At 66.8% G+C, this 56116-nt stretch carries 55 protein-coding genes and 1 pseudogene (1 of these 56 cut by a window edge); 29 read left to right on the forward strand and 27 right to left on the reverse strand.

What is annotated here, in order from left to right; translation table 11 throughout:
• Positions 1 to 49 precede the first annotated feature (49 nt).
• Complete coding sequence (locus AB0L70_RS34900) at positions 50 to 574, forward strand: NAD(P)H-dependent oxidoreductase (protein ID WP_363691165.1); 525 nt, start codon at positions 50 to 52, stop codon at positions 572 to 574.
• A gap of 68 nt (positions 575 to 642) precedes the next feature.
• On the opposite strand, the gene AB0L70_RS34905 is transcribed toward AB0L70_RS34900, so the two are convergent.
• Together AB0L70_RS34905 and AB0L70_RS34910 are read right to left on the reverse strand one after the other, a co-directional pair.
• Complete coding sequence (locus AB0L70_RS34905; protein ID WP_363691082.1) at positions 643 to 912, reverse strand: GlsB/YeaQ/YmgE family stress response membrane protein; 270 nt, start codon at positions 910 to 912, stop codon at positions 643 to 645.
• A gap of 99 nt (positions 913 to 1011) precedes the next feature.
• Entirely contained in the window at positions 1012 to 2268 is a 1257-nt protein-coding gene (locus AB0L70_RS34910) for a protein kinase (protein ID WP_363691083.1), read from the reverse strand.
• A gap of 105 nt (positions 2269 to 2373) precedes the next feature.
• Between AB0L70_RS34910 and AB0L70_RS34915 the strand changes: the two genes are divergently transcribed.
• The 5 genes from AB0L70_RS34915 to AB0L70_RS34935 are packed head-to-tail and all read left to right on the forward strand — an operon-like array spanning position 2374 to position 7687.
• Positions 2374 to 4464, forward strand: coding sequence for a catalase (locus tag AB0L70_RS34915; protein WP_363691084.1), 2091 nt, complete (start codon positions 2374 to 2376; stop codon positions 4462 to 4464).
• Positions 4465 to 4516: 52 nt separating this feature from the next.
• Positions 4517 to 5320, forward strand: coding sequence for an alpha/beta hydrolase (locus tag AB0L70_RS34920; protein ID WP_363691085.1), 804 nt, complete (start codon positions 4517 to 4519; stop codon positions 5318 to 5320).
• Positions 5317 to 6525, forward strand: a complete 1209-nt coding sequence (locus tag AB0L70_RS34925) for a SpoIIE family protein phosphatase (protein WP_363691086.1) — start codon at positions 5317 to 5319, stop codon at positions 6523 to 6525. Before AB0L70_RS34920 ends, AB0L70_RS34925 begins: the two co-directional genes overlap by 4 nt.
• A gap of 53 nt (positions 6526 to 6578) precedes the next feature.
• Positions 6579 to 7337, forward strand: coding sequence for a GAF and ANTAR domain-containing protein (locus AB0L70_RS34930; RefSeq protein WP_363691087.1), 759 nt, complete (start codon positions 6579 to 6581; stop codon positions 7335 to 7337).
• Positions 7334 to 7687, forward strand: a complete 354-nt coding sequence (locus tag AB0L70_RS34935; RefSeq protein ID WP_363691088.1) for an STAS domain-containing protein — start codon at positions 7334 to 7336, stop codon at positions 7685 to 7687. The genes AB0L70_RS34930 and AB0L70_RS34935 overlap by 4 nt, the downstream gene beginning before the upstream one ends.
• 20 nt (positions 7688 to 7707) lie before the next feature.
• Here the strand turns inward: AB0L70_RS34935 and AB0L70_RS34940 are convergent, their stop codons facing one another.
• On the reverse strand, positions 7708 to 8769 hold the full coding sequence (locus AB0L70_RS34940; RefSeq protein ID WP_363691089.1) for a hypothetical protein: 1062 nt from the start codon (positions 8767 to 8769) through the stop codon (positions 7708 to 7710).
• A 178-nt stretch (positions 8770 to 8947) separates the two neighbouring features.
• On the opposite strand from AB0L70_RS34940, the gene AB0L70_RS34945 reads away from it, so the two are divergent.
• On the forward strand, positions 8948 to 9370 hold the full coding sequence (locus AB0L70_RS34945) for a PPOX class F420-dependent oxidoreductase (protein ID WP_363691090.1): 423 nt from the start codon (positions 8948 to 8950) through the stop codon (positions 9368 to 9370).
• Here AB0L70_RS34945 and AB0L70_RS34950 read toward each other — a convergent pair.
• The 7 genes from AB0L70_RS34950 to AB0L70_RS34980 are packed head-to-tail and all read right to left on the reverse strand — an operon-like array spanning position 9356 to position 16139.
• Positions 9356 to 10597: a hypothetical protein gene (locus AB0L70_RS34950; protein WP_363691091.1), complete on the reverse strand. Its 1242-nt coding sequence runs from the start codon at positions 10595 to 10597 to the stop codon at positions 9356 to 9358. The genes AB0L70_RS34945 and AB0L70_RS34950 overlap by 15 nt on opposite strands.
• A gap of 19 nt (positions 10598 to 10616) precedes the next feature.
• The gene (locus AB0L70_RS34955) at positions 10617 to 11450 is read right to left on the reverse strand and encodes a carbohydrate ABC transporter permease (RefSeq protein WP_363691092.1); all 834 of its coding nucleotides are present in this window, start codon (positions 11448 to 11450) and stop codon (positions 10617 to 10619) included.
• Positions 11447 to 12343, reverse strand: a complete 897-nt coding sequence (locus tag AB0L70_RS34960; RefSeq protein WP_363691093.1) for a sugar ABC transporter permease — start codon at positions 12341 to 12343, stop codon at positions 11447 to 11449. Before AB0L70_RS34960 ends, AB0L70_RS34955 begins: the two co-directional genes overlap by 4 nt.
• A gap of 4 nt (positions 12344 to 12347) precedes the next feature.
• Entirely contained in the window at positions 12348 to 13592 is a 1245-nt protein-coding gene (locus AB0L70_RS34965) for an extracellular solute-binding protein (protein ID WP_363691094.1), read from the reverse strand.
• A complete protein-coding gene (locus tag AB0L70_RS34970) occupies positions 13589 to 14812 on the reverse strand; it encodes a trehalase family glycosidase (protein ID WP_363691096.1) in 1224 nt (407 codons plus the stop codon). Before AB0L70_RS34970 ends, AB0L70_RS34965 begins: the two co-directional genes overlap by 4 nt.
• Positions 14809 to 15387: a GDSL-type esterase/lipase family protein gene (locus AB0L70_RS34975; protein ID WP_363691097.1), complete on the reverse strand. Its 579-nt coding sequence runs from the start codon at positions 15385 to 15387 to the stop codon at positions 14809 to 14811. Before AB0L70_RS34975 ends, AB0L70_RS34970 begins: the two co-directional genes overlap by 4 nt.
• Positions 15381 to 16139, reverse strand: a complete 759-nt coding sequence (locus AB0L70_RS34980) for a phytanoyl-CoA dioxygenase family protein (protein WP_363691098.1) — start codon at positions 16137 to 16139, stop codon at positions 15381 to 15383. The genes AB0L70_RS34975 and AB0L70_RS34980 overlap by 7 nt, the downstream gene beginning before the upstream one ends.
• Before the next feature lie 103 nt (positions 16140 to 16242).
• Here AB0L70_RS34980 and AB0L70_RS34985 point away from each other — a divergent pair, with 103 nt between their 5' ends.
• Positions 16243 to 17097 carry an AraC family transcriptional regulator gene (locus AB0L70_RS34985; RefSeq protein WP_363691099.1) on the forward strand — a complete coding sequence of 285 codons (855 nt, stop codon included), beginning with the start codon at positions 16243 to 16245 and terminating at the stop codon, positions 17095 to 17097.
• A gap of 93 nt (positions 17098 to 17190) precedes the next feature.
• Entirely contained in the window at positions 17191 to 17565 is a 375-nt protein-coding gene (locus AB0L70_RS34990) for a VOC family protein (protein WP_363691100.1), read from the forward strand.
• 24 nt (positions 17566 to 17589) lie between these two features.
• Here the strand turns inward: AB0L70_RS34990 and AB0L70_RS34995 are convergent, their stop codons facing one another.
• Entirely contained in the window at positions 17590 to 17931 is a 342-nt protein-coding gene (locus AB0L70_RS34995; protein ID WP_363691101.1) for a hypothetical protein, read from the reverse strand.
• 225 nt (positions 17932 to 18156) lie between these two features.
• Here AB0L70_RS34995 and AB0L70_RS35000 point away from each other — a divergent pair, with 225 nt between their 5' ends.
• The 4 genes from AB0L70_RS35000 (at position 18157) to AB0L70_RS35015 (ending at position 22932) form a co-directional block, all read left to right on the forward strand.
• Complete coding sequence (locus AB0L70_RS35000) at positions 18157 to 18939, forward strand: AfsR/SARP family transcriptional regulator (protein WP_363691102.1); 783 nt, start codon at positions 18157 to 18159, stop codon at positions 18937 to 18939.
• Positions 18939 to 19421: a sigma factor-like helix-turn-helix DNA-binding protein gene (locus tag AB0L70_RS35005; protein ID WP_363691103.1), complete on the forward strand. Its 483-nt coding sequence runs from the start codon at positions 18939 to 18941 to the stop codon at positions 19419 to 19421. The genes AB0L70_RS35000 and AB0L70_RS35005 overlap by 1 nt, the downstream gene beginning before the upstream one ends.
• 169 nt (positions 19422 to 19590) lie before the next feature.
• Positions 19591 to 21438: a DUF1800 family protein gene (locus tag AB0L70_RS35010; RefSeq protein WP_363691104.1), complete on the forward strand. Its 1848-nt coding sequence runs from the start codon at positions 19591 to 19593 to the stop codon at positions 21436 to 21438.
• A gap of 54 nt (positions 21439 to 21492) precedes the next feature.
• Positions 21493 to 22932, forward strand: coding sequence for a DUF1501 domain-containing protein (locus AB0L70_RS35015; RefSeq protein ID WP_363691105.1), 1440 nt, complete (start codon positions 21493 to 21495; stop codon positions 22930 to 22932).
• A gap of 139 nt (positions 22933 to 23071) precedes the next feature.
• Here AB0L70_RS35015 and AB0L70_RS35020 read toward each other — a convergent pair whose 3' ends face one another.
• Positions 23072 to 23305, reverse strand: a complete 234-nt coding sequence (locus tag AB0L70_RS35020; RefSeq protein WP_363691106.1) for a twin-arginine translocase TatA/TatE family subunit — start codon at positions 23303 to 23305, stop codon at positions 23072 to 23074.
• 380 nt (positions 23306 to 23685) lie between these two features.
• On the opposite strand from AB0L70_RS35020, the pseudogene AB0L70_RS35025 reads away from it, so the two are divergent.
• A pseudogene (locus AB0L70_RS35025) lies at positions 23686 to 24866 on the forward strand (Nramp family divalent metal transporter).
• A gap of 36 nt (positions 24867 to 24902) precedes the next feature.
• Here the strand turns inward: AB0L70_RS35025 and AB0L70_RS35030 are convergent.
• From AB0L70_RS35030 to AB0L70_RS35045, 4 genes are all read right to left on the reverse strand, one after another.
• A complete protein-coding gene (locus AB0L70_RS35030) occupies positions 24903 to 25382 on the reverse strand; it encodes a DinB family protein (RefSeq protein WP_363691107.1) in 480 nt (159 codons plus the stop codon).
• A gap of 312 nt (positions 25383 to 25694) precedes the next feature.
• Positions 25695 to 27500, reverse strand: coding sequence for a pentapeptide repeat-containing protein (locus AB0L70_RS35035; protein ID WP_363691108.1), 1806 nt, complete (start codon positions 27498 to 27500; stop codon positions 25695 to 25697).
• Between the two features lie 258 nt (positions 27501 to 27758).
• Positions 27759 to 28061 carry an alpha/beta fold hydrolase gene (locus AB0L70_RS35040; RefSeq protein ID WP_363691109.1) on the reverse strand — a complete coding sequence of 101 codons (303 nt, stop codon included), beginning with the start codon at positions 28059 to 28061 and terminating at the stop codon, positions 27759 to 27761.
• Positions 28062 to 28280: 219 nt separating this feature from the next.
• The gene (locus AB0L70_RS35045; RefSeq protein ID WP_363691110.1) at positions 28281 to 32498 is read right to left on the reverse strand and encodes a BTAD domain-containing putative transcriptional regulator; all 4218 of its coding nucleotides are present in this window, start codon (positions 32496 to 32498) and stop codon (positions 28281 to 28283) included.
• 448 nt (positions 32499 to 32946) lie between these two features.
• On the opposite strand from AB0L70_RS35045, the gene AB0L70_RS35050 reads away from it, so the two are divergent.
• The 3 genes from AB0L70_RS35050 (at position 32947) to AB0L70_RS35060 (ending at position 34888) form a co-directional block, all read left to right on the forward strand.
• Positions 32947 to 33390 (forward strand): hypothetical protein, encoded by a 444-nt coding sequence (locus AB0L70_RS35050; RefSeq protein ID WP_363691111.1) that lies wholly within the window; start codon positions 32947 to 32949, stop codon positions 33388 to 33390.
• Positions 33391 to 33480: 90 nt separating this feature from the next.
• Entirely contained in the window at positions 33481 to 33975 is a 495-nt protein-coding gene (locus tag AB0L70_RS35055; protein ID WP_363691112.1) for a carbonic anhydrase, read from the forward strand.
• A 145-nt stretch (positions 33976 to 34120) separates the two neighbouring features.
• Positions 34121 to 34888 carry an ANTAR domain-containing protein gene (locus tag AB0L70_RS35060; protein WP_363691113.1) on the forward strand — a complete coding sequence of 256 codons (768 nt, stop codon included), beginning with the start codon at positions 34121 to 34123 and terminating at the stop codon, positions 34886 to 34888.
• Here the strand turns inward: AB0L70_RS35060 and AB0L70_RS35065 are convergent, their stop codons facing one another.
• Together AB0L70_RS35065 and AB0L70_RS35070 are read right to left on the reverse strand one after the other, a co-directional pair.
• Entirely contained in the window at positions 34889 to 35863 is a 975-nt protein-coding gene (locus AB0L70_RS35065; RefSeq protein WP_363691114.1) for a TIGR03885 family FMN-dependent LLM class oxidoreductase, read from the reverse strand.
• Positions 35864 to 35951: 88 nt separating this feature from the next.
• Positions 35952 to 36404 carry an SRPBCC family protein gene (locus tag AB0L70_RS35070; RefSeq protein WP_363691115.1) on the reverse strand — a complete coding sequence of 151 codons (453 nt, stop codon included), beginning with the start codon at positions 36402 to 36404 and terminating at the stop codon, positions 35952 to 35954.
• A 257-nt stretch (positions 36405 to 36661) separates the two neighbouring features.
• Here AB0L70_RS35070 and AB0L70_RS35075 point away from each other — a divergent pair, with 257 nt between their 5' ends.
• From AB0L70_RS35075 to AB0L70_RS35095, 5 genes are all read left to right on the forward strand, one after another.
• The gene (locus AB0L70_RS35075; RefSeq protein WP_363691116.1) at positions 36662 to 37324 is read left to right on the forward strand and encodes a phosphoribosyltransferase family protein; all 663 of its coding nucleotides are present in this window, start codon (positions 36662 to 36664) and stop codon (positions 37322 to 37324) included.
• A 14-nt stretch (positions 37325 to 37338) separates the two neighbouring features.
• Positions 37339 to 38217, forward strand: coding sequence for an MBL fold metallo-hydrolase (locus AB0L70_RS35080; RefSeq protein ID WP_363691117.1), 879 nt, complete (start codon positions 37339 to 37341; stop codon positions 38215 to 38217).
• Between the two features lie 112 nt (positions 38218 to 38329).
• Positions 38330 to 41056, forward strand: a complete 2727-nt coding sequence (locus tag AB0L70_RS35085; protein WP_363691118.1) for an AAA family ATPase — start codon at positions 38330 to 38332, stop codon at positions 41054 to 41056.
• 84 nt (positions 41057 to 41140) lie between these two features.
• Complete coding sequence (locus AB0L70_RS35090; protein WP_363691119.1) at positions 41141 to 41488, forward strand: VOC family protein; 348 nt, start codon at positions 41141 to 41143, stop codon at positions 41486 to 41488.
• 31 nt (positions 41489 to 41519) lie between these two features.
• Entirely contained in the window at positions 41520 to 41912 is a 393-nt protein-coding gene (locus AB0L70_RS35095; RefSeq protein WP_363691120.1) for a VOC family protein, read from the forward strand.
• 58 nt (positions 41913 to 41970) lie between these two features.
• Here the strand turns inward: AB0L70_RS35095 and AB0L70_RS35100 are convergent, their stop codons facing one another.
• The 3 genes from AB0L70_RS35100 to AB0L70_RS35110 all read right to left on the reverse strand — a co-directional run bounded on the left by AB0L70_RS35100 (position 41971) and on the right by AB0L70_RS35110 (position 43837).
• Positions 41971 to 42780: an alpha/beta hydrolase gene (locus AB0L70_RS35100; protein WP_363691121.1), complete on the reverse strand. Its 810-nt coding sequence runs from the start codon at positions 42778 to 42780 to the stop codon at positions 41971 to 41973.
• A 5-nt stretch (positions 42781 to 42785) separates the two neighbouring features.
• Complete coding sequence (locus AB0L70_RS35105; RefSeq protein ID WP_363691122.1) at positions 42786 to 43259, reverse strand: hypothetical protein; 474 nt, start codon at positions 43257 to 43259, stop codon at positions 42786 to 42788.
• 281 nt (positions 43260 to 43540) lie between these two features.
• Entirely contained in the window at positions 43541 to 43837 is a 297-nt protein-coding gene (locus AB0L70_RS35110) for a hypothetical protein (protein WP_363691123.1), read from the reverse strand.
• A 734-nt stretch (positions 43838 to 44571) separates the two neighbouring features.
• Here AB0L70_RS35110 and AB0L70_RS35115 point away from each other — a divergent pair.
• Together AB0L70_RS35115 and AB0L70_RS35120 are read left to right on the forward strand one after the other, a co-directional pair.
• Positions 44572 to 46302, forward strand: a complete 1731-nt coding sequence (locus AB0L70_RS35115; RefSeq protein WP_363691124.1) for a GMC family oxidoreductase — start codon at positions 44572 to 44574, stop codon at positions 46300 to 46302.
• Positions 46303 to 46311: 9 nt separating this feature from the next.
• Positions 46312 to 46653: a Rieske (2Fe-2S) protein gene (locus AB0L70_RS35120; RefSeq protein WP_363691125.1), complete on the forward strand. Its 342-nt coding sequence runs from the start codon at positions 46312 to 46314 to the stop codon at positions 46651 to 46653.
• A 4-nt stretch (positions 46654 to 46657) separates the two neighbouring features.
• On the opposite strand, the gene AB0L70_RS35125 is transcribed toward AB0L70_RS35120, so the two are convergent.
• On the reverse strand, positions 46658 to 47194 hold the full coding sequence (locus AB0L70_RS35125) for a DUF1440 domain-containing protein (protein ID WP_363691126.1): 537 nt from the start codon (positions 47192 to 47194) through the stop codon (positions 46658 to 46660).
• 180 nt (positions 47195 to 47374) lie between these two features.
• Here AB0L70_RS35125 and AB0L70_RS35130 point away from each other — a divergent pair, with 180 nt between their 5' ends.
• From AB0L70_RS35130 to AB0L70_RS35145, 4 genes are all read left to right on the forward strand, one after another.
• Positions 47375 to 48307, forward strand: a complete 933-nt coding sequence (locus AB0L70_RS35130) for a universal stress protein (RefSeq protein WP_363691127.1) — start codon at positions 47375 to 47377, stop codon at positions 48305 to 48307.
• Positions 48304 to 48936 (forward strand): VOC family protein, encoded by a 633-nt coding sequence (locus AB0L70_RS35135; RefSeq protein ID WP_363691128.1) that lies wholly within the window; start codon positions 48304 to 48306, stop codon positions 48934 to 48936. The genes AB0L70_RS35130 and AB0L70_RS35135 overlap by 4 nt, the downstream gene beginning before the upstream one ends.
• Before the next feature lie 281 nt (positions 48937 to 49217).
• Positions 49218 to 50168: an alpha/beta hydrolase gene (locus AB0L70_RS35140; protein ID WP_363691129.1), complete on the forward strand. Its 951-nt coding sequence runs from the start codon at positions 49218 to 49220 to the stop codon at positions 50166 to 50168.
• A 198-nt stretch (positions 50169 to 50366) separates the two neighbouring features.
• Entirely contained in the window at positions 50367 to 50729 is a 363-nt protein-coding gene (locus AB0L70_RS35145) for a sigma factor (RefSeq protein ID WP_363691130.1), read from the forward strand.
• Between the two features lie 342 nt (positions 50730 to 51071).
• Here the strand turns inward: AB0L70_RS35145 and AB0L70_RS35150 are convergent, their stop codons facing one another.
• The 4 genes from AB0L70_RS35150 to AB0L70_RS35165 all read right to left on the reverse strand — a co-directional run bounded on the left by AB0L70_RS35150 (position 51072) and on the right by AB0L70_RS35165 (position 53759).
• The gene (locus AB0L70_RS35150) at positions 51072 to 51965 is read right to left on the reverse strand and encodes an alpha/beta hydrolase (protein ID WP_363691131.1); all 894 of its coding nucleotides are present in this window, start codon (positions 51963 to 51965) and stop codon (positions 51072 to 51074) included.
• A gap of 163 nt (positions 51966 to 52128) precedes the next feature.
• Positions 52129 to 52395, reverse strand: a complete 267-nt coding sequence (locus AB0L70_RS35155; RefSeq protein WP_363691166.1) for an alpha/beta fold hydrolase — start codon at positions 52393 to 52395, stop codon at positions 52129 to 52131.
• A gap of 367 nt (positions 52396 to 52762) precedes the next feature.
• Entirely contained in the window at positions 52763 to 53179 is a 417-nt protein-coding gene (locus AB0L70_RS35160; RefSeq protein ID WP_363691132.1) for an ester cyclase, read from the reverse strand.
• A 46-nt stretch (positions 53180 to 53225) separates the two neighbouring features.
• Positions 53226 to 53759, reverse strand: a complete 534-nt coding sequence (locus AB0L70_RS35165) for a hypothetical protein (RefSeq protein ID WP_363691133.1) — start codon at positions 53757 to 53759, stop codon at positions 53226 to 53228.
• Between the two features lie 238 nt (positions 53760 to 53997).
• Here AB0L70_RS35165 and AB0L70_RS35170 point away from each other — a divergent pair, with 238 nt between their 5' ends.
• Complete coding sequence (locus tag AB0L70_RS35170; protein WP_363691134.1) at positions 53998 to 54663, forward strand: fasciclin domain-containing protein; 666 nt, start codon at positions 53998 to 54000, stop codon at positions 54661 to 54663.
• 545 nt (positions 54664 to 55208) lie between these two features.
• Here the strand turns inward: AB0L70_RS35170 and AB0L70_RS35175 are convergent.
• A protein-coding gene (locus AB0L70_RS35175) for an acyl-CoA dehydrogenase family protein (protein WP_363691135.1) crosses the window boundary here: on the reverse strand, positions 55209 to 56116 show its 3' portion. The gene runs 298 nt beyond the window's last position; only the last 908 of its 1206 coding nucleotides appear in the window; its start codon lies off the right edge, out of view; its stop codon occupies positions 55209 to 55211.

Raw genomic sequence — 56116 nt, forward strand, 5'->3', positions numbered from 1 at the left:
GACGAGATCGACGAACAACCGATCGTGATCCCGTAGCGCCGCCCACAGACTGCGCAACTTCCGGTACCCGAATGTCGAGGGTGACGTCGTACGAGTGGCCGATCACGATGTCCGGTTCGGGGTCAGCGTCGACGAAGGTGACGGGGACGAGTGGCCCGCGTTGCGGGAGAAGGTCCTTGCCGCGGACATCTTGATCGTTGCCACCCCGATCTGGATGGGACAGCCGGCCAGCGTGTGCAAGATGGTGCTCGAGCGCTTGGATGCGGAGTTGTCCGAGAAGGACGAGCAGGGCCGGCCGCTCGTGTACGGGAAGGTCGCGCTGGTTGGTGTCGTGGGCAACGAAGACGGTGCGCATCACGTCAGCGCCGAGGTCTTCCAGGCGTTGAACGACGTCGGATTCACGATCCCCGCGGCGGGAGCGACGTACTGGGTCGGCGAGGCGATGGGCTCGGTGGACTACAACGACGCCGGACCCAAGCCCGACACCACCGGCCTCACCACGAAGACCGCGGCTGCGAACGCCGCCCACCTCGCCCGGCTGCTACGCGACCAGCAATACCCGGCAACCTCCTGAACACCAGCGCGTCGGGGTGTCGACCGACACCCCGACGCGATCTGCAGCCTTCGGGCTGCGCAGTCCAGTTACCTCCGTGCGGAGCTCCTGCCGGTGACCGTGGATGCGATGACGACCAGGATGGCCGAGACCACGATCGCCACGATCCAGCGCGTCCAGTCGACGCCCGGGCTGCCGTTACCGCCGAACGCGGTGTAGACGAACCATCCGATGATCACTCCACCGATCCCGCACAGGATCGTGAGCCAGATCGGGATGTTGTCCTTGTCGCCGGGCGCTACGAACTTGCCGAGCAGCCCGATGATGATACCGGCGACGATGACTCCGATGATCTCCACTGTTCCGTTTCCTCTCCCACTTTTGCGGCGGTCATATAACCGCAGCCGCCAACCTGTTCCCCAGCTACAGCGGCCTAACCGCGAATGCCTCGGTCGTCGTCAGGGCTTGGGTTTCTTCGTCTTGACCGGGCCTCGCTTCTGGTGATTCTCCGAGTTACCCGGACCGTCAGGCTTTGCTGTAGGCAGCTGGGATGCCGTCTTTGGTGTGGGCAGCTGGGATGCCGTCGTCGATCTGGCCGGAGCAGGCCGGGTCGTCACCTCGGGCTTGGTCGTCGTCGGCCGGGTAACCGTCCGGACGGGTGTCGTGGTGGGCGACGTCGACGTACTCGGACGGACGGGAGGTGCGGTGCTCTTCGGCGCGCTCGGACCGAGGTCGGAGGTCGTGGGGCGCTCCGGATCCGACTCTCCGGAGAGGACGCCAACGGTTGCCCAGCCCGCGAGAGCCGCAAGCGCGGCTACCCCGGTGAACACGGCCCGCAGGGACTTCCGGCGTACCGGCAGCACCGTGGTTGTTGCCTGGTCGGGTTCGGGAAGCATGACGACAGGTGGCCGTACGCCGTTCGCGATCTCGACTGCGGTGGGTCGCCGGTCAGGGTCCTTCGTGAGCATCCAGAGAGTCAGCGCCTCGACCTCACTGGACAGCTCCGGCCGAAGCTCCCTCGGTGGCGTCGGTTCGTGCTGGACGTGCTGGAACATGACCGAGGCGGGATTCTCCGACACGAACGGCGGACGTCCGGTGATCAACTGGTAGAGCACGCAGCCGAGGGCATAGACGTCGGACGCGGACTCCGCAGGCTTCCCCAGTACACGCTCCGGTGACAGGAAATGACTCGTGCCGACGATGTGCTGCGACGAGGTCATCGTCGTGGTGGCGTCGTGAGCCAGCCGGACGATGCCGAAATCGGCGACCTTCACCAGGCCTTCGCTCGACAGCAGCAGGTTGTCGGGCTTGATGTCTCGATGGACGATGCCTTCGGCGTGCGCGGCCGCCAACCCAGCGGCAGCCTGCCGGATGATGTCTTGGGCTCGTGCCGCCGGCAGCGGGCCGAGTCGCCGAAGCTCCTCGCCGACCGTTCGGCCCCGAACAAGTTCCATGGCCAGGTAGCGGGCCGCGCCGTACTCACCGAAGTCGTAGACCGCCACCACGTGTGGATGGCGTAACCGGGCACCGGCACGCGCTTCCCGCAGGAAGCGCTCCCCCGCGGCGAGCGTCTCCGGGATCGGCAACATCACCTTGACCGCCACCTCGCGGCCCAGGACCACGTCCGTGGCTCGATAGACCTCCCCCATCCCGCCCCGCCCGATGGCGTCGACGACCCGGTACCGGCCCGCGATCAGTTCCCCTACTCGCCTCACTGTTCCTCGGTACCCGCCGGCAGCGAACACAGACATCCCGGCGCGATCCGTTCGAAGGCGTGGGCGCGGGTACCGGAGGGCACCGAACCAGTTCTGAGGAGTCTCATGCCCCCGAAACGCAAAGCTTCCCGTGCTCCGCGTGGATCGAGCGCAGCCCCGGCCGAGCCGGCACAGCGGCCCGAGGAGCGGCCGGTTGAAGCAGCCGAGGGCCGACTGCAGACCAGTTCACTCCTCACCACCGCGCAGGGACTCCGGCTCCCCGACACCGACCATTCGCTGAAGGTCGGACCTCGTGGGCCCAGCCTGATGGACGACTTCCATCTGCGCGAGAAGATCACCCACTTCGACCACGAGCGGATCCCGGAGCGCGTGGTGCATGCCCGCGGGGCCGCCGCGCACGGCACCTTCACGGCGTACGGAAACGCGGCTGCGGCAACGAAAGCCGGATTCTTGCAGCGCGGCCGGGAGACTCCGGTCTTCGTCCGGTTCTCCACCGTGCTCGGATCCCGGGGTTCCGCGGACACTGTCCGCGACGTCCGTGGGTTCGCGACGAGGTTCTACACCGACGAAGGAAACTTCGACCTGGTCGGCAACAACATGCCGGTGTTCTTCATCCAGGACGGGATCAAGTTCCCCGACATCATCCACGCCGGCAAGCCACACCCGGACCGTGAGATCCCGCAGGCCCAGAGCGCCCACGACACCTTCTGGGACTTCGTCTCGCTGCACACCGAGGCGACGCACCACGTGATGTGGGCGATGTCCGACCGTGGCATCCCCCGCTCGTACCGCACGATGGAGGGCTTCGGCGTCCACACCTTCCGGCTCGTGAACGACCGGGGCGAGACGTGTCTGGTCAAGTTCCACTGGAAGCCGGTGGCCGGGATCCATTCGCTGGTGTGGGAGGAGGCCCAGCTCGCAGCCGGCACCGATCCCGACTTCCACCGGCGCGACCTTGCCGACGGCATCGACGCCGGTGCGCCGCTCGAGTTCGAGTTGGGCCTGCAGATCATGCCCGACTCCGAGGACCAGACCTTCGAGGGTATCGATCTGCTCGACCCGACCAAGATCGTGCCCGAGGAACTCTGTGAGGTACAGCTGGTCGGCAAGCTCTCCCTGGACCGGAACCCGACGAACTACTTCGCCGAGACCGAGCAGGTCGCCTTCCACACCGGAAACCTGGTGCCCGGGATCGAGGTGACCGACGACCCGCTGATGCAGGCCCGCATGTTCTCCTACCTCGACACCCAGCTGACCCGCCTCGGCGGTCCGAACTTCACCCAGCTGCCGATCAACTGCCCGCACGCCGGGGTGAACGACAACCTCCGCGACGGGATGCACCAGACCGCGGTACACCGCGGCGTGGCGCCGTACCTGCCGAACAGCCTCGGCAAGGAGGGCGAGCCCGTTCCCGCCGAGGTCGACGAGGGTGCCTTCGTTCACGTGCCGCGCGAGGTCAGCGGACCTAAGGTACGGGCGAACCCGGCCTCGTTCTCGGACCATTTCTCCCAGGCCGCGCTGTTCTGGGCGAGCATGACCCAGGTCGAACGCGCGCACATCGTCGAGGCGTTCACGTTCGAGCTCAGCAAGTGCTACGAACAGCCCATCCGCGAACGGATGCTCGGCGTACTGGCGAACGTCGACACGGACCTGTGTACGGCGGTCGCCGCCGGACTCGGACTGCCCGCACCGGCTGGGACCCCGGTCGCCGATCCGGTTCCCTCACCCGCACTGTCCCAGATCGTCACCACCCCCGGTCCGATCACCGGTCGCGTGATCGGAGTAGTCGCGGCCGATGGCGCCGACCTGGCCGGCATCACCAAACTCCGGCGAGCTGTCACCGCCCAAGGCGCCGTACTGCGAGTGCTGGCACCATCCGGCGGAATGATCAAGCGCGGCCGCACCACGCAGCTGGTCGAGCGGACGTTCCTGACCACTCGATCGATCGAGTACGACGCGGTGATAGTTGCCTCAGGCAACCCAGACCTGGTGGACGTCAAGCTGACCGTCCTGCTCGGAGAGCTCTTCCGGCACTGCAAGGTGATCGGCGCCTGGGGCGACGGCGACCAGGTACTCACGGCAGCCGGTATCGACACGTCCGCGCCCGGAATCGTCCTCGGCGAGACGGTCGCCAAGGCCTACACCGCCGACCTCTTCGCCGCCCTCGGCCTGCACCGGGCCTGGGACCGGATCTGACTGGTCGTCGCCGGACGACTGGATCCGGACACAATCCCTGCGAAGATGCCCTGTGGACATCTTGCGCAGGAGCAACGTCAATGTCGTAGGTGATCCGCGGGGGCGGACGGTCATGCTGGCGCACGGATTCGGGTGCGACCAGAACATGTGGCGGCTGACCGTTCCCGCTCTGGTCCCTGATCACCGAGTGGTGCTGTTCGACTACGTAGGTTCCGGCCGATCGGATCCCGCCGCGTTCGACGAGTCGCGCTACTCGTCCCTGCAGGGGTACGCCGACGACGTGACCGAGGTCTGCGCCGCCCTCGACCTGACCGATGTGGTGTTCGTCGGGCACTCGGTCAGCGCCATGGTCGGCGTACTGGCCGCACAGCAGGCGCCGGAGCGCATCGGCGCGCTGGTACTGGTCGTTCCGTCCCCGTGCTATCTCGAGGACGGTGACTATCACGGCGGGTTCACCGCCGGGGACATCGACGAACTGCTGGCCTCGCTGGAGTCGAACTACCTCGGCTGGTCGGCCGCGATGGCACCGGCCATCATGGGGACGCCGGATCGGCCCGAACTTGGCGAGGAGCTGACCAACAGCTTCTGCGCGACCGATCCGGTGATGGCGCGGATCTTCGCTCGTACGACGTTCCTGTCCGACTCACGGGAAGATCTGGCCACGGTCCGGGTCCCGACGCTGATTTTGGAATCGACCGAGGACATCATCGCGCCGCGGCAGGTCGGTGCTTACGTGCACGCGGCCGTCGCCGGATCGACTCTCGTCACGCTGGACGCGACCGGCCACTGCCCACACCTGTCTGCTCCGGACGCCACCAACGCAGCCATCGTGGCGTTCCTCGCAGGCCTGAAATGACCGAGAGCGTCGGCTGGGTGGACAGCATCGAGGACGCGTACGACAGCGGGCCGAGTGGACAGCTGTCGACGACGATGGACGGCACGATCGTCACCATCAACGGCACGCTGCTCGGCTGGCTCGACCTGTCCCGGGAGATGGTCGTCGGCCGGCTGCGGTTCGCCGACCTGCTCACGGTCGGCGGCAAGCTCTACCACGAGACCCACTTCGCTCCCCTGCTCAGCATGGAAGGCGAGGTCAGCGGAGTCGCTCTCGAGCTCAAGTCGGCCGCCGGCAAACGGATGCCCGTGCTGGTCTCCTCGATCGTCAAGCACGACGACACCGGCCGGCCCGTGCTGATCCGGAGCACGGTCTTCGATGCTCACATCCGGCGTGCGTACGAGGCGGAACTGCTGCGGGAGCGCAAGGCCGCCGACCTGGCTCGAGGTCAGGCGGAAGCGGATCGTGCCCGGCTTCAGGAGGCTTTGGCCGTCCTCCAGCAGGCGCTGCTGCCGGCCGCGTTGCCGAAGGTGCCGGGGGTTGAGACCGCCGCGTACTACCACGCCGCCTCGCCCGATGAGCTCGGTGGCGACTTCTACGACGTCTTCGCGATCGACGGCGAACGCTGGGGTTTCTTCCTCGGCGATGTGTGTGGCAAGGGTCCGGCCGCCGCCACGGTGACCTCGGTGGCCCGCTACACCTTGCGAGCTGCCGCGATGCATGATCCGGCGGCCGCGCTCGGCACCCTCAACGCCGTACTCCACGAGCGCTACGTCGACGGGGATCCGCGCTATTGCACGGCCGTCTCGGGAACGCTGCGAAGTGACCTCGACACCGGTCGGGTAGTTGTTCGCTTCGCCTCCGGCGGTCATCCGCCACCCTTGCTGATTCGCGCCGACGGCAGGTGCGAGTTCCTCCTCAGCCAGGACGGCACCCTGATCGGCATCCTGGCGTCCTCACAGTTTCCGCAGACCGACGTCGTACTCGAGCCGGGCGACATGTTGCTGCTCTACACCGACGGATTGACCGAAGCGCGGATCAACGGCGAGCGGGATCGCTACGGAGCGGCAGCTGTGCAAACGCTTGCTTCGCGGTACGCCGGAACGTCACCGCACGCACTCGCCGAGGCACTCTCCGACGTACTGGCCGGCTTCGGACCTCGGCTGTCGGACGACACCGCCTTGCTCGCGCTCGGAGCGTCCAGTCGCCCGTGCAACGCTCTATGACCCATTTCTGCGTCGCGCCCGCAAACGGGGTCGCGGGCATGCATCATGTGCTCATGGATCAGTCAGTGGGGCTCGCCGACGTCCGGCGCGAGGGGGTAGCCCCGTCGACAACGCCGGTCAGGGTGGACCACCAGGAGTCGTTCGGAGCGGACGCTTTCGCCCGCCTCGCGCTCGAACTGCATGATGCGGACGGGATGCACGAGACCGTCGGGGCGGTCGTACAGTTCGCGCTCCAGGCGGAGGCCTGCTCGTACGCCGGTGTCACTCTGACCGTGCGGGGAAGCCGCGAGATCGCGGCGGTGACGGATCCACTCGTCGAAGAGATCTACCAGCTGCAGTCCGACCTCGGCGAAGGCCCGCTGATGACCGCGCTCAGCGAAGGGATCGCCGTACACGTCCCGGATGTAGCGGCCGAGACGCGGTGGCCGGCCTGGGCGCAGCGGCTGGGACCCTACCGGGTCAGATCGTCGTTGCACGTGCCGATGTGGTCCGGTGCGCAACTGATCGGCGTACTGTCCCTGTTCAACACCGCGCCGAACGGCTTCAGCACCGACGACGAAGCGATCGCCCACATCCTGGCGCGGCATGCCTCGATCGCCGTAGCCGCGGAGCGGGACGGCGAGACGATGAATGCGGCGGTCGACGCCCGCAAGCTGGTCGGACAGGCGATGGGGATTCTGATGGAACGCTTCGACCTGGACGAGACCCGTGCTTTCGAGATCCTCAAACGCCACTCACAGCAGACCAACACCAAGCTGCGCGATGTCGCTCAGGAACTGATCGAGACGCGACGGCTCGGGGACCTGCGGTGACCGACGAGCTCCTGACCATCGCCGTACTCGACCGCGGATCCGATGTCGTGATCAGCGTCTCCGGCGAGCTGGACTTCGGTACGACGGCCGCCTTCCTGGCGACCGCGGTACCGCTGGCCGAGGAAGGGCACACGCTGATCCTGGACCTGGCCGAGCTGACGTTCTGCGACTCGAGCGGTCTCGGGTCGTTCGTCCGGCTCCACAATCTCGCGCAGAAGGCGGGCGGCGTGTTGTACCTGGCGCGCCTGCGGCCACAGATCAACTCGACCATCACCCTGACGATGCTCCATCGCCTCCTCCTGATCCGCGACGAGATCCCGCACGCCCGGGCCGGAGACGAAATCGCCTGACGGTCGCTCCGAGCCAGGCGTCAGCGGGACGGCGTGATCACGGCCTGGACGTGGGGAAAGCCCAGTGCCTTCACCTTGCCGGCCAGGAAGTCCTGGACGTCGAGCCGCACCAGCGTGGCCGCGGTCGGCTCGTAGAACAGGAGATCGCCTCGGCTCGCGCCGATCAGCAGGACGTAGTGCCGGGGTAGCCAGTCGCCGATCAGCACCGGCACGGGTTGGCTGTAGCGGGCGGCCGCGACGGCGTCGCGGAGGGGCTGGCTGCGGCCGTGTTCGACGAGCCGGGCCTGGTACCGCGTGCCGAGCGTCTTGGCATTGCGGTTCAGCTCGGCGCTCACGCCCGATGGCGTCGTACCGAACTTCTTCGGCCAGAGGGAGTTCGTCGAGTCGTGGATCCGCTCTTCCTCGGCGGCCAGACGCGCCTCGAACGGGCCGTTTCGCGCCGCCATGGGGTCATCGGTCCCACCGGTCGTCAGGTACAGCGCATAGATCGGATCGACGATCGCCCGTGACATCAGGATCGCGGTCGACCCGCAGGTCGTGTTGTCGACCTGCCGCACCAGAGCAGCGTGGTAGGTGACCAGGCTGTGCCGGTCGGCGTCGACGAGGCTGAGATGCGTCCGCAGCCAGGTGGGCTTCTTGCCGCGAATCAAGCTCGCGAACCTGACTACCTCGTCGGCGCTGTGCCCGGCCGCGAACGCCTTGAGGACGTACGGGCGTTGCAGCGGACCGGATGCGGCTGCGGCCGCGAGCACATCCGCCCGATCTGCGGGCGACGCGTCAGCGAGCCTGGCGGAGGTGCGGGCTGCGCCTGACTCGAGATGAACGGCCTTTCGGCGACCTGGATCGGCGGCGTCGGCCGCGTTGCGGACGAGGCCATTCACGCCGGTCGCGACCGTCGAGGCCACCTGGGCCACGTCCTGCTTGACGGACGGCAACCACGCGTGACTGCCCTCGAGTGCTCCGGAACCGACCAGCGGAAGCAGCACGGCCGCAACCAGAGCCGGCGCGCGCAAGAACGCCGTACGGGTCAGTTTCGTCCTCTCGAGCCGACGACGGGGGCGAGCCGGCCGACCGATAGCCACGAACAAACCTCCAGATACGTCAGGTCCCCGCATAACCTGTTGCCCGAGTCCGCAGCGGCAAACCCCACTGGCGAGAGAGAATCGCCCAGGGCGATCAGCTTGATCGGAAACCATCGCTTTTCTCGATGTCTTGTCGCGCCTAGGGTCGGTCACGCGATCGAACGAAAGGACCAGCGCAATGGCAACGATGACCGACGACGAATGGCGATCGTTCGTCACCGAGGGGACCAGGCTCGCGCACATAGCCCTCACTCGCGGCGACGGCCGGCCCCATGTCACCCCGATCTGCTTCATCCTCGACGGCGACGAGCTCGCCTTCGCCCTCTCCCCCGGGAGCGTCAAAGGCAAGGTCCTGGCGCGGGACGGGCGGGTCGCGGTCTGCGTCAGCGATGAGCGGCAGCCCTACGGCTTCGTCGCGATCGAAGGAGACGCACGGACGTCCGCCGAGCCGGAACAGATCAAACGCATCGCAGCCGGCATCGCCGAGCGCTACTACCCTGCCCATCCCGCGGACGAATTCGCCGAAACGTTCGTACAGCAAGGGTTCACCGCGGTTCGCATCGGCATCACCAACGTCATCGCCCGATCAGGCCTCGGCTAGATCGAGGGCGAGGGCAGCGGTCCAGCTGAAGGACTGCGCGCCATGGGGTTCACCGGTGAAGGGGTTGAGGTACTCGGCGAAGTTGGTCGTCCGGGCCAGCGTGAGTACGTCGGCTCGCAGGGCGTCGGCGTACGACGTCTGCTTCAGCTGGACGAGGCCGCGGTGGATCAGCCAGGCGGTGTTGAACCAGCTCGGGCCGCGCCAGTAGCGATCGGGATCGACGTCGTCGGCGGTCAGGTCGTAGCTGGGCACGAGCCGTGCTTCACCGAGGCGGAAGCGCGGGCCGACGGCGGTGGCGAGGAGTTCGTCGGCGACCGGCAGGCCGGGTACCGCGAGTGGGATCAGGCCGGCCACGGTGTCGGCGGGGATGAGGTCGCCGGCGCGGAGGTCCCGGGCCCGGAAGATTCCGTCGGTGAAGAGCCGCTCGATCAGGGCGTCGGTGAGCTCGGCTGCGTACTGGCGATGGGGTGCCGGATCCTGGCCGAGCGTCACAGCGATGTCGGCGAGCGCATGTTCGGAACAGATCAGCAGTGCGTTGAAACACGGGTCCTCGACCGCGAAGGCGTGCGGCGTCTCCCGGTCGTCGTAGCCGTGATCGCGGTACGTCGCCGCGAGCTCGACGTACCGCCCGTAGTCCAGATCGGTGGGGCGGTCGCCGGCCGCGGCGTGATCGGTGTCGCGCCGGACGAACGACCCGGCCGGCGCCGGCGTGACCCGGGCCAGCGGCGAGTCCCACGCGGGGCTGTTGTCCATCCCGGACTCCCACGGGTGCACGATCGCGACCAGCCCGGCGTCGCCGAGCGTACGGCGGTCGCGCAGGTACCCGTGCCACGCCACCAGACCCGGATAGACCCGCTCGAGGAATCCCTGATCAGCCGGGTCGGCCTGATAGGTGAGCCACGCGGCCAGCGCATGGATCGGCGGCTGGACGATCCCGGAGGTCTCGGTGCCGCCGGCCGACCGGGCCTGCCAGAAATCCGGTCCGGGGAAATAGGCGTCGCGCGGGACATCGGGTGAGAACGCGATGTGCGGAATCCGGCCGTCCGCCCATTGGGCCTGTAGGAGTGACTCGAGTTCGGTCCGCGCCCGCTCGACCGACACGTGGCGCAGTCCGATGGCGATGAACGCCGAGTCCCAGCTCCACTGGTGCGGGTAGAGCGATCGCGACGGGACCGTCGACCGGCCGGTCCAGTTCTGGTCGAGTACGGCGGCTGCGTCGGCTCTCATCGGACTCCTCGAGGTGCGGTCAGTACTGGCCGAGTGCCAGGCCCCTGGCGAAATAGCGCTGCGACACCAGGAACAACAGGGCCGTCGGCAACGATACGAGGATCGCCGCCGCGAGGACCACGGTGTAGCTGGCGCCGCCTCCCTCGGTCGACTGCAGGCCGGTGAGAACGGGCATGACCGGGCGAGTGGTGTCGCTCTGGGTCAGGATCAGGCCGAGCAGGAGATCGTTCCAGACCCAGGTCGCCTGCAGGATGAAGACCACGGCCAGCGCGCTGGACGACATCGGCAGGTAGATGCGGGTGAAGATCCGGATCGGCTTCGCCCCGTCGACGACCGCGGCCTCGAAGACCGACTCCGCGATGCCGGCGAAGAAGTTGCGCATCACGAACGCCGAGAACGGCAGGCAGACGATGGAGTAGATCAGCACCATCCCGGGCACCGAGTCGTACAGGCCGAGCCGCGAGTAGCTGTCGAACAACGGGATCACCAGCATCTGCAGCGGGAACACCGAGCCGCAGTAGATGACGAAGAACCACAGGAACCCGTGCCGCAGCTTGAGCACGATGACCGCGAAGCCCACGGTCGCGCCGAGGACGACGGCGATTGCCGGCGAGATCACGCTGTACACGGCCGTGTTCGCCAGCGCGCGGGGGATGTCCGTCCCGGTGGCCACCGAGCTGAGGTTGTCCCACAGATCGCCCAGTGAGCCGGGCCGCCACAACGTGGATCCGGAGTAGTTCTGGACCGTCTTCCCGGCATTGGCGAGTAGCAGGTAGACGGGCACGAGCCACACGGCGCCCAGCAGCGCCAGCACTGTCACGCGGACGGCGATCCCGGTCCGTGATGGCGTCACTTGCCACCTCCGAGGCTGTTGCTGCTCAGGCTGAGTTGCCGGCGCAGGTAGATGATCGAGGCGCCGACCGTCACGATGCTGAGGAAGATCGCCACCGCCGACCCGAGTCCGTAGTCACTGTTCACGAAGGTGTCGCGGTACATGGTCAGGGCGAGCGTTTCCGACGACCGCGCCGGTCCGCCCTGCGTCATCGCCTGGACGATGTCGAACGTCTTCAGACCGTTGACGATCGACAGGCCGACGACCACAGTCGTCGACGGCCGCAGCAGTGGCCAGGTGATGTGGCGGAACAGCCGAAGCCCGGTGGCGCCGTCGATCCGGGCCGCCTCCAGTGGTTCCTTCGGGATCGACTGCAGGCCGACGGTGAACAGCAGCGCGTTCACGCCGACGCCCTGCCAGGCCGCGGCGATCACCATGACGATCGTGTTCAGCGGTGAGTCCTGCAGCCAGCGCAGTTCGGTGCCCGGCAGGTTGAGGAACTGCAGGGCCTGGGTGAGCGCCCCGCCGGATCCGAGCATGAAGCTCCAGATCACGCCGACGGCTACGCCCGACAGCGCGTACGGCACGAGGAACGGCAGCCGGAGCCAGCCACTCCCCCGGAACCCGTACGCCAGCACCGCCACGAACAGACCGAGGCCGACCGGGAGCACCAGGGTCCCGACCACCCAGATCGTCGTGTTCTTCAGGGCACCCAGGAACGCGGTGTCGGAGAACATCTCCGCGAAGTTGTGGAGGCCGACGAGTTGCGGCGTACCGAGGCCGTTGTACTTCGTGAAGCTCAGGTAGAACGTGTACAGCACCGGCAGATAGAAGACCAGGAGCACCAGGGCAAGGCTCGGGAGGAGGAAGCCCCGAGCCTGGCCCTGGTACGACGTTGCGCCCGACCGTTTCACCTGGCTATCGCCCGGCCCAGTACTCGTCGGCCGCGGCCTGGATCGCCTTCAGGTACGGCATCGGGTCGCCGCGGTTGGTCAGGAACGCGCTGAACTGCTCGAGGGCGACCGTGCGGATCGGCACCGGCGTCGCCTCGAAGTACCGGTTGTAGTACTCGTACTTGCCGGTGGCAAGCGTCGTCTTCAGCGTCTTCATCTGCGGGGTCGGCGGCTCGGCGTCGGTGTTGAACGGCATGTTGCCCTGCTGCTTCACCCACGGCTCCTGGCCCTGCGGCGACATCCACCACTGGGAGTACTTCAGGCCGAGGCTCTTCTGCTTCGAGCTCTCTCCGACGCAGACCGGTGCGGTTTCGAGCGCGATCGCCGTGGCCGCGCCCGGCTTGACCGCCGGGATCACGAACATGTCGACGTCCTTGCCCATGGTCATGCCGGCCAGAGCGGCGTCGGCGGTGAACCAGGTGCCTTCAGGCGCCATCGCGATCTTGCCCTCGCGCATCAGGTCGCGGGCGAAGTCGGTCTGGCCGGGATCGTTGAAGTACCCCTTCTTCTGCAGGTCGAGCCAGCTGTTCATGACCGCGACCACGCGCGGGTCGGTGTACTTCGCCTTGCCGGTGGACAGATCGTTGTACAGCTGCAGATCGGTGCCGGCGAGCAGGGTCTGGAACCACACGAACGAGAAGTTCTTCGTCTGGTTCCAGAACGGTGTCACCCCGTGCTGTTTCAGGACGGCCGCCACCTGCATCAGCCCGTCCCAGGTGGTCGGAGGTTTGAGGCCGTACTTGGTGAAGATCGCCTTGTTGTAGAACATCACCCAGTCGTCGACGCTGATCGGCGTGCAGTACTGCTTGCCGTTCACCGTGTACAGCTGGCGGACCGCATCCGTCACGTACCCCTTGTCGACGGCCTCTTTCCACAGGTCCGTGGTCTCCGCGATCACGCCTTGTTCCGCGAGCTCGTCGAGCGCCGTACTGACCTCCCAGGTGAACAGGCCCGGGCTCTCCTTGGTCCGGAAGGACTGCCGGATGAAGGCGCGGTAGGGATCGCCGGAGTACTGCGTGCTCTTCAGGCTGATGCCGATGTCCTGCTGGGAAACCTTGGAGAACGTGTCGAACTTCCACGGCTTGTTGTGGGCGAAGGCGAGCTCGCCGGTGGTGGCGCCGGCGTCGTTCGAGCCGCCGCCGCAGCCGGTCGCGGCCAGGGCCGTGGCCAGCACGATCCCCACCACCGCCATGATTGTCCGCGCTTTCATCGTCTGATCACTCCTTCACTGGGGGACGCGTGACCGATGCCTTGGGCAAGTATCGTCGAATCACGCAGGGCGAGCACGAGACCGGTCCAGGTCTGTGGTGCGGCACCGAGGCCGGCTCCGTTCTCGGGGTTCCAGTACTCGGCCCACCCGCTCTGCAGAGCACCGTCGATCGACTGAGTAGCAAGGCGTTCCGCGGCGCCGTCGAGCTCCCATCGGCGAGCCGCCAGCCAGAACAGGTAGTTCAGCGGCGGCCAGGCCGGGCCGCGCCAGTACGTCTGCGGGTCGTACGCCGGGTTGCTCCGGGCAACGTTCGCCGGACCGTACGGTGCACCGAACCGATCGGGGTCGTCGAGCTGACGCAACGCCGCGAGGGCCTTACCGCGGTCCCTGGTCACCAGCGCCGGCATGACACCGTCACTCGTCGGGATCCGGGACGATGGTCCTCCCCCGACGACAGGACGATCGGACCAGAGCTGCTCGTCCTCGTCCCACAGGTGGACGTCGATCGCCTCGCTCAACTGTTCTGCTCTCGCGGCCATTTCGGCGTCGTCGAGCAGCTCGGCGAGTTCGGCCAGGTTCAACGCGACGTACGCGTTGAAGGCGGCCGGGCAGACCACGAAGGACGACGACCACTCGGCGCCACCGTCCTCGGCGAAGGTGATGTCGTGGACCCGTTCCTTGTTCCAGGCGGTCCGGGCCGGCCGGCTGTAGTTGTCCGGCGTACGCCCGGGAGCGCCGAAGTCGTCCCAGCGCGGGCTGTGGTCGTTGCCGCCTTCCCACGGGTGCACGATGTAGATGAGGCCATCGTCCGTACGGCGGGTCCGCCACAGCCAGTCGAGTCCACGCCGGGCCCGGTCCAGCGTCTGCGCCGACGGCTCGAATCCGTGCTCGGCCAGGACCTTCGCCGCGTGACCGAACATCGGTGGTTGGGTCAGCGAGGACGTCTGCTCGAGTGGACCCAACCACGAGTCGGCACGTTGACCGCCGTACCGCATGTGCGGGACGAGGCCGCTGGGCAGCTGACCCGCCAGGGTGGCATCGAGTTCGCGCAGGGCGCGGGCGTCGCCGAGGTGCGCCCAGATGATCGCGTGGAAACACGAGTCCCACAACCACAGGTGCGGGTAGGTCGTGGGGTTCGGGACGCAGTACCCACGGGCGTCGTCCCAGTGGTTCTCGAGCAGCTGCCGGACCTCGGCCTCGAGCTCGTGTGTGTCTGTCATCGAACGTCGCCTCTCCCGGTACTGCGCACTGCTCCGACCAGTGACCGCGCCAGCACGGCATGCCCACGGTCGTTCGGATGAACGTTGTCCTTGGCAAGCATCGTGGCTGCGTCCCAGCCGTCGACGACCACCGTCCGAGCGAACGGAAAGCGCTCCACGGTCGACCGCAGGATCGCGTTGTACCCGTCGACGATCGCGTTCGACCCCTGGTCGTACGGCGGGTGGCCCGAGTAGTCCTCGATATACGGCTGCTCGATCGCCAGCACCAGCGCCTCGGGACCGGCCTTGGCCAACGCGTGGAAGACGATCTCCAAAGACTCTTCGTACTGGCGCTGTCCGGCCGGCGCGGGCCCTTGCAAGCGGGCGTCGTTGAAGCCGGTCATCAGCACGAACACGTCCGCCGGCGCGGGTGGCTGGGCGATGACGAGCCGCGCCGTCTCCGTGCTCAGGCTCCCACTTTCCGCCTGGTTGTTCAGCCGGACCCCGAGCTCCCGCGCGGCCAGCTCCACGAAGCCTTCGCTGTGCCGTCGTGCCCCGGTCCCATACACCCACGAATGCCCATAAGCGCTCAGCACGCGACGCCCTGCGCAGAGGGAAAGTGATGGCCGGCACGAAAGGGAGGCGGCTCGAGATAGGTGTTGATCCCCGGCACAATCTCGCCACGGAGGTGGAACGCGGACGCCTCGTCGGGCCTGGTGATCCGCGTACTGGTCGGGATGTAGCGGATCGTCAAGGCCCTTCGCCAGCGGTCCGACCGGTTCGGTTGCGAGCTGTGCACGATGTTCGGGTGGTGCACCTCGACGTCTCCCGGTCGCATCACCAGATCCACGGCCTCGGTCTCGTCGACGTCGGCATCGATCCGGCTGCGCAGCACGGTGTCGGGGTCGGTCTGCCTCGTCTTCTCCAGCTTCGTTCGGTGCGACCCAGGCAGGACGCGCAGGCATCCGTTGCCCGGATCGGAGTCGGTGAGTGCGAGCCAGAGCGTGACGACCTTCATCGGCTCCAGCGGCCAGAAGGCGCCGTCCTGATGCCACTCGACGCCCTTGCCGTCCCGTGGCGGCTTGCACAGGTAGTGGGTGGCGAACAGGGCGATGTCCGGTCCGACGAACAGCTGGGCCAGATCGAGCAGGCGGTGGTCGGACACGAGCCGGATCCAGAACGGATCGTCGCGGGCCAGCCGGTGACCGAGCTGCTCCGGCGTGAGTTCCGGATGGCGCGCCAGCAACCAGTCGACGTGCGCGTTCGCCGCCTCGATGACGCCGGCGTCGATCACGCCCGGTACGACGACGTAGCCGTCATCGGCGTACTGCCTGGTCGTCGCGTCCATCCCGGTCTCCTTCCGGAAAGTGTTCCCGCAATCGACGCTATATGCTCGAATGTGACGCTTCTTCCTGCTGAAGGACCGAAAATTGCTCTCCAGTGACACTGACGTGACCGTGCTGCGGCTCCAGGACTACGTCTCGCCGGGCGACACGTACTACATCGGCCGCCGGACGGAGTCCGTCCGGTTCGTCGGCCGGCTGCACACGCACGACGACTTCGCCGAGCTGACCTGGATCGAGTACGGCGGCCTCCTGCATGTCGTGGGGGGCACGAGCCGGCTGCTCGAGGCGGGCGACCTGGTCTTCATCCGGCCCGATGACGTCCACCTCTTCCGGAAGGTCCCCGGCCGGAAGTTCTCGCAGGTGAGCGTCTCGTTCCCGAGCGAGACGCTGAGGGCGCTCGAGACCCGGTACTTCGACACCGCCGGCTGGGCCTGGTCCGACGGCGGCCTGCCTGTCACACACCGGCTCGACAGCGTCCAGTTGCAGCGACTGACCGAGCTCACCTCGGTTCTCGTCGCCGGCCCCGCGGGCCGCCTCCCACTCGAGCGATTCCTGCTCGAACTGTTCTGCGATCTCATCGGCCGGCAGGGCGGCACCAGCCTGCCCACCTGGCTGACCGAGGCCATCACCCGGATCGCCGATGACCCGGTTGCGCTGACCGAAGGCGTGACGGGACTGGCGAGGGTTGCGGGCCGCAGCCGCGAGCACGTCAACCGAGTGATCCAGGCAGGCACTGGGCAGACGGCGACGGCGCTGATCAATCAGCTCCGGCTGGACCGGGCCGCGTCCCAGTTGCGGATGACGGACCGTCCGATCGCCTCGGTCGCCATGGACTGCGGCTTCCCGTCACTCAGCCACTTCTACCGACTGTTCAACGACCGCTTCAAGGCGACCCCTCGCCACTACCGGGTGGTCTCCACCGTCTCCGGCCAACGCCCGGCCGCCAGCACCTCCCGCTAGCCGATGGTGAGCGGGATCTGACCGGCTGTCGATCTGTGCGAGTCTCGTTCGTCAGAGTTGACGAAGGATTCGTTTCGACCGAGGAGTGCAGCAATGGTGATCGACACCGTCTTCCCCATCGTGGTCAGTGCCGACCTGCCGCGGCTGTTGCCGTTCTACACCGAGGTTCTCGGTGGCGAGCAGGTGTACCAGTTCCCGCCGGAGGGTGCACCGGCGTACGTCAGCCTGCGCTTCGGCCAGGCCTCGCTCGGCCTCGGCCACGACCCGGCGTACACCCGAGCCACCGGCACCCCGGCGATCTCACTCTGGCTGTACGTCGATGACTGCGATGCGGCCGTGGAAGGGATCCGCAAGGCCGGCGGACGGATCACCCAAGAGCCGGCCGACCAGCCGTGGGGCGAACGCGAGGCCCGCGCCGAGGACCCCGACGGCAACCTCCTCGTCGTCGGCCAGCACGCCAGCACCTGATCGACCCTGGCGTCGTACGAACCGCTAGCCGCGGCTCATGTGCTTCTTCCTTGCGCCGTGGCCCTGCCATCGCGGCAGGGTCAGCAGCGCGTCGAGCGCTGGATCCCCCTCCGCAGTGCGCAGGTGCCGCAGCCGTCCGTCATGGTGAACGCGGATCCGCGCCCCCCGGCCGCCATCGGCGTCCAGAACGTACGCCCGGGCTCCCCCGCGATCCAGCCACCGGACGAAATCCGCGACGGACGACTCCTCCGGCCAGCGGTCCCCGCTGTCCCACCGGACGGCGGTGATACCCCTCGGGTCGTCATCCATCCCATTCACCTGGACCGCGGTGACAAACACCGTCGTGAAGCTCGCCAAGCTGGCCATCAAACGTTCCTTCCGCCCGACCTCATCATGGCCCGAGGTACGCGGTCAGGAAAGACCCAGAGCCGGCGCGTTCGCCCGCATCTTGGCGAGAGTCGTGACGCCCGGTATCCGAACATCTGAAGTTGCGTTGATCCGATCCCGGGATCGGGACGTGTCGATGGATGACCGACGACAGTAGGTGAGTTCGGTAGCACTTTCCGCGTCCGACCAAGAGGGGTGAAGGGAATGGCCGAGATCAGATTCGAGTTCCTCCGGCCACCGAGGGCGTGGTGCGGTGAACGTCTGCTCGACCTCGGTCCGGCCCGCCAGCAAGGCGTTCTGGCTGTCCTGGCCCTGAACGCCAACCGCGAATTCACCAGTGACGAACTGCTCGCCGCTGCCTGGGACGACGATCCACCGCAGACCGGTGTGAAGGTAGTTGCCTCGTACATCTATCGGATTCGAGCTCTCCTTCCCCATCCTGAAATGCTCCGGACTTCGCCGCACGGATACCTGCTCACCCTGGTCGACAACCAGACGGATACCGGACAACTGGCCGCCCTTCTCGGAGACGGCAGGCGTGCCCGGTTCGCCGGCGATCTGAGGGGCGCGACCGACTGCTTCGCGTCGGCTCTCGACCTCTTCCAGGGCGAGCCGCTGGGTGGTCTGTCGGGCCGGTATCTCGAGTCACAGCGGCGCAAGCTCTGCGAACTGCGCCGCCAAATCCAGCGCGAACGAATCGACCTCATCATGCGGCTGGGGCGTCTCAACGACGCGCTCACCGAACTCGTCGAGCTCGCCACCCAGGACCCGCTCGACGAGCATGTCGCGGCCCAACTCATGCTCGCCTGGTACTTGGACGGCCGACCGTCCTCAGCGCTCGACGTCTATCGCCGTACGCGGAACGTCCTGATTGAGGAGCTCGGGATCGAACCCGGCCCGGCGCTGAGATCGCTGCACTGGTCCATCCTGTCCAACTCGGTCCGTACGGCGTGCTGCGAGCACGACTGCACCAGGGACGCCGGCTGATGAACCTTCACCGATCCTCCGACGCGGAGCTGATCCGGCTGCACGGGATCAGCGATCCGAACGCTCTCGGCGTACTGCTCCGGCGGCACCAGGACCGGATGTGGACGGTCGCGATCCGCATCCTCGGCGAGCACGACGAGGCCGCCGCCGCACTGCAAGACGCCTTCGCCTCGATCGTCCGGCGCACTCCTCGAAGCTGTGCCGACGCCGACGTGATCATCTGGCTGCACAAGACAGTGGTCGACGCGTGCCTCGCCCGAATCACCCGTCGTCAGGCCCGCGAACGCCGCTCGGACATCCTGGAAGCCCTTCAGCACCTCGCCCCGGAGCAGCGCATCGCTCTCGTCCTGGTCGACATGCAGGGCTACTCACCCGAGCAGGCCGCCACCATCCTGGGCTGCACACCAATCACCGTGCGCCATCGCTGCGCCCGCGGTCGAGCCCGGCTACTCCCTCTACTGCCGGCCCGCGCCAAACGCTGATGAACGACCTTCAGGTTCCCGACCCGAGTGTGTTGTTTCTGTAAACAAAGAGGTCTCGGACTGGTAACAGTTCAGGAGCGGTACGGCATAGTCACACGCGTCAGGAGTTCGACTCGGTGAGCAGGTCACGGGGACCGGGCCGCATGTAGGCCACGCTCGGGAGAAATCCGTGGATTCTCAGGACCAGGCACCACCCCCACCCGCCAACTCTGATGCGCCCGCGTCGACCTCTTCTTCCGGACCGGCCCGGCACAGCTCGCGTCCGGCCAGGTCCAACCGGCGGACGATGCTTGGCATCGCCGCCGCCTCGACCGTGGCCGCGGGTGGTGTCGTTGCCGACGTACTGACGCGGCCCGATCTGACTGCCGAGGCGTTGGCTCCGAGCCGTGCGGGAGGTGGAACGGCGGCCAAGCCGGCACCACGTCCGAAGCCGGCCGGACAGCGGATCAGTGCTGTGCAGCAACCCGCGAAGGTCGCGTCGAAGTCGGATCGGGACGCGAGCTACACGGCGACGGACAAGCCGCGCAAGCCCAGCGCACAGGGTTCGTACCCGAGCTTCGCAGCGGCGGCCCAGGCCGGCCGGACGACTCAGGGCGTGCTTGTAGCGAAGGCCGGCAAGCTGACGACCGCGCAGGCCAAACGGCATCTGCTCAACCGGGTCACGTTCGGGGCCCGACCGAGCGATGTGGCCGAGCTCGACCGGCTCGGGATCGACAAATGGCTCACCCAGCAGCTCTCGCCGACCGCCGCCGACCCGTCCGGCAACCAGGCCTGGGGGGCGTTCCCCTTGGCCGGTGCGTCGTCGTCCGCGATCCACAGCGGGGTCAAGCAGTACGCATGGGATGCCATGTTCCAGACCGGGTTCGCCACCCTGGGCCGCCAGATCTACGGGCGGCGACAGCTGTTCGAAGTCGTGGTCGACTTGTTCTCCAACCACCTCAACGTCGCCACGCCGTCGGACCGCGGCTGGGACGTAGCCCCGCAGTACGCCACCCAGGTCATCCGCAAGCATGCCTTCGGCAAGTTCTCGGACATGCTCAAGGCCGCGATGCGGCATCCGGCGATGCTGCGGTTCCTCGACAACGACCAGTCCACCCGCGAGAGCGTCAACGAGAACCTCGGACGGGAACTCCTCGAGCTGCACACCGTCGGCGTCGCCTCCGGCTACACCGAGAAGGACGTCCGCGCGAGCGCGTACATCCTCAGCGGCCGCGGCGCCGACGACAACGGGAACTTCAAGTACGACGCTGCTCGCCACCGCCCCGGGCGAGTCAACGTCCTCAAGTTCTCCGCCTCCAACACCAGTGCGTCCGGAGGACTCGCACTGGGCGATCGCTATCTCGACTATCTGGCTCACCACCCCGCCACGGCCGCGACGATCGCGCGCAAGCTCGCGGTCCGGTTCGTCAGCGACACCCCGTCGCAGGCGTTGGTCTCGTCGCTGGCCAAGGTGTACACGGCCAACAAGACCGCGATTCTGCCGGTGCTGGTGGCGTTGTTCCGCAGCAAGGAGTTCTGGAACTCGTTCGGGCTGCGGACCAAGCGACCGCTCGAGGACGTGGTCGGCACCGCTCGTGTGCTCGACCTGCCGTTCACCGCCGACACCAAAGAGGGCCTGCAGAACCTGTACTGGCAGCTCAACGGGCTCGGCCACGCACCGCTGGCCTGGGCGCCGCCGAACGGCTACCCCGACGTGACCGGCGCCTGGCTGTCGGCCGGGCAGATGCTGCAGCGGTGGAGTGTGCACCGCGCGCTCGCCCATGGATGGTGGAAGGGCCTGAAGCACGACAAGTTGCCTCAGGACCTGCAGCCGCGCAGCTCGGACACCTATCAGGCCTGGTTCGACCGGCTCGGTAAGCGGCTGGTCGGCCAGCGGCTCGACAGCCGGCACCGCGGTGCCCTGCAAGCCTTCGTCCAGGCCCGGCAGTCCAGCCGGGTCGACACCAACAAGATGCAGTGGCAGGCAGGCCATGTCATCGCTCTCGTTCTCGACTCCCCCGCCTTCCTGGTGCGCTGAGCACCACCTCGTTCTTGAAGCTCGTCCCCACCCCACCCGCTGGAGTACGTCATCGTGAGCACCAACACGCCTGATCATCCCGACACACCGTCGTCTCGTCCGTCCGCGGACGAGTCGATCCCAGCCGAGTCGATCCCGGCCGAGACCCTGTCGACACTGCACCCCGACTGTCCCGACTGGCGCCGGCTCGGACCGACGTACGCCGATGCCGCGATCCGCGCGCATGCCGCCGCGGTTACCGCCGATGCGAGCGACCGGGCGGCGCGGTGGAGCTTCGGGTTCACCCGCCGCCGTGCCCTGGCCGGCGGTCTCGGCCTCGGAGTCGCCGCACTGGCGGGCCAGCTGATCACGGCCCGGGTGTCGCTCGCGTCCGGTGAGGCTGCGACCGACGGGACGCTGCTCGTCATCTTCCTGCGGGGCGGGCTGGACGGGCTGTCCGTGCTCGTGCCGACCGAGGACCCGAACCTGTTGAAGGCCCGGCCAGGCATCGCGGTTCGCGCGGGTTCGCTGATCCCGTTCGATCGTGGCTTCGGACTGCACCCGTCGCTGGCGCCGCTGAAGCCACTGCTCGACGCCGGGCGGCTGGCCGCCGTACCCGCAGTGTCGACGCCGGACCTCTCACGCAGTCACTTCCAGGCCCAGGAGTGCTTGGAGCGCGGCGGTTCCAGCTCGTCCAGCGTCCAGACCGGCTGGCTCGACCGGGTTCTGGAACAACTCGGTCCTGGTACGACGTTCCGCGGCGTCGGACTCGGTCACCAGACCCCGCGGTCGATGCTCGGTCCTGCCAACCCGCTGATGATGACTGCGTTGAAGGACACTGCGGTCCGGGGAATGGACGGGGTCGCACCGCAGACGCTGCAAGCCCTCCGGGCGCTCTACACCGGGCTCGACCACCCGTTGGCTGCACCCGGGATGAGTGCGCTGGAGGCCTCGGCCCAGGCCGAGAAGCTGAGCGCGGTCGAACCGCCGGCAAACACGCGCGGCTACCCCGAGAACGACTTCGGCAAGGCGCTGGCGTCGATCGCGACCCTGATCAAGAACAAAGCCGGCGTACGGGTGGCGACGGTCGATGTCGGCGGCTGGGACATGCACACCGGCATCGGCACCGTCGACCAGGGCGACATGATGCGGGGGCTGGGCGAGGTCGCCGCGGCCCTGGCCGCGTTCGCGAAGGACCTCGGCCCGGCCATGGACAAGACGACAGTCGTGACGATGAGCGAGTTCGGCCGACGAGTCGAGCAGAACGCGAACAGCGGCGCCGACCACGGCCACGGCGGACTGGCCCTCGTGCTCGGCGGCGGCGTAAAGCGCGGGGTCCACGGAGCCTGGGAGGGACTCGCACCCGCCGTACTGGACCAGGGCGACGTCCCCGGCACCAACGACTACCGCAACGTCCTCTCCGAGATAACCAACCGAACCCTCGGCCTGTCCCCCACCCAACTCAGCAAGGTCTTCCCCGCCTGGAAACCACAGGCCCTAGGCATCATGGCCTGACAGGTCCTGCGCCGTCAGGTCGCCTCGTCATCCGTTGGTTCGACGAGATGTTTGCGGATGAAGATCCGCGGATCGAGGTCCTGTACGTCGGGGCCTCAGACCAGTAGCTCGGGAACTCCGATGTCGAACACACAGATGGCTAGCTGCGGTGCCGCGGCTCGGCCTCTGCCGATGTTTGCGCGCGCTCGCCGGTGGGCGTCTCGCCAAGCCCCGGCTTCTTGAGGTGTGGGCCGACCTCGTCTTCCCAGATCTTCTTCGACTTGCCGAGTTGGCGCACCAACGCCGGCAACTTCGCCGATCCGAACAGCAGCACCACGATGGCGAGAATGACGAGCCACTCCGCACCCTGCGGCATACCTAGAAGTGCCAGCATGACGTCTCCAGCTCCTGGACAGCAGATCCGCAAAGGTACTTCGGAGCCACGCGGCCACAGGATCGGTACGAATCTCGAACACGCCGAAGCTGCCGACTCGGACCCATCCGGTCGGGCGAGGGCTCCGAAGGGTCTACCGACCCCAGGACGCATTTCCGCCCAGATCGGCCCTGGTCATCGCGAGGATCAGGGTCAAGCACCCGGCTTGCCGAGTACGACATGACCCCACTCGCTCGGCAAGCTGGGTCGCCCGCAACTCGGGCACATCCATCGGGCGGAGCTCTCCGAATCGGGTCTGAGAGGTTTCCGACCGGAAGGCCGACTGTATGTATGCGCCCGCACCGCTGCGACGAGGACTGAACCGGTCAGGACTCCTGTTGCTGGGGCCGGCCTTCGTGGCAGCGGTCGCGTACGTTGATCCAGGCAACTTCGCGACGAACATCGCCGCCGGCGCGACCTACGGGTACCTACTGTGCTGGGTCGTCGTCGGCGCGAATCTGCTCGCGGTCCTGGTGCAGTACCTGGCGGCCAAGGCGAGCATCGCGACCGGTCGCAGCCTTCCACAGCTGTGCCGCGATCACTTCCGCCGTCCGACCGTGCTCGGCTTGTGGGGTCAGGCCGAAGTGGTTGCCCTGGCCACCGACCTCGCCGAGGTCGTCGGCGGTGCGATCGCGCTGAACCTCCTGTTCAGCATTCCGCTGCTCGCCGGCGGAGTGATCACCGGTGTGGTGTCGTTCGGTTTGCTGTTGTACCAATCGCGCCGGGGTCAGCGACCGTTCGAGACCGCGATCATCGGCCTGCTGGCCGTCGTACTGGCCGGATTCGTCGTATCGACGATCGAAGCGGCGCCCAAGGCAACGAGTGTGGTCGGCGGCCTGGTCCCCCGGCTGGACGGCACCGAGTCCCTGGTCCTCGCGGCCGGGATGCTCGGAGCAACCGTGATGCCGCACGCGATCTGGCTGCACGGCGCTCTCATCACCGACCGGCACGCGAAGACCTTGCGCACATCAGGCGGACGCGAGCGCGTTCTCAAAGCGACCCGGATCGACGTCGCGGTCGCGATGGCACTGGCTGGTGCCGTAAACCTCGCGATGGTGGTCGTCGCCGCGGCAGCCTTGACCGGCAGCGGCACCGAGTCCCTCAGCGACGCACACGCCGCGATCGGCGATCGGCTCGGCCAGGCGCCCGCACTGCTGTTCGCGCTGGCGTTGCTGGCCAGCGGATTCGCCTCCTCGTCAGTCGGCACGTACGCCGGCTCCGTCATCCTCGACGGATTCCTCCGCCGCAAGGTCCCCGTCCTCGCCCGGCGACTGATCACCCTCCTGCCGGCTCTCGCCGTACTTGCCATCGGCATCGACCGACCCGCGCCCTCGTCATCTCCCAAGTCGTCCTGAGCTTCGGCATCCCCTGCGCCCTCTGGCCATTGGTCAAGCTCACCGCATCCCGCCGAGTAATGGGTGCCCAGGTCAACCGCACCGTCACCACAATCGCCGCCTGTCTAGTAGCCACAGCCGTCACCACCCTGAACGTCGTACTGATAGTCCTAACCGTCCGCGGCTGATCAGCGACAACGTCAGCTCTCAGTGGGTTTCAGAAGTCACTCGGCAAGAAGCTGTTCGCGCAGGATGTCGGCGTGTCCGCAATGCTGGGCCAGCTCCCGCAAGACTTGCAGGTACACCCAACGAAGCGTGCGCGGTCCACGCCGGTGGCCCGTCACCACTGCATCCAGCGGCAGATCAGCAACCGCCGCCCGGGCCGTGGCACAAGCCTCCTGGTGGGCTGCCGTGACCGAAGCAGCAGTGTCGTCGGCCGTGACCCGGAAAGACTCATCCGGACTCTGCACCAGGCCAAGCGCTCGGCGCGACCTGCCGCCAACACACTCCTCGAACCACACCCTCTGCATCCACGTCACGTGCTTGAGTAGCCCGAGCAAGGTCGTCGCCGACGAGACGAGTCGGCGTCGCACCTGTTCCTCGGAAAGACCGTCGAGAGTCGCCTCAATGGCGCAGCGATACTCCTCGACAAACGCTTCAAGCTGCGTACGTTCGTCATCCACCAGCACATCGAACGAACCCATCAATCTCCAATCACGCCGCCCACGGCGAGCCGCCAATCCAGTCTCACAACTCTTGCTCCACGAGTCCGCGCCAGTTAACCAGTCCACCCCCCAAGCACCTCAGCAGGCACAGGGAGAAGATCTTCACTTGCCGCTTGCATCTTCCGTCGCGCGCTTCTTCACTCTGACAGCCCCTCCGAGCGCGGATCCCACTGCTGGTTCAGCACTCCTGTCCGATAGATCACCGGCGCGCTCCTTGCGTTACAACCTGGCTGTGCCGATACCTCGCTCTCCGGCCGATCTAGAACCTCGGTGGGACTTCAGTTGGTTGGGTCAGCGTTTTACCTGGTTTCGGATTGAGAGGGCCAGGACGCCCAGGAGAAGTGGGCCGAGGAAGCCCAGGGCTATCTGGATCGCTCGTCCCGCAGGTGTGATCGGCCGGGACTGTCCTGACTTCAGGATCGACACCGTGCTGTCCACCGTTTGATCCAGGGCGGTTCCCCATCCTGGCTCCGCACCGGAGATCGTCACCTGTCGGTAGCTCAGCGGCTGACCCGCGGCCTGTGGCTGGACCGGACGGAATTCGACCGCCTGGGTGGGTGCGAGACCGATCGTCGCGAAACCTACGGTTCCCAGTGCCAGAAGAGCGAGAAGCGCCATGACGGCCCGCGCTGCCCGCAAGCCGTAACCGGAGATCAGCCAGTACAACCGCAACACCCAGCGCTCGCCGATCGTGCTGTTGGCGGCGTAGTGCCGCATCTGCATCTCGCCGTAGTAGAAGTCGGCCGCCCCCGGCTCGTTCTTCACGTCCTCCTGGGCTCTGCGAAGTTGTCGGTAGATCACAGCGATCTGCTCCGCGCCGAGCTTGCCGACACCTTGTCCCCAAGCCCTAGCGTGAGCGCGATCGAGCACCGGCGAGCCCGACTTCAAGCCAGATCGGAACGCAAGCTCCTCGGCCAGCAGTTGGCGCCGGCTGTAACGCCAGATCGGGAACTTGCCGATCGCAAGCCTGCGCGGAGCGTGCGCGAACGGGCAACGACCCTCGAGGCTCAACTTGTCGAGCCGACGTGCATCCACGAAATGACACCGCGCGAGGTCGATGTTCACCAGCGTCAACCGCGACGCATCGACTCCCCGCAGCGAGGCGAGACAGACGCCGCGGCCCGCGCCGGCCGCATCGATCGACGCCTCGTCGAGTTCCTTCGGCGGTGCGTAATATTGATCCACCGAGAAGGGCCTGGGCTGAGAAGCCAGAACCACAGTGGATTCCGAGTTCAATCCGTCCAGCTGAACGGTCGCACGTCTGAGACGCAGCATCGCCGACTCTGCAAACGATGTCTCCTTACACGACACCTCGGCCGCCGCTGCCTCAAGCTCGACCGGCCGGAGAAAAGTCGCTCGGTCGAAGACGAGTCGTTGCCCGACCACGACCGGCCCGAGCTGCCTGAGGCCTTCGAACGTCGCCTCGCCAAGATCAAGCTTCTTTCCGATCTGCGCACCGGCGAGGTGCAACCCCTCGCGAATCTTTGCCTTCGTCAACATCAGATCCTCGGCGACGACTGCATCGGTGAAGCTGACGCCTTCGGCGACGTCGATGTTGTCGAACCAGGCCCCGCTTGCAAAGGTCGTCCGGGCGAAGTACGCATCGCGGTGGAACCGCGCATCACCAAAACTGGCTCGCCCCGTGAACGATGCCTTGGCGAAGCGTGCCTGGTGCTGGAACGCGACCTCTTGGAACCATGCGTCCCCCAGGAACTCGGCACGCAAGAACGAGGCATCGTCACTGAACCAGGTTTGGGTAAACCGCGCGTACCCCTCGAAGATCGCACGGTCGAACTTCGCCTCCCCGAAATGCGGTCGGTCGTCTGTCACCGCGTTCAGCAGGGCCGCCAGCAGCTCCTCCGAGAACGTCGTGCCCCGCGCGTCGATGTCAGATCCCGGAGCCAGCCCGGACAGATATGCGTCTCGATCGCGAGCATCGAGGTGCGCGAGGCACAAGCGATGAGACTCCACACGCACGCCAGGACACTTCGTACGCCGGGTCCTGCACGTCGGCCAGTTCGGTGCCGCGTCTTCGAGCAACACCGCCGATCCTTGCTGTTGCGATCCTGCCGCAGGCGCCGCCTGTCCGTCAGTCATACCGAAGCCCCATCACCTTGCACTCTTCCCTCGCACCTGACCCCAACGCCCTTGCACCCTGTATCGATCGTGGGGACCAACTGTTACGAAAGTTGGTTCGGCGGGTCTGGTTCTTCGATCATTGCGTAGGCAGGCTGAGGACCGCGTTGGCGAAGGCGGTTGGGGTCTCTTGGGGGACGTTGTGGCCGATGTTCGGTAGTGAGCGGATCTCGCAGTGGCCGGTGAAGTGAGGGCTATCGTCGAGGCCCGCTGGACCAATTACGCCGTCGGCTCGCCGGAGTTCGCGATGTCCTGGATCGCGTAGCCACCGCAGGTGACCAGGCCCGTGATGCGCTCCGGCCACAGGGCTGCGGCGATGCACGCGGCCCGGCCGCCCCAGTCGTAGCCCGCGACCACGGCCCGGTTGATCTCCAACGCGTCCATGAAGTCCAGCAGGTCCTGGCCCAGCGCCGCCTGCTGCCCGGAACGCAGGGTCCGGGAATCGCGAAATCTCGTCGGGCCGTAGCCGCGCAGATAGGGGGCGACGACGTACCGGCCGCTCGCCACGAGTTCGTCTGCCACAGCGTCGTACGCGCGTGCGTCTTAAGGAAAGCCATGCAGGAGGATCACCGGAACGTCGCCCGCATCCGGCTCGCCGGCCGCCTCATAGCCGATCTCGAGCACGGGCGTGCTCACACTGGCCTGAATGGGGAAACTCATGACCTCATCGTCGCACCGGGGTCCGACACAATCGCCCGAACCGACGACCTCAGCGCACAGCCGACCGATCCGAGGACGGCTTCAGGGGCACGTTTTCTCGTAGGGCCGATCGCCGAAAGCCTGGGTCCATTCGCCAAGAGTCAGGTTGCGACCGGCCATGGCGCACGCGTAAGCCATGGTCTGGTTGATTCGTGTGTCCCACAAATAGGTCTTGCCGTCGTACGCCGCGATCGTGACGAGATCGCTGCCACCGGCGAAGGTGGCGTGCACTGCGACCGGCTCGCCCTCAGCGGAGATGGCGAGAGTGCCGAGGAGATCGAGGGTATGAGCGTCCCACAGGCTGACGGTGCCATCCGCGGCTCCCGACACGATGCGGCTGCCATCCGGCGAGAAGCGGATGCTGATGCCCTCGTCGGTGTGTCCGGTCGTCGCTGCCCGCCTCAACCTGCCCGATTCGGTATCGATGGTCAGCACCGCGCCGTCCGCTCCGGTGCCTGCGATCAGTCGACCGTCGGGCGAGTACGCGCTGGAGTTGAGGCGAACCGGCAGACCTCCACTCCGAAGGGGCTCGCCGGTCGCTGCGCGGACGATTCGCCAGTTCTGCCTGGAGACTCCGTCGTCGTTCTGGAAGAGCGCCGCCGTCACACCGTCCTTCGACGACGCCACGCAGCAGTCTGTGGTGAAGGTCGACGTCGCACTCACGGGTGACAGGTCCAAGCCGACGTAGGTCGTGCCTTCCGGCCCGCTGGTGACGATGCGATTGCCGTGGTCGACGTACCCGACCGTGAATGCGAGGATGCCACGCTCCCTGCGGACCGTGCCGGTCCGGGCGTCGACGATCTTGATCGTGTCGAGATCGTGGACGGCCAACTCTTGTCCGTCCGGGTGCCACGCCGCCGGCGTCCGTGCCACTGGCGGCAGTTCGAGGTCGAGACGGGTAGGGCTCGTCAGCGTGCCGGTGGTCGCATCCGCAAGCCTCATCCAGGATGTCTTGCCCTCTCGCCACAGGTACGCCGTTTTCTGTCCGATGCCGGCGGCAAGGACATGGAGGTACTGGCGCGACGGAACGGTCTGCGTCGCGCGGAGGTACGGCCGCTGCCCATCGAGATCGTAGATCCGCAGGATGCCGTCGTCTCCGCCGGCATACAGGCGCCGCGCGTCCGGGCTGAAGGCAACAGCCCATGACGCTTCGGTCGTCTTGACACGAAGGCGTGGGGCGCCGGTGGCTACCTCCCAGATCACGACCTCGCCGCCGGAATGAGCCGTAGCCAGTTGTCTGCCGTCGCCGGAGAAGGCCATGTCGAGAGGTGGATCGGTCTCGCTTCGCAGCACTTTGACCGTCTTCCCCGTACGCGCATCGACCAAGGTTGTTGTCGTCCTGTCGCTCCGATCGGGACCAGGATGCTGAAACGCCAAGAGGTCGCCCTTCTTGGTGAGCGCCGCGATGGGGGGACCGACTGTGGTCTCGAAGATGGGACCACCCTGGAGATCTGGCCGCCGCCACAATCGCTTGCCGGTGACAACGTCGTAGGCAGTGAGCGGCCACTGGCCATAGATTGTGTGGCCGTCCGGGCTGAGGACGACGCTCTGGGAGGCATTGGTCATCGCTACCTTGCGCGGTGGCCGACCAGGCGCGTGGAGGTCCCAGACCAGACCGAATGCGTCAGAGTAGTAGGACGCGCCGTACATGCTGGCAGCGAGAAAGCGACCGTCCGCACTGAAGGCAAGGCTGTCGAAGCGCAGGTCGTCCATCCGCGGGAGCATGGGCTGGGGCGCCACGGGCTCCAAGGTTTCAGCGCTCAACAGCACGAGTGGCCAGCGAGGATCGAGCTCTTCCTCAGCATTCCCGGCCAGGGCGGCGACCAGGCGGCCGTCCGGGCTGAATCTCGCTTTCGTGAAGACGTCGTCGTCCGCCGCTACCGGACCAAAGCTGTACGAATGCAGAACATCCCCTGATCGAGCGTCGTACAGCTGGAGCGTCACATCGTTGTCGCCGGCGATGATCCGGCTGCCATCGGGCGAGACGTCGAGGTGTTCGATCCGGCCGAGGGGCGCTGAGGTGGACCGAAGCAGGAGCGGGCGTTTGTTCATCGCGGCCACCAGGTTGGCCCGTGTCTCCGGTGAGTCTTCGAGGCGGACGCCCTGGGCGGCAAGCAGGAGCGAGTGGCTGATGTCCTCGGTCAGGAGCGCGCGAGTACCGATCTGGCGGGCCAGTTCCCTGGTTGCCGCCTGTTCGGCAAGATCTGCCTGGCGTACGGCGATCAGCCCCGCGATCAGCGCTCCGACGAGCAGGACGGCCCCCGTGGCGAGCGCGGCCCGGAGCCTCCGGTTGATCCTGACCTGCAGACGGGACTGGCTTTCCGCCGCACGCAACTCCGTCTCGGACAGTCGCTTGCTCGCGGCAACGAATCCGTCCTCGGTCGCGGTCAGTGTCGGCGTCGTACGATCTCTCCATTCCAGGGCCTTGGCGAGACGAACTCCACGGTAGAGCTCGCTTTCGGGACGGCCCAGGCTGTTCCAGGAGTCGGCAGCGGCAGCGAGGTGGTGCAGAACGCGCTGACCCTCGAGGTCCTCCTCGAGCCATCCGCGCAGTCGTGGCCACGCGCGGACCAACGCCTCGTGGGCGATCTCTACGACGCCGGTGTCGCTGGTGACCAGCCTCGAAGCCGCCAACAAGTCGATCATCACGTCGTCCTCCGGACGGGTGACAACCAGCCGGCGCGGCAGACGGCTGCGAACCGGCTCGCCTTCCGGACCAGGCGCGACCAGGCGCAGCAGCAAATCGCGCAACACCGCCCGCTGCTCCGGCGAGAACCGTTCGTACACCTCTTCGGCGGACTGAGCGACGGCACCGCGGATCCCGCCCGACGCGTTGTAGCCGGCGACGGTCAGCGTGCGACCTTCCCGGCGCTGCCAGGTCTCGCGCAAGGCGTGCGACATCAATGGAAGCGCGCCGGGTTGGTCATCCACCTCGTTGACCAGCAGGTCGACGAGGCCCGGTTCGACGACCAGGGACGCCAGCCGAGCGGGCTCCTCGATCGCGGACCGCAGATTGGTCTGCGTCATTCCGGGCAACAGGTAGAGCCCTCGCTCGACCATCCGTGCGAAGGCGGGATGGGAGGCGACATCAGCGAGTCGATCGGCTCGGATCGACATGACCAGCGGTGCCACCGCCTGGTGAGCGCTGAGTGCGGTCAGGAAGGTGGTCCGCTCGGTGGCGTCCTTGCAGAGCGAGAAGATTTCTTCGCATTGATCCACGAGCAGCACCGGCGAATGCCCCGCACCGGGCATCGCAGCCGCCATCGCAGCGACCGGATGCGATCCCGGCGTCATCACCACGACCCGCACGCCATCGCGATGCAAGGCTGCCGCGACCCCAGCCCGTACCAAGGACGACTTGCCGCAGCCAGACGGTCCAACGACAGCCAGCACCGATTCTTCGGACAGCTTGTACAGGCAAGCTGCGATATCGGAGTCGCGACCGAAGAAACCGTCCGCGTCGTCCACGCCGTACGACTGAAGGCCCGGGTATGGGCAGACTGCGCTCGGTTCCGGCAGTGCGCTCGCCGCCACTAGGGACGGATCCTGCCGCAGGATCGCCTGCTCCAAGGCGTCGAAGGCGGGGTTGGGGTCGAGGCCGAGGTCGCGGTTGAGCACGGTGCGCAGTCGGTGGATCGTCCGCAACGCCTCACTCTGACGTCCGGACTGGTACTGCGCGGTGGCCAGCAGGATCCAGCGACGCTCACGCAATGGCTCCTCGGCCACCATCGCCTGCGCCTTGGCCAGTACCTTGTCATGCTGACCCGATCGCAGCGCCGATTCGACGTACAGCTCTTCGGCCGCGTGCCGCAACTCGGTCAGCCGCGAAGCCTCGATCCGGGCCGCATCCCATCCGTCCAACTCGGTGAGCGGCCGGCCCCGCCACAAGGTCAGCGCGTCCGCGAGAACCAGCGCGGACCGTTCGGGTTCGCCTGCCGCCAGCAGCTCCCTGGAACGACCCACAGCGCGCTCGAATCGCTGGGCGTCGATCTCATCGAGCGGTACGGCGAGCCGGTAGCCGAGCGGCAGCGTCTCGATCGCGTGGGCGCCGAGGATCTTGCGGAGCCGTACTACGCAGCCCTGGATCACCTTCGGCCACGACGGCGGTAGCTCCTCGCCCCACAACGCGTCGGCAAGCCGCTCGGCACTGACGACCTCGCCAGGATGCACGGCCAGCGCTGCAACCACGACGCGATCACGTCGTCCGAGTGTCTTCTGATCCCCCTCGATCGTGAGCGGGCCGAGCACGTCGATACCCACCTCTCGACTGTCGACCTCCCCTGGCAGGGCGTCAACGGCACCGATACCGCCGTGATACCGAGCGCAGCGGCCGCGATACCGCCCTGAGCGACGACAGGAACACCCAGCAGCTGGCGAACCCGGACTGCCACCGGCGGTCCTGCCAGACGCGAACAGGAGGACGGGTCATGACAACATTCCGGGGATTCAGGAATCACAGAACAGCATTCGCAGTCGCGTTCGCCGCGGCCACGCTTGCCCTGCTCGTAGGGTCGGCGAGTCCGTGGGAATCCGACTCCGCGAGCCAACCTGCGCAGGTCCAGGCAGACGACTGGCCGGACGAAGGGTCCGGCTACCCCGGGTACGGAGAATCGTCGCCAATGAAGCTGGTGCCAAGCGACTGGCCGGACGAAGGCACCGGCTACCCCGGGTACGCAGACCAGCCGGCACCAACGGGCGCCGGGGTCGAATGAGCGGTGGCACGGCCCTGACGCTCGGTAGCATCTTGGGTGTGGTGGGTGATGGGGTGGAGAGGCCTGAGCTTGTTGAGCGTGCTGGTGTTTTTTTGCCGGCTGGTAGTCGGGTCCGGCAGGTGTTCATCTGCCAGACGGCGCCGTACTTCTGGCTGTTTGTTGTCAACTACCTGACGTTCTTGACGATCTTCTGGATTCGGTTTCGCTGCGTGGCGGTCGTTGACGACGGAATCTACGTGCTCGAGAGCAGCAAGTTCTCTGGTGGCGCCAAGCCGCAATCTCTCGTCGGGGTGTTGCCTCGGCAGACCCAGCTCGGCCCGGTATCGGGTGTGTGGGGAGAGATCGAACTGCTCGGCAAGAGGCACTGGGTGCACAAGCGGTTCCACCACCTCATCGACGCAGCCGACCAGGAGGCCGGCTACGCGAAGCCGACATCCTGAGGGCCCATCCATTTGATGAGACTGCCCCACGGCAGGACGGTAAAAAGTTAGGTTAGTTCATCGGATTAGTACACAATCCCGGAGGCCACCATGAGCGTCACCGATGAACTGCTCGCAAACGCCGAGCGATATGCGGAGAACTTCGACAAGGGCGATCTGCCGCTGCCGCCCGCCAAGCACGTCGCCGTGGTGGCGTGCATGGACGCACGGCTCAACCCGTACGGTCTGCTCGGCCTGTCGGAAGGTGACGCGCACGTGATCCGGAACGCCGGCGGCGTCATCACAGCGAACGAACGCCGCAGCCTCGCCATCAGCCAGCGCCTCCTCGGTACGACGGAGATCATCCTGATCCACCACACCGACTGCGGGATGCTGACCTTCACCGACGACGAGTTCAAGGCATCGATCCAGGCCGAGACCGGCCTGAAGCCCGACTGGGCCGCCGAAGCGTTCTCCGACCTCGAGGCCGACGTCCGGCAATCGCTCGAGCGCATCGCCGCCGATCCCTTCATCCCGGTCAAGGACTCGGTCCGCGGGTTCGTCTACGAGGTCGAAACCGGCCACCTGCGCGAGGTGAAGAACTAGCGTCCGTCCGGGGTGGCTTCCTACGGCCACACGGTCAGCCGGCGCCTCGATCGAACCATCGAGGTCGAGCAGTGACTGAGCGTGAGCACACCAGGTACTGACCGGGCCGTGCTGTTTCTGCCGAACATGCGCGAGTATGGGCAGCATGGAGCAGCAGATTCTGGAGCTGGCGCAAGAACTGGCGGAGATCGGCCGGCTGGTGGACGACGACGATGTGGTCACGATCCTCAACCGGTTCGTGAGCCGCGTCGTGTTGAGCGTCCCCGAGTGTGAGGAAGCTGCGATCACCGTGCTCACATCGGGCACACCCGACATCCTCGCTCGCCACCACAAGACCGCGGACGCGGTGGCCGAACCGTCGCGGGCCGCACTCGCCGCACACCTGAGCGCCACCGACGGCCCGTTGCACGAAACCCTGCTGTACGCCGAGCCCCGCCATATCGGTGACCTTGCCGCGGATCACCGCTACCCGGAGTTCGCCGCCGCCGCCATCAACGCCGGCTACCGCAGCTGCCTGCTGCTCCCCCTTCCCTCCGCCGGAACCAGCGCGGCCGCGGCGTTCAGCCTGTTCTCCGTCAAACCGGATGCCTTCAGCAGTACGTCGTACGACATCGTCCTGCTCTTCGCGCTCAATGCCGGAGTCGCGTTCGACAACGTGACGCTCTACGACAACAGCACCAAGCTGATCGAGCAACTCCAGGCAGCGCTGCACACCCGAACGATCATCGGACAGGCCCAGGGCATCCTGATGCACCGGTACGAGATCACCTCGGACATCGCCTTCGAAGTCCTCAAACGCGCCTCACAGGACACCAACGTCAAGCTCAGGGCAGTGTCACTGCAACTCGTCGAAGCCCAGAACGCCGGCAACCTCTCGGACACCCTCCACACCTACGGCCTCGCCATCGGCTGATCAGTGTGCCGGGCTGGAAACCTTCAGTTGGGGTAGGACCTTCTCGCCGAACACATCGATGAACTCGGCTTGCTCCTGGCCGACGTGATGTAGATAGATCGCGTCGAAACCCAACTCGGCGTACGAGTTGAGCCACTCTGCGTGCCGAGCCGGGTCGGACGAGATCCGCACGGCCTGGTGCATCGATTCGGGCCGGACGTGTTCAGCCGCCTGGTCGAACGCCTCAGCCGTGTCCGTGTCCCAGCAGAACGGCGGCGCGAACACATTGGTCCGCCACTGATCGTGCGCGATCCGAACGGCTTCGTCCTCGTCGGAGTGGTAACTCACGTGGACCTGCAGGCAGACCTTCCCGCGGCCGCCATTGTCCCGGTACGCCGAGATCATCCGGCGCAGGTGATCCTCGTCGGCCGCCACCGTGATCATCCCGTCGGCCCAGCCGGCACACCACTCGGCGGTAGCGGTAGACATCGCCGCAGCCAGCAGGGCGGGTGGCTCGGCAGGAAGAGTCCACAGCCGGGCGCGGTCGACGGTCACGAGGCCGTCATGACTCACCTCCTCACCCTGCAGCAGGTGCCGGATCACCCCGACGCACTCCTCGAGCCGCTGGTTGCGGTGTGCCTTCCGCGGCCAGCGCTCGCCCGTGATGTGCTCGTTGCTCGCCTCTCCCGTACCGAGCGCAGCCCAGAACCGACCGGGATACATCGAGCCCAGGGTGCCGATCGCCTGCGCAATAATCGCCGGGTGATACCGCTGGCCGGGAGCGTTCACCACTCCGAACGAAAGACCGGTGGCCTGCAATGCCGCGCCGAGCCAGGCCCAAGCGAACCCGGACTCCCCCTGACGCACGCTCCACGGGCTGAAGTGATCCGAACACATCGCCGCTGTGAAGCCTGCCTGTTCAGCTCGCACCACAGCCGCCAGCAACTCGCCGGGCGGCACCTGCTCATGAGAGGCATGAAATCCGAAGACAGTCATCTCTCCCCGTGCCCATCAACCACAACATCTAGTCGACGGGAATCAGCTGCCGCGCCTGGATCCATCTGGTCGACGGACGTCCGCTTCGTCAGCGCGGTACGTCGCCCCGCCAGCCGCCGGTCTCGTTGCCGCGATCCTCGATGAACTCCTTGAACCGCTGGAGATCACCCTTCACCCGGCCCTCGATCACCCCGAACTTGTCGCCCACCTTCTCCAGGAAACCCTCGGGATCGATGTCCATCTGCGCCGTCACCCGACTCGTGGTGTCGGACAGCTTGTGGAACGTCACGACCCCCGCATGCTGCGGCCCGGAGTCCGACTTCCACGCCACCCGCTCATCGGCATGCTGCTCGGTCACGGTCGTATCGAACTCCCGCGTCGCCCCACCGACCTTCACCACCCAGTGGTTGTGCGTCGCATCCAGCTGACGGATCTCCTCGACACCTTCCATGAACTGCGGAAACGACTCGAACTGCGTCCACTGGTTGTACGCCGTAGTCACCGGCACATCGACATCAATCGACTGCGTAATCGTGCTCATACCCCTACCTCCAAGTATTTCTTCATCTCTAGTCGCCACCCGGTGCCCACCCCACCTGACCGTCACACACTCACGCAGCGACCCCTATGCCAAAGCCACCACTCCTGAGAGGGATTCCGAAGCAGGCACCTTCACGAGTACCCGCCACGACGGTGCTTCGGCCAGTGGGTCAACGCGGTGGACCAGGGAGTTGCCCAGGGGCGATCAGCCGGCTGGGCGGGCATCGTCGATGGTGTCATCGACTCGTAGGAGACATCATGAACAGCACACTCGTAGGCCGGCTGGCGGCGACACCGGGGCTGGTTCGACCCGGGATATCGGAATGGGACATGAAGACCCGGCTGCCTCTCCACCCGCTTTCTGTGGAGAACGCGTACGGCGATCCGCGCCTGCTGCACGACCTCGCCGTACCGGGTGCTGAGTTCGCCGAGCGTCTCGGCGTGGAGGTCATCGTTGGTGCCGAGACCGGTGGGATCCCGCTGGCGGCGGCCGTCGCGCTGGCCGCCGATCTGCCGTTCGCGTTCGTGCGCAAGCCCGGCTACGTGGGACACGAGGAACACGAGCCCCGGATCCGCGGCGCGGAGGTGAACGGCCGACGAGTGCTCCTCGTGGACGACGCGGTCTCCGCAGGCACCGCGATCGAAGCCTTCACTTCCGAACTGCAAGCCGAAGGTGCAGAGGTCGCCGCGGCGTTCACCGTGGTTGACATGCGGGATGTCGCCGGCACCGTGACGCCGACTGCCAAAAGGCTTCCGATCGAGTCGATCGCCACCTATCTCCAGGTGCTCGAGACTGCGACCGAGCTGGGCGTCCTCGACCCGACGGTCCACCAACTCGCGGTCGACGCTCTCGTCAACCACTGGGCAGACGACGACCCGCGCTGGAACCTCCTCGACAACCGCCGCCTGGCCGCAGCGTAAGCAGAGGAGGAATCATGACCATCGCGTACGACGTATTCGTCAGCGAAGCGCCCGCGCAGCAGGGCGCCCTTCCGAACGGAGCTCCGAGGAGTTTCTCTCCGATCGCAAGCACCCTGGTCTACGGGCAGGAGTACGCCGTACTGAGCGACCCCGGCTTCAGCCCGACGGCGGCGCGCGAGCTGGGCGACTGGGTCGCGTCCAGGGGACGCGAGTTGACCGACATCTACATCACCCACGGCCATGGGGACCACTGGTTCGCCGCACAGTTGCTGGCCGACCGGTTCGGAGCTCGCATCGTCGCGTCCGCGGGCGTCATCAAGCAGATGCACGCGAGTGTCACCGCCCGCCCGTTCCTGTGGGACAAGATGTACGACGACATCCCGCCGGCGCCCGTCACCGCGGTGACTGTGCCGGACAACCGCTTCACGCTCGAGGGCCACGAGCTCCACATCGTCGACGTCGGCCACGGCGACTCCGACGACTCCAGCGTGCTGCACGTCCCGGACCTCGGGCTGGTCGTCGCCGGCGACGTGATCTACAACGGCGCCCACCAGTACGTCGGCGACGCCCTGGGACCCGACGGTCTCGCACCGTGGCGGGCTGCGATCGACAACGTCGAGGCACTCGCACCGCGAACCATCGTGGCCGGGCACCTCAACCGACTCGGCGACGACGACGCCGCTCGCCAACTCGCCGCCACCCGGCGCTATCTCGACGAAGCCGAAGCAGCCTTGAACACCGAACCCACGGCTCGTCGCTACTTCAACCACCTGATCGAGCTTCATCCCGATTACGCGGGACAGCTGATCCTGTGGGCCGGCGCTCGCGCGCAGTACGGCGTACGCGAACACCCCGACGACCGGGCCAGGATCGTCGCCGCAGCCTGGCTGTGAACCCGCCCGTTGCGGCGACGCGGTACCGGGTGCGAACCTGACCTAGTTGCATCGTCCACCGATCGGTCCGGGCGGGTGGGCGGCTGGGTTCCCCGGTGACAGCAGGGTGGGCATGGCAGAGAACGGACTGCGTGGCCGGCAGGAGGAGATCGCCGTACTGGCGGGTCTGGTCACCTCCGCACGCACCGGGCGCAGCGAGGTCCTGGTGGTGCGCGGCGAGCCCGGGGTCGGCAAGTCGGCGCTGCTGGACCAGCTCGCCGCCGACAACGACTCGTGCGCGGTGACGAGGGTCGCCGGGATCGAGTCCGAGAAGGAGCTCGCGTACGCCGGACTCCACCAGCTGTGCCTGCCGTTCCTGGAGGGGCTCGAACGTCTCGCCCGGCCACAGCACGATGCGCTCTGTACGGCGTTCGGCCTGCTCGCTGGTCCCGTCCCGGACCGGTTCCTGGTCGGTCTCGCCGTACTCAATCTGCTGTCCGACGCGGCCGCCAAGAGGCCGGTGATCTGCATCGTCGACGACGCCCACTGGCTGGACCAGGTGTCGGCGCAGGTGCTCGCGTTCGTCGCCCGCCGACTGGCTGCGGAATCGGTCGTGATGATCTTCAGCGTCCGCAGCGGCGTCGACCACGAGTTCACCGGACTGACCGAGCTCGAGATTCACGGCCTCGACGAGGCCGACGCCCGCGCCCTCCTGGAGTCGGTGCTGCCGGGGCCGATCGACCCACGGATCCGCGACCGGATCGTGGCCGAGACGCAGGGCAATCCGCTGGCGCTCCTCGAGCTGCCCCGGGCCTGGTCGCCGACCGAACTGGTAGACGGTTTCAGCCACGGCCCGCTGGTCAACCGGATCGAGGAGGGCTTCGTACGGCGAATCGCCGAGCTGACCCCGGACACCCGGATGCTGCTGCTGACCGCGGCTGCCGAACCGCTCGGCGACGCGACGCTGCTGTGGCGGGCCGCCGAGAAGCTAGGGCTGGGTGCCGACCCGGCAGCCGGGGCGATCGAGTCGGGACTGATCACCTTCGGACAGCACGTGCGGTTCCGGCATCCGTTGGTGCGATCCGCGGCGTACCGGATGGCCTCATTGCACGAGCGCCAGGCGGTACATCAAGCACTCGCGGACGTCACCGATCCCGAGCTGTCGCCGGATCGGCGCGCCTGGCACCGGGCTCAGGCAACGGCCCGCCCCGATGAGGACGTGGCCACTGAGCTCGAGAACTCCGCGCTCCGGGCCCAGAGCCGTGGCGGTCTCATCGCGGCGGCCGAGTTCCTCGAACGCGCCGCTCAGCTCACCCCCGACCCGGCCCGACGCGCCGAGCGGACCCTGGCCGCGGCAGCCGCCAAACGCGGTTCCGGCGCCTTGGACGAGGCGCTGCGGCTGCTCAACGCGGCCGCAGCCGGACCGCCCGATACGGTCCGGACCGCCGAGATCGACCGGCTGCGTGGACAGGTCGCCTTCGACCAGGGCCGAGCACGCGATGCGGCCCGTCTACTCCTCGGGGCCGCACGGGAGCTCGATTCCCAGGCGCCCGAGCGCGCCCGGGTGACCTATCTCGAGGCGATGTCCGCGGCGATCTGGGCGAGCGGGCCGGAGGTGCCCGGCATCCTGACCCTGGCAGCGGCCGCCGCTCCCCCGCCGGTCGACTCGGATCCACCGGCCGACCTGCTGTTGCAGGCACTCGCGCTGCGCATCACCAGTGGCTACCCTGCCGCCGCGGCCAAGCTCACCACGGCGTTGGACCGGGCCCGGAGCGGCACTGTGGGCACCGGCGATGTCGGCAGCTGGCTGTGGCTGGCCGGGAACCGAGCCGCCGGCATCATCGCGATCGAGGTCTGGGACGTGGAAGCCGGCCTCGAGCTCGCCGCCCGCCAGGACCGGATGGCGAGGGAAACCGGCGCACTGCTCCAACTACAGTACGCGCTCAACTTCCGCGCGAACCTCGAGTGCCTGACCGGCGACCTGACCGCGGTCGCCGGCCTGATCGAGGAGGATCGCCAGATCGCGGTCGCCACCGGAAATCCACGACTCGGTTATGCGGCCATGATGCTGGCGGCCTTCCGCGGCGACGAGGAATCGGCAACAAGACTCATCGAGACCACTGTCCGGCAGTCCACCGCACAGGAGCAAGGCCGGATGGGAGTCTTCGCGACCTTGGCGAGCGCCGTCCTCAACAACGGCCTCGGCCGGTACGACGCTGCCCGCGACGCCGCGCTCCGCGTCTTCGACCAGGACGTCATCGGATACGGCGTACTCGTCGCCGCCGAACTCGCCGAGGCGGCCTCCCGCACCGGCGACACCAAGCACGTCGAGTCCGCGCTGGCGTGGCTGAACGAGCGCACCGCCGCGACCCCCACCGAGTGGGGACACGGTCTGCGCACCCGCGTCCAGGCGTTGCAGGACGGCGACGAGGACATCTACCGCGCCTCGATCGAGCACCTCAGCCAGACCCCGCTGCGCGTCGAGATCGCCCGCGCGCACCTCCTGTACGGCGAGTGGCTGCGCCGCGAAGGCCGCCGCGTCGACGCCCGTGAACAGCTGCGGACCGCCCATGAGCAGCTGGCTGCGATGGGGGTCGAGGCCTTCGCCGAAAGGGCTCGCCACGAGCTACTGGCCACCGGTGAAACCGTTCGCAAACGTCGGCCGGACACGAGCAACGACCTGACCGCTCAAGAAGCACAGATCGCCGGCCTGGCCCGCGACGGGCTCACCAACCCCGAGATCGCGGCCCAGCTGTTCATCAGCCCACGCACGGTTGAATGGCATCTGCGCAAGATCTTCTCCAAGCTCGGTGTCACCTCACGCCGGCAGCTCCGCGCGGCGCTCGCACGCTCCGCCTGAGCTGTTACACCAGTGTGTTCCACGGGTTCGATGGCGTCGCCTCGGAGCGACTCTCGAAGGAGGAACACCAGAGGAGAGTCAACCGTGGAGCAGAAGCTCGTCGCCGTCGTCGTGCCCGTATCCGATCTGGACCGGAGCCGGCACTTCTATCGGGCGCTCGGATTCCGGCTGGACGAGGACCGCGCGGCCCGCGGCAGCCACCGGATGGTCCGGCTGACGCCGCCCGGCTCGTCGTGCTCGATCATTCTCAGCACCGACACAGCCCCGGGGGCAACCATCGGCGTACTGACGGTCGCCGATCTCGGGGCAACGCTGGCCGAGCTCGAATCCCGCGGTGCCCGGCCGAGCGCGATCGCGCACTGCGCGGACGGGTCCGACTACGCGACGTTCCCAGATCCGGACGGCAACAAGTGGCTGCTTGTCAGCAGTTGAGATCTTCCGGCCCGAGGCGCTTACTGTGGCCATGCCGGCACTTGATGCGTTCTCACACATTTCGCTGACCGTGACCGATCCTGAGCACAGCGCCGACTTCTACAACCGCGTGCTGGGGACTCAGACCGTGTTCTCGACCGGCAGCGACAACGGAACCCTGATCATCGTGGCGCGCGACGCGCTGATGATCGCGCTGCGGGATCATCGCGGGTCGGACGACAAGAGCTTCGACCCCGGCCGGATCGGCCTGGATCACGTTGCCTTCGTGGTGCCGTCTCGTGCGGAGCTGGAGGCTTGGCACGCCAGCCTGACCGCTGCCGGAGTGGTCTGCTCGGCGATCGAATCCAGCCCGTTCGGCTTGCACCTCAACCTGAAGGATCCCGACGACATCGCGGTCGAACTGTTCGTCTCCGAACCAGCCTGAGCCGGACGCACCAGTCGGCCGGAGCTTGGTGGCTCCGGCCGGCTTGGTTGGGTGTGGATCAGCGGGCGGCTTGCTCGATCACCTTGGTCACGGCCGCCGGCTGTGACACTGCGACCAGGTGGGAGGCACCCTTGACCTCGGTGATCTTCGCGCCGGCCCGGTTGGCCATGAAGCGCTCGGCGGCCGGGGCGATCGCGTGGTCACCGGTCGGGATGACGGCGTACTTCGGCAGGGCGGCCGGGGCGGTCTCCTCGACCGGTTCACCGAAGGCGGCGGCTGCGATCGGGCGCTGGGCGGCGACGAACACGGCGGCCTGGCGGGCCGGGACGTCGGCGGCCAGGACCGGACCGGCACCGTTCGGGTCGACCGCGAGGTCGAGGCCACCGGGGTAGCTGATCGTGGTCGTGACCGAACCGAGGTCGCTGCCCGGGAACTGCGAGTTCAGCGCACCGAGGGTCTCACCGGCCTGCGGGATGAACGCGGCCACGTAGACCAGCGACTTCACGCCTGCCGTGTCGCCGAGTTCGCTGACCAGAGCACCGGCGTACGAATGCCCGACGAGCACCTTCGGGCCGGGGATGGTCGCGAGTACGCCGCTCAGGTACGACGCGTCCGACGCGATGCCTCGCAATGGGACTGCGGGAGCGACGACCTGGTAGCCGTCCTTCTGCAACCGGCCCGTCACCTCCGACCAACTGTTGCCGTCGGCAAACGCTCCGTGGAGCAGGACGATGGTCGGTTTCTCCTTGCTGTGGGTTCCCACCGTGGCTTGTGCGGTGGTCGCGCCGGCCAGCAGCACGGCACCGCCGAGTGCGGTCAGCATGACGTTGCGGCTCAGGTTCCGTGCGCTGCGAATCAGGTTCTTCATGATCTTCATGCCTTTACGTGGTTAGTGGTGAGCGCCTCGAGGTTGCGCGCCTCGATGGCCTTAACGGAGTTGTGGAACGGCTTGCCGAGCACGCTCTTGCCGAACAGGCCGAGCACGATCCCGAGGAACCGGCCCTTCAGGTTCTTGCCCTCACGCACGATCCGTACGTCGATCACGGTCGCGCCGTCGGCCCGGCGGGTGAGGGTGTAGGTGTGACCGGACGCGCCGCCCCACAGGTTGGAGTCGGTGGTCTTGAGGACGATGCGGTTCGGGTTCGACCACTCGTAGGACAGCCGTTCCCACGCACTGTCGTTGCCTTCGGTGACGTCGGCGTACGTCGGTCCCTGTGCGTGGACCTCGAGGTGGTCGTCCGAACTGTTGACGAACAACTTCGCCCGGCCCGGCCCGAAGTCGGTGAGCCCGGCAACGAACTGCTCAGGCGTCGAGGTGGTGATCTCGGTGAAATGAATGGTGGACATCTGCGTTCCGTTTCGTGAGGGACTCCCTAGCGGGATCCACTAACCCCACTGTTCGTCCCTCCGGAACCAGTCACACCAGTGATTCCCCCTGGACCACCAACGTGCCCAACACCTGGCCAGTCATTCCCCTGGGCACGTCATCTCGACAGCCACAGCTGGTTAGTTGAGCACAGCAAGACGTCGGCGAGCCGAGGTGAGCTGCTCCCTCCTGGTGCAGGCCTGACTACCGCAGCATTCACAGGCCGGCAAGGAACTGTGAGAAGGAGTCCTGATCTGGCCGCCTAGGTTCGTCTTGTTCGCCAGACTCGACGTCCGATGCCGAGGCCGGCCAACCCACACGCTCCACACAGCCCGACGATGAGGAATGCCTTGGGATTGTTGACCTTCTCCGCCACCGCCCGGCTGTCGGAGGATTGTCCGTCGCCCTCGAGGGCCTGCTGAGGTCGAGGTTGAGCCAGCAAGTTGAGGTCGGTGTCGAGATAGTCGCGAGCTTGTCGGTATTCGAGCACCGTCCAGGTTGCCGGGAGCACGGTGAACGCCGTGCAGATCAGGAGGACCACCGCGAGCGCGATCAGCAACTCCGTGGCCCTGAAGTCGCTCCACCCACCGCCAGGCTCGAACAACGCAGTGCCGGCCAGCACAACGGCGGCCGAGGTGTAGGCGATTCAGGTATCCACCGAGCAGGCTGGTGGACGGCAGCAAGAACACCAGCACGGTCATCGCCGCCGTGAAGGTGTCACCGGCCGCACCGGAGACGTCCGTATGGCCGGACAACACGATGAGACCGACGGCTGCAACCGGCATGATCAGCAGGTCGAGGTGCAACCGGATCCAGCGGCTCGCCACGACTGCTAGCCCTCCAACATGCACGAGTAGTAGCAGTCGAGGTCGAGAGAACCGTTGTAGGTGCACGATTCCCGGTCTCGGTGGGGATGTGGCGCCCGTCAGGACAGGATTCGACGTACTGGCTGGATGAGGCGGCATTCACCATCCACAGCAACTCATGACCGCTCAATGCCAGCAGAACGCTCAAACCAGCGCTCGGCGGCCGATCGGCCGGGGGACCGCCCGACCGCGGATCCAGCATCGCCGCGAACACCCCTCGCGCTTCGATCAAAGGCCGCGGATCAACCCATCCGCTCGCTACCGCCCCGCCACCACTCATCAACCGCCCCCTCATCCGCGGTGCTGACACCGCCGAACATCCCCGCCGCCAGTATTGCGGCAATCGACCAGGGTCTTCCACTGGGTCGATGTGAGTTTCAAGGTGTGAATGTGGTGGTCGACAGGTGGGCCTAGGAGGGAGATCCCGATGACGAGCTTCGACTACGACGTACTGATCGTCGGTTCCGGGTTCGGAGGTAGCGTTTCTGCGCTCCGTGCCGCGGAGAAGGGGTACCGGGTCGGCGTACTGGAGTCCGGCAAGCGGTGGGGCGACGCGGACATCCCGAAGAGTCAGTGGCATCTGCCCGGGTTCCTGTGGTTCCCGGCGGCGGAGCTCTACGGCATCCAGCGGGTCGAGTACCTGGACGACGTACTGGTCCTGTCCGGCGCGGGTGTCGGCGGCGGGTCACATGTCTATGCGAACACGCTGTACGTCCCGCCGAAGCACTTCTTCGACGCACCCGAGTGGGCCGGCATCACCGACTGGGCCGACGAACTGGCCCCGTTCTACGACCAGGCAACCCGGATGCTCGGCGCGGTGCGCTACCCGTACCTGCCGACCGACGTCGACCGCGTCATGCAGCGGGTCGCGACCGAGCTGGGCCGAGGCGAAACCTTCAACAAAGCGCCCGTCGGCGTGTACTTCGGCAGCCCGGGAGTCGAGGCGGACGATCCGTACTTCGGCGGCGCCGGACCACGTCGTACCGGCTGCATCTCCTGCGGCAAATGCAACATCGGCTGCGGCCACAACGCGAAGAACAAGCTGACGACCAACTACCTGTACCTGGCCGAGAGCCTCGGCGCCAGGGTCCACGAACTCCACGAGGTTTACGACCTGGTCCCCCTCGACGGAGGTGGGTTCGAGGTGCACGCGCGGCATCCGGGCTGGGCACAACGAGCCGCTCATCTGTCGCATCACACCTATACCGCCGAACAGGTGATCGTCGCTGCGCACGCGTACGGCTCGTCGAAGCTCCTGCTGCACATGCAGCACGAAGGCCGGCTGAACGGCGTCTCCACACAGCTCGGCCAACGGGCACGGACGAACTCCGAACAACTCCTCGCGATCACCCGCACCCACGAAGAATGGAAACGCGATCCGGACCGGATCCAACTCACCCCGGGATCGGTGTCGATCACCTCCGGCGTCTGGCCGGACCCCGTCACGAGCATCGAGCCCGTCTACTGGGGCGTCGGCAACGACTTGTTCGCGTTCCTGGTCACCTATCACCAGAACGGCGAGCAGAAACACCCGACCGCGGAGTGGATCAAGCAGCTGATCGAGCATCCGACGTCTGTCCTCAGCTTCGACGACCCACGCAACTGGGCCGAGCGGACCGTGGTCATGCTCTGCTCCCAGACGACCGACACGTCGATCGAGCTCTATTGGAAGGACGGTCTGATGCGGAGCCGGCACACAGGTACGCCGCCGGCCGTGCACATCCCCGTCGTCGAACAGTTCGTCGATCGGATGGCGGCCATGATGGGCGCCCACGAAGGAGCGTTGCCGTTCGAGGTGATCAATCGGACCGCGTCGGCGCACTTCACCGGCGGGATCCCGATCGGCGACAGCCCTGACGGGGGCGCGGTCGATCCTTACCAGCGGGTGTTCGGCCAGCCCGGCCTGCACGTCATCGACGGCAGCGTGATGCCGGCCAACACGGGAGTGAACCCATCCCTCTCGATCACCGCGCTGGCCGAACGCGCGTTGTCACTGTGGCCGAACAAGGGAGACGTCGACCTGAGGCCGCCGCTGGGATCCGGGTACGAGCGTGTGAGTCCGGTGATGCCGCACCGTCCCGCCGTACCCGCCGGCGCTCCGGGCGAGCTGCGTCTGGATGCGAAGAAGGCCGACGTCATCCCCGACTACCCGTACTAGGAGCATCCGATGACCGACCTCTCAGCCAGCGCGTTCCGTACCGTCGACTCCGCCGCGGTGATCGCAGACGACGGCGTCGCGCCGTACTACCTGACCCTCGGCGACCGAAAGCTGCGTGTCTCGTTCGCACGCGTCGACGGCCGCATCTACGCCTTCGGCGACCTCTGCACGTGCGGCTCCGAACCGTGCCCGCTCTCCGGCGGGCTGCGCACCGGCTCGACGATCATGTGCCAGTGCCACGGGTCGCGGTTCGACATCGCCACCGGCGCAGTGATCAACGGCCCGGCGACCGAACCGTTGATCGTCTACGAAGTGCAGGAAGAAAACGGCGAGATCCAGATCCTGCTCTGACCTGTCACGGCCGCCTTCCGTGGAGAGCCCGGAAGGCGGCCGCGGTGCTCAGGCCGTAGACCAGGTGCGCGCTGAGGTCCTTGGCCAGGACACGGGGGCTGTACTTCCAGATCGGCTGGTACAGCCCGGCGGCCGGCAGCGTCACGTAGCCACTCCCCCACACACCAGCACCGAACGGCGCGCCGTAGCGGACCTTGGGCTCTGGTGCGGATCCCGCGAGTACGCCGTACAGGGCGCCGTTCGCGATCCCGAAACCCCAGTGCATGACGTTGTTGACCAGCGCGGCCCGGCGGTCGGGCAGCTCACGCTGCAAGAGCCCCTCGTAGAGTCGCTTCCCCACCTGGGCAGGTGCGGGCGCCTCGTCCCAGTTGTGGACGTCGGCGGAGAACTCCCAGTGCGGGAACCCGCTCTTTCCGGTGTCCTTGCGGTAACGCGCGTACAGCAACAGGTCCATCGCGAGCGTGCCCACAGCACCCGCCACCGAACCACGGATCACGGCTCCCAGCGGCGTCGGCGATCCAGCCGGCCTCGAGTGCCGCATACCTCTCATCATGATTCCTCCCTCATAGATCTGATTCAGATCTCAAGAGTGCGCCCGATGAGCCTGTGTCGCGCCCCGGGAAAACCCTGGCTCCGTCACGCCAGGGAACTGGCCCGTGGCTTTCCCTGGTGTGACGACACGTCATCGGCGCGACGGTGGTGGCAGGACAGAGGAGGAATCATGAGGATGTTTCGCGGCGATCACCGAGCTGCCGCCGTACCTGCGCCGAACACCAATCTTGGCTCGCCCGCGGCCGGACCTGACCGTGGCCCGGTCATCGTTCTGGTCCATGCGCATGGCTCGGACAAGGATGCGGTGGAATGGGCCGCCGCAGAGGCCGCCGCGCGAGGATCCGCGCTGCAGATCGTCTACGCGCTCCAGTGGCCCCGGCTGTTGGATCCGCTAGGTATGCCGGCCACGGATCTTCCGGCTCGTGAAGCCGCCGAGGCAGTCGTGTCAGCGGCCGTCCACCGCGCCCACCGAATCGCGCCGTCCGTGCCGATCAACGGCAGCCTGTTCCCCGGCCGGCCGATCGCGGCCCTGGTCGACGAAGCCCGTGGCACAGAGGGAGCGCTCGTCGTTCTCAGCCACAACCGGCCCGGCCGCAACAGGAAGGCCGCCCGATTCGAACGGGCACTCGCACGCCGGTTGTGCCGCCGTACGTCGGCCTCCCTCGCCGTGATCGGGCTGTCGGCGGCAGGCTCTGTCGGGCCCTCTGCCGGGCGCGTGGTCGTCGGAGTCGATGACGACGGTGGGCCGCCAGATGCGGTGGGATTCGCGTTCCGCGCCGCACGACGCCGTGGCACCGGCCTGACCGTCGTCCATGCCACGGGACCGATCGGACACGATGACCTCGAAGACACAGTGCGCATCTGGCAGATGGCCTACCCGGAGATCGACGTCCGCTGGCGCGTCGCGCCCGGACCGGTCGACAGCGTCGTACTCGCGGAATCGGCCGCGGCTGCGCTGACCGTGCTCGGCCGGGTCAGGCACGGGCTGATCCGGCAGGTACTCAGCGGCTCATCGACGTACACCATCCTCCGCCTCGCCCGCGGCTCAGTCGTCCTCGCCGCAGGACAATCAACAACCACACATCACAGGAGAGAATCATGACCACCGATCTCAAGCTCGAAGCTGTCGTCATCCCCGTCACCGACGTCGACAAGGCGAAGGCCTTCTACGAACAGCTCGAATGGCGACTCGACGCCGACTTTGCCTTCGACAACGGCTTCCGGGTCGTCCAGTTCACACCGCCCGGCTCGCCGGCATCGGTCCAGTTCGGCACGAACATCACGACCGCCGAACCAGGCTCGGCCAGCGGCCTTTACCTGATCGTCTCCGACATCGAAGCCGCCCGCGAAGAACTCGCCGTCTTCGGTGTCGACGTCAGCGAGACGTTCCACCCCGAGACACCGGGCGCTCAGTTCCAGCCCGACGACCCGAGCGGCCGCGTCGCCGGACCCGCCGACGAACACGCCAGCTACAGCTCCTTCGCGACCTTCAGCGATCCGGACGGCAACAGCTGGCTGCTGCAAGAGGTCACGACCCGTCTGCCGGGCCGCATCGACACCGCCGAGACGACGTACACCTCGGTCGACGACCTGCAGAAAGCACTGCAGCGCGCAGCGACCGCCCACGGCGAGCACGAGAAGCGCAACGGCGGCGAGTTCGACGAGAAGTGGCCCGAGTGGTACGCCACCTACATGGTCGCCGAACAGTCCGGCGCGGACCTCCCGCAGTAACGCGAGTACGACGCCATCGGAGGCACCGAGTGGCTGGACTGGCTCAGTTATTTGGGCGGGTCCAGCGGGGTGAGACCTGCTCCCATTCTCGGGCCCAGGCGTCGGCTCGGCGGCGGTCCAGTGCGCGGCGAGCCAGTCGGAAGACGCCGTACACCAAGAGCCACGCGACCATCGGCAAGGTGATCCCGACCGGCGGGCGTCCTGGACGGCGTCACGAAAGGTCTGGCTGTGCGGACTTGTTCATGTCGGCTCATCGACCATCTGGAAGGACGGAATCCCTCATGAGCAAGCACTTCCTCGAGGCGGCGGCGCAGGAGTTCGCGGACGCGACGGCGAAACCGCCGTTCCTGTACGAGCTCGGCCCGGACGGCGCACGGCAGGTCCTCGACGACGTCCAAGCCGCACCCATCACCAAACTCGACGTGACCGAGAAGTGGATCACCGTGCCGGCCGAGGTCGGCGACGTGCGGGTCCGCATCGTGCGGCCCGCCGATGCGACCGGCATCCTCCCCACCGTCTTGTACATGCACGGCGGCGGCTGGGTCCTCGGCAATGCCGGGACACACGACCGACTCGTTCGCGAACTGGCGGTCGGGGCGAAGGCCGCCGTCGCCTTCGTGGAGTACGACCGCTCGCCGGAAGCGCAGTACCCGGTCGCGATCGAGCAGGGCTACGCAACCGCACGGTGGATCACCCAGCATGGCTCGACCGAGGGCCTCGACGCCATGCGAATGGCGGTGGCCGGCGATTCGGTCGGCGGCAACATGACGGCGGTGCTGGCCCTGCTCGCCAAGCGGCGGGGCGATGTCAGGTTCGTCCACCAGTCGATGTACTACCCGGTGACGGACGCGGGCCAGGACACCGACAGCTACCGCGAGTTCGCCGACGGTCCGTTCCTCACCGCGAAGGGGATGGCCTGGTTCTGGGACTGCTACCTGCCGGACGAATCCAAGCGCTCCGAGATCACCGCGTCGCCGTTGCGGGCAAGCATCGAGGAACTCACCGGCCTGCCGGAGGCGTTCCTGATAGTCGACGAGAACGACGTACTCCGCGATGAGGGCGAAGCCTACGGACGCAAGCTCACCGAGGCCGGCGTACGCACCACCTGCATCCGCTACAACGGCATCCTGCACGACTTCATGATGGTCAACCCACTCCGTCAGACCGCTGCCACGACAGGTGCGGTCGAGCAGGCCATCCACATCCTCCGCAAAGCCCTCGGCACCGACTGAAACCCGATCCGCAGCAGCCACGCGGCACCTCCCCCGCGCGGCTGCTGTCACGTCCCCAGGCAGCAACCACGTAGTTAGCAACCGCTACGTACTGAGCGGAACTACGCAGCCGGCCACGTCCTCTCGGTGGCGCCAGGACGCGACCGGCACCCGCATCGTGATGACAAGCACACGACGAGTGGGAGAGGAGCCGGGAGCGTGAACGCAACAGCGTCAACGCAGACGTGGAACGACAGGAACGACGTCGCGGTCCCGGCCGCGAGTCCCGCGCCAGCCGGCGGCGACCTTGACGAGGCGGTCGCGACCTTCCTCGGCAGGCGACCGCAGCTGACGGCGATCGCCTGCCGAGTCCTGGCCGGCAGCAGCGAGGCCGAGGACGTCGTACAAGAGACCTGGCTCCGCTGGCAGAAGACCGACCGTACGGTCGTCGCGGACCCGCGAGCATTCCTGGTCACCATGACCACCCGGCTCGCCATCAACGTCAGCCAGTCCGCCCGCCGGCGAATCGCGGCCGCCCGGAACACAAGTGCGAGCTGGGCCAGCTTGAAAGGGTTGGACTAGCGGCGTCGAGCTTCGCGGCGTACGCTCAGCTCGATCGCTCACTCCAGCGCCGCCTGGTCGCGTACTCGCGGCTGGTGGACGGTCAGGTCATAGAGCAGGCGGATGACGTCGAGCATGCCTGGCCGGTCCGTCTCCGTTGCCTCGGGCATGAGCGCGCGCAGCTCCAGCACGTCCGAGTCCAAGGACAGTGGCGGATGCTCTTCGGCGAACGTTTCGACGAAGCGTCAGAGTCCGTACGCCGAAGGGCGTCTGAAGGCCCCGCCCCGCCCCGACCGGACAGACAACTCGGTCATGGGCTCCTCCACTCCATGAGCTGGTGCGAGCGAATGCCGTTCGTCGTCGCTAGCGTGTCTTGGGCGGGGCGTAGCGCGTGACGAAGTCGAGGGCGGTCTGGGCGACCTCTTCCCAGCCGTGGTCGATGGTGAGCGCGTGGCCGCGGTTGGGCATCTTCTTGATCTCGGTGACACCCGGGTTCCGCCGTTGCCGCTTGTACGACGCGTTGGCGATGGCCCACGGCACCGTGTGGTCCTTCTCCCCGTCGAGGATCAACAGCGGGCCTCGCCCGGGGTTCTTGGTATCGACCTTCGACTCGGTCCAGGGGTTCAGGTTCGCGTTGCCCATCTGTGCCAGCGCGATCCCCGACCCAGCCACGTGGTAGGTCTCGTAGAGGTGGTGTGCCTCGTCCTCGTCGAGTGCATTCGCCCAGGCGTACTTGAACTGGTCGAAGGTGAGCGTGATCGCACGGCCCCGGTACGACGGGTTCACCAGAAATGGCCCGCTCGCCTTGAGCGCCGGAATCGGCAGTGGCAGGACGCCCCGGAACACGCCCGGGTCGATCGCGACCGTGGCCGCCGACAGCCCACGACCGGCGAGCATCTGGGCGACCAGTCCTCCAGTCGAGTGCCCCATCACGACGGGCTTCTGCTCGAGCTCGCCTATCACGTCGGCCGTGTGGTCGGCTACCTGCTTGAGTGTCTTCTTGGCGAAGACGTCCGGGTTCTCCCGCGCTTCCGCCACCGTTTCGGGGTCGTCCGGCCAGTCCGGCATCAACGGCGCGTAGCCGGCCTGCTCGAACAGCTTCGCCCAGTTGGCCCAGCTGCTAGGCAGCACCCAGAGGCCGTGGACGAAGACGACTGGAGTGGTCCCGGAGGCATTGGCCGCCTGGATCTCCCGACTCTCCCGCTCTGAAATACGCTTCTCGCGTTCTGTACTGCTCATCACGACCTCCTCGGTCATCGACTGATGCTGTGCCGGACCGTCCGGTCGATCAGTTCCTGAAACATTGACAGGACGGCACGTCGGTTTGTGACCACTGCCTAGCTTCGTGCGGCCTGTTCAATAACCCGTGTGGCCGTGCTCGGGTCGGACATCAGACCGAGATGTCCTTGCTTGAACTCCGTCACCTTCGAACCACCGCGCTTGGCCATCGTTCGCTGGACGGACGGGCGGAATGATCTTGTCGCCGGTCCCGATCAGATACCACGACGGGATACGCCATCGCCTTGTCGACGTTGTCCAAACCGGTCGCGAACGACGTAAAGACAGTCCCGGTGGCTGCGTTGGTCACAACAGCGCCGCCGTACGAATGTCCGACGACGACGATCGGGACCGACAGCGACTGCAAGAAGGTCCGAGCGGAGGCGGCGTCGCCGGGCAGCGAGCGCAGTGGGTTGGGATGGCGCGCACCGTGTCACCGTCATCCTGGAGCAGCTCGATGACGCGGATCCAGCTCGACGCGTCCGCTTCGCGGCTGACGGAGCAGGGGTCATCACCGGTCCGAGGGTGGACCGCTCGACGATGGTCCGAGCCTTCTCTGAGGCAACCTCGGCCACGCCTAGATCCTTGCAAATAGACCTATTTCAGCTCTGCGGGGGTTTTGCCGAGCAGCCTGCGGGCCACGATTAGTTGTTGGATTTGTTGGTTGCTTTCGAAGATGTCGAGGATCTCTGTGGTGCGTGATGGACTAGGTCGCCGAAGGTGGTCGAACCGCCAGTCTGAGGCGGGCAACCCAGGTAGCCCGGCCGGAATGCCGGTCAGGTGCCGGCGGTGGGCTGACTGAGCTGGTGACGAAGGGAGTCCAAGTCGCCGAGGACCCACGCTGCGGCCAGCCGGCCGGTGGCAGAGGTGAAGAATGCGGCTCCGCTGTAGCCAATGGGCCGGCCAGTGCCGGCGACACCGAGCAACGTGCCCTGGTGGTGGCCGGTGTAATTCAGACGGGCCGCTGCTCGGTCGCCCGCTGCGACCAGGTCGACGATCGTGTTGGTGAAGTCAGGGACCGCAGAGCGAATCTTGTCGCGGTAGGAGCGCCATCCATCCGGCCCGTGGACCTCATCACCGAGCGAGCCGCGGAAGACAAAGTCCGGCGCGAGGATCTCGTCGACCACCGAGTCGTCCCAACGGTTCCATGCGTCGAGGTGGAAGCGATGTACGAGTGCAGTGATGTCAGCCATGACGATCATGCTCGGTGAGTCGTCGCATCGGTAGCAAGCCGACTCGTCAGCGTCGCGAACGGCGAGCCCGAGCTGTCATCGCGACAAGCCCCGCGACAAGTCCAGTGCCTACCCCGATCGCCATCGCGATCATGACGGTGTATCCGCGGAGGGCAAGTTGTTGGTACGCCGGATCGACCGAGTCGGCGAAGTTGACCGCGGCGACGGGAGGGTTATGGCCGAGCGACGCGCCGGCATTCCACAGGGCCTGATGGATGACGACGAGGGACAATCCGTACAGGACACCGACGACCACGAAGTTCATGAAGGGTTTACGCGCGTCGTGGAAGACTGCGACCACCAGCCATACCGCGAACGGCGCCAAGGCCAGAATGTAGTAGAGGAGCGAGCTTTCCGGCCGGACGATGTCGAGATCGGCCAGCACCGTCCGAGGCAGGCCGACCGCGATCAGCGTGACCATCAACCACACCGACAGGTCAGTGAGCGGGAACTTCCGCGCCGTCCGTCCCGGGCGCGCACCCGCCGACGCCGGGGATGCGGCCCTTGTCGGTCTGTCATCTGTCTGAACCGAGTGATTCATGCCCATCTCCTGATCTCGAGGTCTTCCGTTCCAGTTCGTAAGCCAGTCTTGTCGAGCGGGCCCCTGCACGAATCCGCCGAGAGGCGACAATTCGGCTACCTCCGCGGGAGTACCTGATCGGGACAACCGCAGGGCGCGCAGATGGCGCTGCGACGATGCATCCGTGGCGCCCTGTCGATCGGAAGTGAAGGTGACAGCGGTCGCGACGGCGCGACCGTGCTCATCGAAAGGTTGTCCGATGCGCAAAATCTCACGACGCCTGACTCGTTCCCTGGCGGCCGTCCTGGTCGCAGCCGGAGTGGTCGTCACGAGCGCAGTCGCGACCACGACCCAGGCGTCAGCCCATCATCAGCTGGGCAGTCGCAGCCTCGCCACCGTACTCGCGGCTGACGGCGACACCTTCGATCACAACTGGAGTGACTACGACGTACTCACCAACGCTGTAACTACCGTTCTCGCTGCCAAGCCGAACAGCCCCGTGAAGGTCTTGGCCAACGGCAACGTGCCGCTCACGGCTTTCCTGCCGAGCGATCGCGCTTTCCAGCTCCTCGCCGAGGACCTGACCGGCAAGTGGTACAAGTCGGAGAGTGCCCTCCTCAGTGGCCTCGCCGGACTACTCGGCGTCGACACCATCGAGGCGGTCCTGCTGTATCACGTGATCCCCGGAGCGACCATCGACAGTCGGACCGCGTTGAAGTCCGACGGCGCAACCGTCAAGACAGCCCTGCCGGGTGGCTCGATCAAGGTCGACGTGATCAGTAAGCGCTTCAAGATCGTCCGGCTGATCGATGCCGACCGCAACGACCGCAATCCGCGGCTCAACCGCCGCGCGCTGGACATCAACAAGGGCAACAAGCAAATCGCCCACGGCATCACTCTGGTCCTCCGCCCACTCGACATCTAACGACAGCCGCCGGGCAGCGGTAGACCATCCTCACTCCTGCCGACCGGGCTACCGCTGCCATCAGATGCAAGACATCGAGATCTCTACAGCTCTGGCCTGCACTCCATCGCGGCTCAGTGCCCAGATCCCTTCCAACGACCCGCAGAACATGTTGGCCTCGGTAAGTCCGTTTCCCACTGGGTTGGCGGTGGAGTCGTCGTCGAGCTATCACAGCGGCGCCACGGTTGTAGCCGCGGCCACTTGGGTTCAACGGGTTCGAAGGCGACGAGCGTCCCGACAGGTCGTCGTACGCCATACCGAGATGGCCCAACTGATCGGCGCCCACCGACCGTAACCCGCTCCCCCGCGCTCGTAGAGGTTGGCGTCATCGCACCGCCCTACAAGCACAGTCGAGGTCGGCGACGCTACAAGACCGACCGCACGACGCGGCTGACGGAGCAGGGACGGAGCAGGGGTCATCACCGGTCTGAGGGTGGGCCGCTCGCCGATGGTCCGAGCCTGCTCTGAGGCAGCCTCGGTCACGCCTGGATCCCTTGCGAATAGACCTATTTCAACTCGGCGGAGGTTTTGCCGAGCAATCTGCGAGCGACGATGAGTTGTTGGATTTGTTGGGTGCCTTCGAAGATGTCGAGGATTTTGCTGTCTCGGGACCACTTTTCGAGGAGGTGGTGTTCTGAGTAGCCGAGGGAGCTGGTTAGTTCTACGCAGCGGAGGGTGATGTCGTTGGCGGTGCGGCCGGCTTTGGCTTTGGCCATGGAGGCTTCCAGGGAGTTGGGGCGGTGGTTGTCGGCCATCCAGGCGGCCTGGAGGGTGAGCAGGTAGGCGGCTTCCCAATCGGCTTCCATCGCGAGGTACGACGCGGCCGCCGACGGCTGGAGGTGGATGGGACGGTCGTAGTCGACCTCAACCCCTACCTCGGCCAGCAACGATCGGGTGAGCTCCAACGAGGCCCGCGCAACTCCGACCGCCATCGCGGCGACGAGTGGACGGGTGTTGTCGAAGGTCTGCATGACGCCCGCGAAGCCCTTGTCCGTGTCGATCTCGGGTGAGCCGAGCAGGTTCTCCGCGGGCACCCGGCAGTTGTCGAACCGGATCGTCGCGGTGTCCGACGCACGGATGCCCAGCTTGTGCTCGAGCCGCTCCACCGTCATCCCGGGTGTGTCCTTCATGACCACGAACGACTTGATCGCCGCGCGACCCAACGACTTGTCGAGCGTCGCCCACACCACCACCGCGTCGCAGCGCCCACCGGCGGTGACGAAGATCTTCTCGCCGTTCAGCACATAAGCGTCCCCGTCGAGCCGGGCAGTCGTCTGAATGCTGGCCGAATCCGACCCACACTCCGGCTCGGTGATCGCCATCGCCGCCCAGACTCCGTCGAACCGCTGCAACTGCTCGTCAGACGCCACCGAGGCGATCGCCGAGTTGCCCAGCCCTTGCCGCGGCATCGACA

It is taken from the genome of Kribbella sp. NPDC051952, from assembly GCF_040680855.1.
Taxonomy (GTDB): Bacteria; Actinomycetota; Actinomycetes; order Propionibacteriales; family Kribbellaceae; genus Kribbella.

What these genes read in the sequence shown, in the direction of transcription:
- AB0L70_RS35115 (WP_363691124.1), top strand. Translation starts at nt 44,572, where the DNA reads ATGACGAGCTTCGACTACGACGTACTGATCGTCGGTTCCGGGTTCGGA.
- AB0L70_RS35060 (WP_363691113.1), top strand. Translation starts at nt 34,121, where the DNA reads ATGGAGCAGCAGATTCTGGAGCTGGCGCAAGAACTGGCGGAGATCGGC.
- AB0L70_RS35065 (WP_363691114.1), bottom strand. Translation starts at nt 35,863, where the DNA reads ATGACTGTCTTCGGATTTCATGCCTCTCATGAGCAGGTGCCGCCCGGC.
- AB0L70_RS35000 (WP_363691102.1), top strand. Translation starts at nt 18,157, where the DNA reads ATGGCCGAGATCAGATTCGAGTTCCTCCGGCCACCGAGGGCGTGGTGC.
- AB0L70_RS34995 (WP_363691101.1), bottom strand. Translation starts at nt 17,931, where the DNA reads ATGGCCAGCTTGGCGAGCTTCACGACGGTGTTTGTCACCGCGGTCCAG.
- AB0L70_RS35070 (WP_363691115.1), bottom strand. Translation starts at nt 36,404, where the DNA reads ATGAGCACGATTACGCAGTCGATTGATGTCGATGTGCCGGTGACTACG.
- AB0L70_RS35035 (WP_363691108.1), bottom strand. Translation starts at nt 27,500, where the DNA reads ATGACTGACGGACAGGCGGCGCCTGCGGCAGGATCGCAACAGCAAGGA.
- AB0L70_RS34945 (WP_363691090.1), top strand. Translation starts at nt 8,948, where the DNA reads ATGGCAACGATGACCGACGACGAATGGCGATCGTTCGTCACCGAGGGG.
- AB0L70_RS34915 (WP_363691084.1), top strand. Translation starts at nt 2,374, where the DNA reads ATGCCCCCGAAACGCAAAGCTTCCCGTGCTCCGCGTGGATCGAGCGCA.
- AB0L70_RS34965 (WP_363691094.1), bottom strand. Translation starts at nt 13,592, where the DNA reads ATGAAAGCGCGGACAATCATGGCGGTGGTGGGGATCGTGCTGGCCACG.
- AB0L70_RS35100 (WP_363691121.1), bottom strand. Translation starts at nt 42,780, where the DNA reads ATGAAGAACCTGATTCGCAGCGCACGGAACCTGAGCCGCAACGTCATG.
- AB0L70_RS35005 (WP_363691103.1), top strand. Translation starts at nt 18,939, where the DNA reads ATGAACCTTCACCGATCCTCCGACGCGGAGCTGATCCGGCTGCACGGG.
- AB0L70_RS34980 (WP_363691098.1), bottom strand. Translation starts at nt 16,139, where the DNA reads ATGGACGCGACGACCAGGCAGTACGCCGATGACGGCTACGTCGTCGTA.
- AB0L70_RS35020 (WP_363691106.1), bottom strand. Translation starts at nt 23,305, where the DNA reads ATGCTGGCACTTCTAGGTATGCCGCAGGGTGCGGAGTGGCTCGTCATT.
- AB0L70_RS35105 (WP_363691122.1), bottom strand. Translation starts at nt 43,259, where the DNA reads ATGTCCACCATTCATTTCACCGAGATCACCACCTCGACGCCTGAGCAG.
- AB0L70_RS35130 (WP_363691127.1), top strand. Translation starts at nt 47,375, where the DNA reads ATGAGGATGTTTCGCGGCGATCACCGAGCTGCCGCCGTACCTGCGCCG.
- AB0L70_RS35165 (WP_363691133.1), bottom strand. Translation starts at nt 53,759, where the DNA reads ATGAATCACTCGGTTCAGACAGATGACAGACCGACAAGGGCCGCATCC.
- AB0L70_RS35085 (WP_363691118.1), top strand. Translation starts at nt 38,330, where the DNA reads ATGGCAGAGAACGGACTGCGTGGCCGGCAGGAGGAGATCGCCGTACTG.
- AB0L70_RS35030 (WP_363691107.1), bottom strand. Translation starts at nt 25,382, where the DNA reads ATGGGTTCGTTCGATGTGCTGGTGGATGACGAACGTACGCAGCTTGAA.
- AB0L70_RS35075 (WP_363691116.1), top strand. Translation starts at nt 36,662, where the DNA reads ATGAACAGCACACTCGTAGGCCGGCTGGCGGCGACACCGGGGCTGGTT.
- AB0L70_RS34990 (WP_363691100.1), top strand. Translation starts at nt 17,191, where the DNA reads ATGGTGATCGACACCGTCTTCCCCATCGTGGTCAGTGCCGACCTGCCG.
- AB0L70_RS35135 (WP_363691128.1), top strand. Translation starts at nt 48,304, where the DNA reads ATGACCACCGATCTCAAGCTCGAAGCTGTCGTCATCCCCGTCACCGAC.
- AB0L70_RS34925 (WP_363691086.1), top strand. Translation starts at nt 5,317, where the DNA reads ATGACCGAGAGCGTCGGCTGGGTGGACAGCATCGAGGACGCGTACGAC.
- AB0L70_RS35050 (WP_363691111.1), top strand. Translation starts at nt 32,947, where the DNA reads ATGAGCGGTGGCACGGCCCTGACGCTCGGTAGCATCTTGGGTGTGGTG.
- AB0L70_RS35095 (WP_363691120.1), top strand. Translation starts at nt 41,520, where the DNA reads ATGCCGGCACTTGATGCGTTCTCACACATTTCGCTGACCGTGACCGAT.
- AB0L70_RS35170 (WP_363691134.1), top strand. Translation starts at nt 53,998, where the DNA reads ATGCGCAAAATCTCACGACGCCTGACTCGTTCCCTGGCGGCCGTCCTG.
- AB0L70_RS35120 (WP_363691125.1), top strand. Translation starts at nt 46,312, where the DNA reads ATGACCGACCTCTCAGCCAGCGCGTTCCGTACCGTCGACTCCGCCGCG.
- AB0L70_RS35140 (WP_363691129.1), top strand. Translation starts at nt 49,218, where the DNA reads ATGAGCAAGCACTTCCTCGAGGCGGCGGCGCAGGAGTTCGCGGACGCG.
- AB0L70_RS34930 (WP_363691087.1), top strand. Translation starts at nt 6,579, where the DNA reads ATGGATCAGTCAGTGGGGCTCGCCGACGTCCGGCGCGAGGGGGTAGCC.
- AB0L70_RS35080 (WP_363691117.1), top strand. Translation starts at nt 37,339, where the DNA reads ATGACCATCGCGTACGACGTATTCGTCAGCGAAGCGCCCGCGCAGCAG.
- AB0L70_RS35160 (WP_363691132.1), bottom strand. Translation starts at nt 53,179, where the DNA reads ATGGCTGACATCACTGCACTCGTACATCGCTTCCACCTCGACGCATGG.
- AB0L70_RS35150 (WP_363691131.1), bottom strand. Translation starts at nt 51,965, where the DNA reads ATGACCGAGGAGGTCGTGATGAGCAGTACAGAACGCGAGAAGCGTATT.
- AB0L70_RS35055 (WP_363691112.1), top strand. Translation starts at nt 33,481, where the DNA reads ATGAGCGTCACCGATGAACTGCTCGCAAACGCCGAGCGATATGCGGAG.
- AB0L70_RS34950 (WP_363691091.1), bottom strand. Translation starts at nt 10,597, where the DNA reads ATGAGAGCCGACGCAGCCGCCGTACTCGACCAGAACTGGACCGGCCGG.
- AB0L70_RS34970 (WP_363691096.1), bottom strand. Translation starts at nt 14,812, where the DNA reads ATGACAGACACACACGAGCTCGAGGCCGAGGTCCGGCAGCTGCTCGAG.
- AB0L70_RS35125 (WP_363691126.1), bottom strand. Translation starts at nt 47,194, where the DNA reads ATGCGGCACTCGAGGCCGGCTGGATCGCCGACGCCGCTGGGAGCCGTG.